Origin of the sequence: Solirubrum puertoriconensis, from assembly GCF_001483135.1 — a bacterium.
Taxonomy (GTDB): domain Bacteria; phylum Bacteroidota; class Bacteroidia; order Cytophagales; family Hymenobacteraceae; genus Solirubrum; species Solirubrum puertoriconensis.
Genome location: NZ_LNAL01000008.1, coordinates 228,984 through 285,817 on the forward strand (window position 1 = coordinate 228,984; position 56,834 = coordinate 285,817).

At 57.9% G+C, this 56,834-nt stretch carries 53 protein-coding genes and 3 tRNA genes (2 of these 56 cut by a window edge); 36 read left to right on the forward strand and 20 right to left on the reverse strand.

What is annotated here, in order from left to right:
- The 3 genes from ASU33_RS15120 to ASU33_RS15130 all read left to right on the forward strand — a co-directional run.
- Positions 1–1,201, forward strand: the 3' portion of a protein-coding gene (locus ASU33_RS15120) for a tetratricopeptide repeat protein (protein ID WP_059071687.1). It extends 635 nt beyond the left edge of the window; only the last 1,201 of its 1,836 coding nucleotides appear in the window; the start codon falls outside the window, past its left edge; the stop codon is at positions 1,199–1,201.
- A gap of 253 nt (positions 1,202–1,454) precedes the next feature.
- Positions 1,455–3,176 (forward strand): single-stranded-DNA-specific exonuclease RecJ, encoded by a 1,722-nt coding sequence (gene recJ / locus ASU33_RS15125; RefSeq protein ID WP_059071688.1) that lies wholly within the window; start codon positions 1,455–1,457, stop codon positions 3,174–3,176.
- A 113-nt stretch (positions 3,177–3,289) separates the two neighbouring features.
- Positions 3,290–5,152 (forward strand): M61 family metallopeptidase, encoded by a 1,863-nt coding sequence (locus tag ASU33_RS15130; RefSeq protein ID WP_059071689.1) that lies wholly within the window; start codon positions 3,290–3,292, stop codon positions 5,150–5,152.
- Positions 5,153–5,227: 75 nt separating this feature from the next.
- On the opposite strand, the gene ASU33_RS15135 is transcribed toward ASU33_RS15130, so the two are convergent.
- Positions 5,228–5,767, reverse strand: a complete 540-nt coding sequence (locus tag ASU33_RS15135) for a hypothetical protein (RefSeq protein ID WP_149867252.1) — start codon at positions 5,765–5,767, stop codon at positions 5,228–5,230.
- A gap of 106 nt (positions 5,768–5,873) precedes the next feature.
- Here ASU33_RS15135 and lptB point away from each other — a divergent pair, with 106 nt between their 5' ends.
- The 4 genes from lptB to ASU33_RS15155 all read left to right on the forward strand — a co-directional run bounded on the left by lptB (position 5,874) and on the right by ASU33_RS15155 (position 9,119).
- Complete coding sequence (gene lptB / locus ASU33_RS15140; RefSeq protein WP_059071691.1) at positions 5,874–6,605, forward strand: LPS export ABC transporter ATP-binding protein; 732 nt, start codon at positions 5,874–5,876, stop codon at positions 6,603–6,605.
- Positions 6,606–6,728: 123 nt separating this feature from the next.
- Entirely contained in the window at positions 6,729–8,240 is a 1,512-nt protein-coding gene (locus tag ASU33_RS15145; RefSeq protein WP_059071692.1) for a GH3 auxin-responsive promoter family protein, read from the forward strand.
- A gap of 39 nt (positions 8,241–8,279) precedes the next feature.
- Positions 8,280–8,804: a toxin-antitoxin system YwqK family antitoxin gene (locus ASU33_RS15150; RefSeq protein ID WP_149867253.1), complete on the forward strand. Its 525-nt coding sequence runs from the start codon at positions 8,280–8,282 to the stop codon at positions 8,802–8,804.
- Positions 8,805–8,882: 78 nt separating this feature from the next.
- A complete protein-coding gene (locus ASU33_RS15155; protein ID WP_059071694.1) occupies positions 8,883–9,119 on the forward strand; it encodes a hypothetical protein in 237 nt (78 codons plus the stop codon).
- 79 nt (positions 9,120–9,198) lie between these two features.
- On the opposite strand, the gene ASU33_RS15160 is transcribed toward ASU33_RS15155, so the two are convergent.
- From ASU33_RS15160 to ASU33_RS15180, 5 genes are all read right to left on the reverse strand, one after another.
- Complete coding sequence (locus ASU33_RS15160; RefSeq protein WP_059071695.1) at positions 9,199–9,978, reverse strand: TIGR00266 family protein; 780 nt, start codon at positions 9,976–9,978, stop codon at positions 9,199–9,201.
- A 119-nt stretch (positions 9,979–10,097) separates the two neighbouring features.
- Positions 10,098–10,481, reverse strand: a complete 384-nt coding sequence (locus ASU33_RS21660) for a hypothetical protein (protein WP_216818571.1) — start codon at positions 10,479–10,481, stop codon at positions 10,098–10,100.
- A gap of 232 nt (positions 10,482–10,713) precedes the next feature.
- Positions 10,714–12,270 (reverse strand): glutamate--tRNA ligase, encoded by a 1,557-nt coding sequence (gene gltX / locus ASU33_RS15170; RefSeq protein WP_059071696.1) that lies wholly within the window; start codon positions 12,268–12,270, stop codon positions 10,714–10,716.
- Between the two features lie 146 nt (positions 12,271–12,416).
- Entirely contained in the window at positions 12,417–12,602 is a 186-nt protein-coding gene (locus tag ASU33_RS15175) for a hypothetical protein (protein WP_059071697.1), read from the reverse strand.
- A 55-nt stretch (positions 12,603–12,657) separates the two neighbouring features.
- A complete protein-coding gene (locus ASU33_RS15180) occupies positions 12,658–13,047 on the reverse strand; it encodes a RidA family protein (RefSeq protein ID WP_059071698.1) in 390 nt (129 codons plus the stop codon).
- Between the two features lie 57 nt (positions 13,048–13,104).
- On the opposite strand from ASU33_RS15180, the gene ASU33_RS15185 reads away from it, so the two are divergent.
- Complete coding sequence (locus ASU33_RS15185) at positions 13,105–13,800, forward strand: 3-hydroxyacyl-CoA dehydrogenase family protein (protein ID WP_059071699.1); 696 nt, start codon at positions 13,105–13,107, stop codon at positions 13,798–13,800.
- Here ASU33_RS15185 and ASU33_RS15190 read toward each other — a convergent pair.
- The 4 genes from ASU33_RS15190 to ASU33_RS15205 all read right to left on the reverse strand — a co-directional run bounded on the left by ASU33_RS15190 (position 13,797) and on the right by ASU33_RS15205 (position 19,608).
- The gene (locus tag ASU33_RS15190; protein ID WP_059071700.1) at positions 13,797–15,290 is read right to left on the reverse strand and encodes a DUF6056 family protein; all 1,494 of its coding nucleotides are present in this window, start codon (positions 15,288–15,290) and stop codon (positions 13,797–13,799) included. The two genes, ASU33_RS15185 and ASU33_RS15190, sit on opposite strands and share 4 nt — an antisense overlap.
- Positions 15,291–15,391: 101 nt before the next feature.
- Positions 15,392–17,227, reverse strand: a complete 1,836-nt coding sequence (glmS, locus tag ASU33_RS15195) for a glutamine--fructose-6-phosphate transaminase (isomerizing) (RefSeq protein WP_059071701.1) — start codon at positions 17,225–17,227, stop codon at positions 15,392–15,394.
- A gap of 85 nt (positions 17,228–17,312) precedes the next feature.
- Positions 17,313–18,785 (reverse strand): DUF4270 family protein, encoded by a 1,473-nt coding sequence (locus tag ASU33_RS15200; RefSeq protein ID WP_160328210.1) that lies wholly within the window; start codon positions 18,783–18,785, stop codon positions 17,313–17,315.
- A 10-nt stretch (positions 18,786–18,795) separates the two neighbouring features.
- A complete protein-coding gene (locus ASU33_RS15205) occupies positions 18,796–19,608 on the reverse strand; it encodes a glycogen/starch synthase (protein ID WP_059071703.1) in 813 nt (270 codons plus the stop codon).
- Between the two features lie 116 nt (positions 19,609–19,724).
- Between ASU33_RS15205 and panC the strand changes: the two genes are divergently transcribed.
- The 7 genes from panC to ASU33_RS15240 all read left to right on the forward strand — a co-directional run bounded on the left by panC (position 19,725) and on the right by ASU33_RS15240 (position 25,874).
- On the forward strand, positions 19,725–20,579 hold the full coding sequence (panC, locus tag ASU33_RS15210) for a pantoate--beta-alanine ligase (RefSeq protein WP_059071704.1): 855 nt from the start codon (positions 19,725–19,727) through the stop codon (positions 20,577–20,579).
- A gap of 70 nt (positions 20,580–20,649) precedes the next feature.
- Entirely contained in the window at positions 20,650–20,997 is a 348-nt protein-coding gene (gene panD, locus ASU33_RS15215) for an aspartate 1-decarboxylase (RefSeq protein ID WP_059071705.1), read from the forward strand.
- Between the two features lie 89 nt (positions 20,998–21,086).
- Positions 21,087–22,148, forward strand: a complete 1,062-nt coding sequence (locus tag ASU33_RS15220; protein WP_059071706.1) for a lysylphosphatidylglycerol synthase transmembrane domain-containing protein — start codon at positions 21,087–21,089, stop codon at positions 22,146–22,148.
- Positions 22,132–22,626 (forward strand): D-glycero-beta-D-manno-heptose 1-phosphate adenylyltransferase, encoded by a 495-nt coding sequence (rfaE2, locus tag ASU33_RS15225; protein WP_059071707.1) that lies wholly within the window; start codon positions 22,132–22,134, stop codon positions 22,624–22,626. The genes ASU33_RS15220 and rfaE2 overlap by 17 nt, the downstream gene beginning before the upstream one ends.
- Before the next feature lie 78 nt (positions 22,627–22,704).
- A complete protein-coding gene (locus ASU33_RS15230; protein WP_078063174.1) occupies positions 22,705–23,397 on the forward strand; it encodes a zinc metallopeptidase in 693 nt (230 codons plus the stop codon).
- 254 nt (positions 23,398–23,651) lie between these two features.
- Positions 23,652–24,791, forward strand: coding sequence for an acyl-CoA dehydrogenase (locus ASU33_RS15235; protein ID WP_059071708.1), 1,140 nt, complete (start codon positions 23,652–23,654; stop codon positions 24,789–24,791).
- A gap of 159 nt (positions 24,792–24,950) precedes the next feature.
- Entirely contained in the window at positions 24,951–25,874 is a 924-nt protein-coding gene (locus ASU33_RS15240) for a helix-turn-helix domain-containing protein (protein ID WP_059071709.1), read from the forward strand.
- Positions 25,875–25,951: 77 nt separating this feature from the next.
- Here ASU33_RS15240 and ASU33_RS15245 read toward each other — a convergent pair whose 3' ends face one another.
- The 3 genes from ASU33_RS15245 to ASU33_RS15255 are packed head-to-tail and all read right to left on the reverse strand — an operon-like array spanning position 25,952 to position 27,818.
- Positions 25,952–26,725 carry a phosphoglycerol geranylgeranyltransferase gene (locus ASU33_RS15245; RefSeq protein ID WP_059071710.1) on the reverse strand — a complete coding sequence of 258 codons (774 nt, stop codon included), beginning with the start codon at positions 26,723–26,725 and terminating at the stop codon, positions 25,952–25,954.
- A complete protein-coding gene (locus tag ASU33_RS15250; RefSeq protein ID WP_059071711.1) occupies positions 26,703–27,428 on the reverse strand; it encodes a hypothetical protein in 726 nt (241 codons plus the stop codon). The genes ASU33_RS15245 and ASU33_RS15250 overlap by 23 nt, the downstream gene beginning before the upstream one ends.
- 21 nt (positions 27,429–27,449) lie before the next feature.
- A complete protein-coding gene (locus ASU33_RS15255; RefSeq protein ID WP_059071712.1) occupies positions 27,450–27,818 on the reverse strand; it encodes a phage holin family protein in 369 nt (122 codons plus the stop codon).
- A 175-nt stretch (positions 27,819–27,993) separates the two neighbouring features.
- Between ASU33_RS15255 and ASU33_RS15260 the strand changes: the two genes are divergently transcribed.
- Positions 27,994–29,133, forward strand: a complete 1,140-nt coding sequence (locus tag ASU33_RS15260; RefSeq protein WP_059071713.1) for a J domain-containing protein — start codon at positions 27,994–27,996, stop codon at positions 29,131–29,133.
- Between the two features lie 54 nt (positions 29,134–29,187).
- Here the strand turns inward: ASU33_RS15260 and ASU33_RS15265 are convergent.
- Positions 29,188–29,260, reverse strand: a tRNA-Phe gene (locus ASU33_RS15265).
- 124 nt (positions 29,261–29,384) lie between these two features.
- Between ASU33_RS15265 and ASU33_RS15270 the strand changes: the two genes are divergently transcribed.
- From ASU33_RS15270 to ASU33_RS15290, 5 genes are all read left to right on the forward strand, one after another.
- Positions 29,385–30,797, forward strand: coding sequence for a 4Fe-4S dicluster domain-containing protein (locus ASU33_RS15270; protein ID WP_059072741.1), 1,413 nt, complete (start codon positions 29,385–29,387; stop codon positions 30,795–30,797).
- Positions 30,798–30,878: 81 nt separating this feature from the next.
- A complete protein-coding gene (locus ASU33_RS15275) occupies positions 30,879–31,733 on the forward strand; it encodes a (Fe-S)-binding protein (protein WP_059072742.1) in 855 nt (284 codons plus the stop codon).
- 149 nt (positions 31,734–31,882) lie between these two features.
- The gene (locus tag ASU33_RS15280) at positions 31,883–32,377 is read left to right on the forward strand and encodes a hypothetical protein (RefSeq protein ID WP_059071714.1); all 495 of its coding nucleotides are present in this window, start codon (positions 31,883–31,885) and stop codon (positions 32,375–32,377) included.
- Between the two features lie 126 nt (positions 32,378–32,503).
- Entirely contained in the window at positions 32,504–34,492 is a 1,989-nt protein-coding gene (locus tag ASU33_RS15285) for a CHU_0125 family OmpA-like outer membrane integrity protein (RefSeq protein ID WP_059071715.1), read from the forward strand.
- A 199-nt stretch (positions 34,493–34,691) separates the two neighbouring features.
- Positions 34,692–35,897: a proline and serine-rich protein 1 family protein gene (locus ASU33_RS15290; RefSeq protein WP_059071716.1), complete on the forward strand. Its 1,206-nt coding sequence runs from the start codon at positions 34,692–34,694 to the stop codon at positions 35,895–35,897.
- A gap of 80 nt (positions 35,898–35,977) precedes the next feature.
- On the opposite strand, the gene ASU33_RS15295 is transcribed toward ASU33_RS15290, so the two are convergent.
- A complete protein-coding gene (locus tag ASU33_RS15295) occupies positions 35,978–36,445 on the reverse strand; it encodes a DUF4293 domain-containing protein (RefSeq protein ID WP_078063175.1) in 468 nt (155 codons plus the stop codon).
- Between the two features lie 79 nt (positions 36,446–36,524).
- Between ASU33_RS15295 and ASU33_RS15300 the strand changes: the two genes are divergently transcribed.
- From ASU33_RS15300 to ASU33_RS15320, 5 genes are all read left to right on the forward strand, one after another.
- On the forward strand, positions 36,525–37,727 hold the full coding sequence (locus tag ASU33_RS15300) for a thiolase family protein (RefSeq protein ID WP_059071718.1): 1,203 nt from the start codon (positions 36,525–36,527) through the stop codon (positions 37,725–37,727).
- 11 nt (positions 37,728–37,738) lie between these two features.
- Positions 37,739–38,299, forward strand: a complete 561-nt coding sequence (locus ASU33_RS15305; protein ID WP_078063176.1) for a GNAT family N-acetyltransferase — start codon at positions 37,739–37,741, stop codon at positions 38,297–38,299.
- Between the two features lie 126 nt (positions 38,300–38,425).
- Positions 38,426–39,280: a tRNA pseudouridine(38-40) synthase TruA gene (truA, locus tag ASU33_RS15310; RefSeq protein ID WP_078063177.1), complete on the forward strand. Its 855-nt coding sequence runs from the start codon at positions 38,426–38,428 to the stop codon at positions 39,278–39,280.
- Positions 39,281–39,369: 89 nt separating this feature from the next.
- Complete coding sequence (locus ASU33_RS15315; RefSeq protein WP_059071719.1) at positions 39,370–41,148, forward strand: ABC transporter ATP-binding protein; 1,779 nt, start codon at positions 39,370–39,372, stop codon at positions 41,146–41,148.
- A 90-nt stretch (positions 41,149–41,238) separates the two neighbouring features.
- Entirely contained in the window at positions 41,239–41,760 is a 522-nt protein-coding gene (locus ASU33_RS15320) for a hypothetical protein (RefSeq protein ID WP_059071720.1), read from the forward strand.
- Between the two features lie 23 nt (positions 41,761–41,783).
- Here ASU33_RS15320 and ASU33_RS15325 read toward each other — a convergent pair whose 3' ends face one another.
- Positions 41,784–42,440 carry an outer membrane beta-barrel protein gene (locus tag ASU33_RS15325; RefSeq protein ID WP_149867254.1) on the reverse strand — a complete coding sequence of 219 codons (657 nt, stop codon included), beginning with the start codon at positions 42,438–42,440 and terminating at the stop codon, positions 41,784–41,786.
- Between the two features lie 374 nt (positions 42,441–42,814).
- On the opposite strand from ASU33_RS15325, the gene thrA reads away from it, so the two are divergent.
- From thrA to thrC, 3 genes are read left to right on the forward strand one after another with little or no spacing between them, the layout of a single operon-like run.
- Positions 42,815–45,265 (forward strand): bifunctional aspartate kinase/homoserine dehydrogenase I, encoded by a 2,451-nt coding sequence (gene thrA / locus ASU33_RS15330; RefSeq protein WP_059071722.1) that lies wholly within the window; start codon positions 42,815–42,817, stop codon positions 45,263–45,265.
- Positions 45,266–45,271: 6 nt separating this feature from the next.
- Positions 45,272–46,219, forward strand: coding sequence for a homoserine kinase (locus ASU33_RS15335; RefSeq protein WP_059071723.1), 948 nt, complete (start codon positions 45,272–45,274; stop codon positions 46,217–46,219).
- Entirely contained in the window at positions 46,206–47,537 is a 1,332-nt protein-coding gene (thrC, locus tag ASU33_RS15340; RefSeq protein WP_059071724.1) for a threonine synthase, read from the forward strand. The genes ASU33_RS15335 and thrC overlap by 14 nt, the downstream gene beginning before the upstream one ends.
- A gap of 79 nt (positions 47,538–47,616) precedes the next feature.
- Here thrC and ASU33_RS15345 read toward each other — a convergent pair whose 3' ends face one another.
- The 3 genes from ASU33_RS15345 to ASU33_RS15355 form a co-directional block, all read right to left on the reverse strand.
- Positions 47,617–48,312 carry an outer membrane beta-barrel protein gene (locus ASU33_RS15345; RefSeq protein WP_059071725.1) on the reverse strand — a complete coding sequence of 232 codons (696 nt, stop codon included), beginning with the start codon at positions 48,310–48,312 and terminating at the stop codon, positions 47,617–47,619.
- A gap of 193 nt (positions 48,313–48,505) precedes the next feature.
- Positions 48,506–48,579 (reverse strand) — tRNA-Pro (locus ASU33_RS15350).
- Positions 48,580–48,658: 79 nt separating this feature from the next.
- Positions 48,659–48,732 (reverse strand) — tRNA-Pro (locus ASU33_RS15355).
- Between the two features lie 217 nt (positions 48,733–48,949).
- Here ASU33_RS15355 and ASU33_RS15360 point away from each other — a divergent pair.
- The 3 genes from ASU33_RS15360 (at position 48,950) to ASU33_RS15370 (ending at position 51,029) form a co-directional block, all read left to right on the forward strand.
- Entirely contained in the window at positions 48,950–49,318 is a 369-nt protein-coding gene (locus ASU33_RS15360) for a T9SS type A sorting domain-containing protein (RefSeq protein WP_059071726.1), read from the forward strand.
- Between the two features lie 89 nt (positions 49,319–49,407).
- Positions 49,408–50,544, forward strand: coding sequence for an NAD(P)/FAD-dependent oxidoreductase (locus ASU33_RS15365; RefSeq protein ID WP_059071727.1), 1,137 nt, complete (start codon positions 49,408–49,410; stop codon positions 50,542–50,544).
- 2 nt (positions 50,545–50,546) lie between these two features.
- Positions 50,547–51,029: a hypothetical protein gene (locus tag ASU33_RS15370; RefSeq protein WP_149867255.1), complete on the forward strand. Its 483-nt coding sequence runs from the start codon at positions 50,547–50,549 to the stop codon at positions 51,027–51,029.
- A gap of 12 nt (positions 51,030–51,041) precedes the next feature.
- Here the strand turns inward: ASU33_RS15370 and ASU33_RS15375 are convergent, their stop codons facing one another.
- Positions 51,042–52,829 carry an ABC transporter ATP-binding protein gene (locus ASU33_RS15375; RefSeq protein WP_059071729.1) on the reverse strand — a complete coding sequence of 596 codons (1,788 nt, stop codon included), beginning with the start codon at positions 52,827–52,829 and terminating at the stop codon, positions 51,042–51,044.
- A 238-nt stretch (positions 52,830–53,067) separates the two neighbouring features.
- On the opposite strand from ASU33_RS15375, the gene ASU33_RS15380 reads away from it, so the two are divergent.
- The 4 genes from ASU33_RS15380 to ASU33_RS15395 all read left to right on the forward strand — a co-directional run.
- On the forward strand, positions 53,068–54,159 hold the full coding sequence (locus ASU33_RS15380) for a Glu/Leu/Phe/Val dehydrogenase dimerization domain-containing protein (RefSeq protein ID WP_059071730.1): 1,092 nt from the start codon (positions 53,068–53,070) through the stop codon (positions 54,157–54,159).
- A 113-nt stretch (positions 54,160–54,272) separates the two neighbouring features.
- Entirely contained in the window at positions 54,273–55,460 is a 1,188-nt protein-coding gene (gene nusB / locus ASU33_RS15385) for a transcription antitermination factor NusB (protein ID WP_059071731.1), read from the forward strand.
- Between the two features lie 92 nt (positions 55,461–55,552).
- A complete protein-coding gene (locus ASU33_RS15390) occupies positions 55,553–55,867 on the forward strand; it encodes a YtxH domain-containing protein (protein WP_059071732.1) in 315 nt (104 codons plus the stop codon).
- A 114-nt stretch (positions 55,868–55,981) separates the two neighbouring features.
- Positions 55,982–56,834, forward strand: the 5' portion of a protein-coding gene (locus ASU33_RS15395; RefSeq protein WP_059071733.1) for an isocitrate/isopropylmalate dehydrogenase family protein. Its footprint extends 149 nt past the window's final position; only the first 853 of its 1,002 coding nucleotides appear in the window; the start codon lies at positions 55,982–55,984; its stop codon lies off the right edge, out of view.

The window sequence follows — 56,834 nt, forward strand, 5'->3', positions numbered from 1 at the left end:
GCAGGCATTTGCAGCCCTCGAGAAAGCACTCATCACCCGTACCCAAAGCAACCCCGAGAAAAGCGCCTGGCCCGAGCTGCTGCTGTGGTTGTACCAACAGCGCCGCGACTTTGGCAGCGCCTTGGTGCAGGCCCGCGCCCTCGATCGACGCCAACGCACTGAAGGCAGTCGTGTGATGGATGTAGCCACCATTGCCCAGCGCAACAAAGACTATGATACTGCCATCGAGGGCTACGAGTACCTGGCCAAAGAATACCGCGGCGGCCGTTTCTATCAGCCCGCCCGCCAAAAGCTAATACAGGCCCGCGAGGAGCAGGTGCGCAATACCTTCCCCGTCGACCAGGCCAAGCTGCGTGCGCTGGCAGCCGATTACCAACAGTTGCTTACCGAGCTGGGCCGCACGGCCCAGAGTGCTGATGTGCTGCGCAACTTGGCCCTGCTGTACGCTTTTCAGCTCGATGAGAAGGACAAGGGCATGCAGCTGCTGCAGGAAGTAATCGACCTGCCCCGTGCCGACCCGCAGCTCGTTGACGAAGCCAAAATTGCCCTAGGTGATATTTACCTGCTGCGCGGCGAGCCGTGGGAGGCCACGCTGCTGTACTCGCAGGTAGAGAAATCGCGCAAGGACCAGCCGCTGGGCTACGAGGCCAAGTTGCGCAACGCCCGCCTCAGCTACTTTGCCGGCGACTTTAAGCTGGCGCAAAGCCACCTCGATATCCTGAAGCTCGCCACCAGCCGCGAAATAGCCAACGACGCCATGCAGCTTAGCCTGCTCATCGGCGACAACACAGCTATGGACACGTCGGGCGTGGCCATGCGCGCCTACGCCGCTGCCGAGCTGCAGGTGTTCCAAAACAAAATACCGCAGGCCATTAAAGCCCTCGATGACTTACTGACCAAGTACCCCGGTCATGCCCTCACCGACGAGGCTTGGTACCTGAAGGCCCAGCTGCAGCGCCGCTCCGGTGACTACAACGGCGCCGTGGAAACCCTGCAGCGCATCACGGCCAATCCTAAGTACGATATTCTCTCCGACGACGCGCTGTTCCTGACAGCCGAGATACAGGAGCAAAACCGCCAAGACCGCGTGCGGGCGCAGGAGCTTTATACCACATTGCTGACTAAATACCCCGGCAGTATCTACGGCGCCGAGGCCCGTAAGCGCGTGCGCCGCCTGCGCGGCGACGCAGTGCCGCAGTAAAGTTGGCCAGTATTAACTAGGGCTACCCGAAGAACACAAACATCAGCACCAGCGCCACGATGAACGCGAGGTACATCAGCCCATCGGTGAGGATGTACTGCTTGTAGCGTCGGTAAAAATCGCGGAGGCGCTGCATGGCTGAGGAAGAGCAGAATGGAGCATAAAATTACTTCTGCCGAGGTAGCGTTTCACAAAATCGGGGCTGAAAGCATGCCGTTTTCTTCTTACTTTTGAAGGTATTGCCCTCCCCACCATGCTAAAACGTTGGATTCGTAAGCCTGCTCCCGACCGCGAGAAGGTCGAGCACCTGTCGGCAGCCCTGCGCGTAAACGAGTCCATCATTGCCTTGCTGTGCCAGCGAGGCATTTGCACCTTCGAGGAGGCCAAGGCGTATTTCCGCCCGGCCCTGGAGGAACTGCCCGATCCCATGCTCATGCGCGACATGGACTTGGCCGTGCAGCGTTTGGTGGAGGCGCTTTTTCAGGAAGAGAAAGTACTCGTGTACGGCGACTACGACGTGGACGGCACTACCTCCGTGGCGCTGGTGTACTCGTACCTGCGGTCGTTGTTTGGGCCCGCCCGCATCGACTACTACATCCCCGACCGCTACATCGAGGGCTACGGCATTTCGACCATAGGCATTGACTGGGCTGCTGCCAACGGCTTTAAGCTGATTGTGGCGCTCGACTGCGGCGTGAAAGCCGTGGATAAGATCAGCTACGCCCGCGACAAAGGCGTCGATTTTATCGTGTGCGACCACCACTTGCCCGGCGACGAACTGCCGCCCGCCGTGGCCGTGCTCGACCCCAAGCGCCCCGATTGTCCTTATCCCTACAAAGATCTGTCGGGTTGCGGGGTGGGCTTCAAGCTGATGCAGGCACTGTGCCGCAACCAAGGCTTCGACGAAGCACCTTTGCACGAGCTGATGGATTTGCTGGCGGTGAGCATCGCGGCCGACATTGTGCCGATTACCGGCGAAAACCGCATGCTGATGTACCACGGCCTGAAGCGCCTGAACGATCCCAGCATTGAAACGCGGCCGGGCCTGTACGCGCTACGCCAATTGGCGGGCCTGCGCGAGGGGCCGCTCACGGTAAGCAGCCTGGTGTTTGGCTTTGCGCCGCGCATCAACGCCGCCGGGCGCCTAGGTGATGCCAAGCGCTCCGTGGCCATGCTGCTCTCCGAAACGGCCGAGCAGGCTTTGGCAACGGCTAGTGTAGTCGACCAAACCAATACCGAGCGCCGCGGCTTCGATACGCGCATCACCGAAGAAGCCCTGCAGATGATTGAAACCGATCTGGAGCTGCGCAACGCCCGCTCTACGGTGTTGTTCAAGCAGGACTGGCACAAGGGCGTAATCGGCATTGTGGCCTCGCGCTGCCTCGATAAGTATTACCGCCCCACGGTTATTCTTACCGAATCGAACGGCAAAGCCACGGGCTCGGCGCGGTCGGTAGCGGGTTTTGATGTGCACCAAGCCATTCTGGAGTGCTCCGATTTGCTCGAGCAGTTTGGCGGGCACATGTACGCAGCCGGCCTTACGCTCCCCCTCGAAAACGTGGCCGAGTTTCGCCGCCGTTTCGAGGCCGTGGTTGCCTCGCGCATCAAGGAAGAGCAGCTGATTCCGCCCGTTGAGATTGACTTGCCGCTGCGCCTGCGCGAAGTGACCTGGAATTTCTACAACCTGCTGCGCCAAATGGAGCCCTTCGGCCCCGGCAACCCCAGCCCGGTGTTCGAAGCCCAACAGGTGTACGCCGTACCCGGCACCGTGAAAGTGGTAGGCACCTCGCACCTCAAGCTTACGCTGATGCAGGAAGACTCAAACCAGATCGACGCCATTGGCTTCGGTTTATCGGATCATTACGGGCGCATCGCCAAAGGCCAGCCGTTCAATATCTGCTACACCGTGGATGTTAACGAATGGCGCGGGCAAAAATCGCTGCAGCTGCGCCTCAAAGACATAGGCTGGGAATAAAGCACCTAGGGCGGCCGCGCCGCCGCTTCGCCGCATTTTGCTAACCATTACCTTAGTAGCCCAGGTTCTCAGCCGAACCTGGGCTATTCGCTTTTCTATCCTTTCCTAGGTTGATGAAATCAATCCTGCTTAGCGCCGGCCTCGGCAGCTTGTTGGCTTTTGGCGCCTACGCGCAAACTCCTGCCATCGGCACCTACCGCATTACCGTCGACACGCAGCCCGCTGCCAGCTCCGATCAGTTGCGCGTCATCATCCAGACGCCGCCCGTGCGCGAAGAGCGCGTGACGTACGTGATGCCGAGCGTGGTGCCCGGCTCGTACTCTAAAAAGGATTACGGCCGCTTTGTGCAAAGTTTGAAAGCATTCGACGAGCGGGGCAAGGCGCTGAAAGTGACGCGCGAGGGCCAGAACCTGTTTACCATCGACAAAGCCACCAAGCTCGCCCGCATCGAGTACCTAGTGGATGATACCTGGGATGCCAAGCAGGACGACAGCTACATCTTTCAGCCGGGCGGTACCAACTTCGATGCCCGCTCGCCGTTCCGCAACTTCGTGCTGAACCACTACGGGCTGTACGGCTACCTCGAGGGCTACAAAATGGTACCTTACGAAGTAACCGTGAAGCACGCGCCCGAGCTCTACGCCAGCACCGCGCTGCCGGTGCAGCGCTCGGCCACGCAGGATGTATTTCGGGCCGATAGCTACGTAACCCTGGCCGATGGCCCCATCCTGTACAGCAAGCCCGATACCACCAGCTTTGTAGCCGGTGGAGCGCGCATTGGTGTGTCGGTAGTATCGGAGCTGGGCAAGGTAAAAGCAGCGCAAATCAGCCAAACCATCCGGCCCATGGCGGAAGCCCTAGGTCAGTTTTTCGGGAAGATGCCGGTGCCCAACTATCAGTTCCTGATGTACTTTCCCGATTACCAAACCTCGCAGGTAATCAACCGCAGCACGGGCGGCTTTGGGGCTATGGAGCACTCGTACTCGTCGTTGTACTTTTTGCCCGAGCGCAACACCGAAGCCGAGCTGACGGAAATGGTGCGCGAGGTGGCCTCGCACGAGTTTTTGCACATGCTGGCCCCGCTGAACATCCACTCCCGCGAAATCGGCGAGTTCGATTTCCGCAACCCCAAGATGTCGCAGCACCTGTGGCTGTACGAGGGCGTAACCGAGTACTTCGCCCACTTGGTGCAGGTGCGGGCCGGGCTTACCACCGAGGAGCAGTTCCGGAACACCATGCAGGAGAAAATCCGCGACGCGGAAAAGTACCCCGCGGGCGTGTCGTTCACGGAAATGAGCCGCCGCATTCTGGAGTCGCCCTACGACAAGATGTACGAGAACGTGTACAAGAAGGGCGCGCTCATCGGATTGCTGCTCGATATCCGCATTCAGGAGCTTACCAAAGGTCAGAAAACCCTGCGCGACGTGCTGCTGACCCTGCGCGACAAGTACGGCCCCACGCGCTCCTTCGAGGATGCGCAGCTGATACCCGAAGTAGTAGCCCTCACGCACCCCGAGGTGCAGCAGTTCTTCGACCGCTACGTGGTGGGTACCGAAGCCCTGCCGCTAACTGAGTACCTCGACAAGATTGGCTGGCGCTACGCCGACAAAGCCCCGGCTCGCATCAAAGCATTCGGGCAGCTAGGGTTCCGCTACGACGAAGCCAAAAAGGAGTTTGCCGCCGCCGACGTAACGGCCGAAACCAATGCTTTTGGCCTGCAGAACGGCGACGTGATTGTGGCAGTAAATGGCAAGCCCGTAACGCTCGATACGGCCGAGCAACTGCTGCGCCCCTTGGTAGAGCCCACCACCGATACGCCCGTGCGCCTCACGCTGCGCCGCGGCGCAGCCACCAAGGAGGCCCAAGCCGCCCCGCGCGAGTTTGATGTAGAAATCCGGAACCACCTGGCTCCCAACCCTACGCCCACGCCGGCACAGCTGGCCCTGCGTCGGCAGTTGCTCAACAGCAAAAGCTAGCAGGCACCTAGGGCGTACCTACGCACGACGGGGCCGGCAAAAGTACTTGCCGGCCCCGTCGTGCGTAGCAGCTGGTTAGTTGTTGGCAGCATTGGGTACGATGAAAGTCTCGGTGCCCCAGCGCACATAGCCACTGCCCGAAAGCCAACCTTGCTTGGCAACCGTGGGCAACGATACGTAGGGCGTCCACTTGTAGCGCGTTACGCGCACGTAGGTAAGCTGGCCATTGTGCCGGGTTTCTTCCAGAATGGGGTGTTTGCCTTGGTAGCCGTAAAACCGATCCAGCGTGGTGCCGTTGCGCCGAATACGGCGTACGTGCTTCCAGAGCAACGTCTGTTTGGCCGTGCGCCCATCGGCTGAGGTGGTTGCGGTGGTCACCAAGCGTTCTGGCTGAGCGTAGCCCCGCGCTACTACGCGGTGCTTGCCAGCAGCTGGCGCTTTGGTTTTGAAGCCAACGGTGCGGCTTTGCAACTCTTGGCGCAGCGTATTGGCCGCGTGCACTACCGAGTCGCGCGCGGCGGTGGCTTTCCCTAGGTCTGTAACCACCTGGGCAGTGGCCCAACCGGGCAATAGGCTAATAGCGGCAACAACACTAGCACGAGTAATCGTAAGCATGCAAATTGATTGTTAGGTGGACTAAAACCGGCTCAAAAACGTTGCCAAGCTCGGCAATAGACTTTGCGGTAGCATTGTGCGCCGCCCTCTTACCTTTGCTGACAGCATGATTCTGCGCGCCGAACACCTCGTCAAGAAATACAAGCAACGCACCGTTGTAAGTGATATGTCCCTGCACGTGGAGCAGGGCGAAATCGTGGGCCTGCTAGGGCCCAACGGTGCTGGCAAAACCACTTCGTTTTACATGACGGTGGGCATGGTCAAGCCTAACTCGGGCCGCATCTTCCTCGACGACGAAGACATCACCGGCCTGCCCATTTACCAGCGCGCCCGCCGCGGCATCGGCTACCTGGCCCAGGAGGCCTCCGTGTTCCGCGACCTCACGGTGGAGGAAAACATCCTATCGGTGCTGGAGATGACCAAGCTCAGCAAACAGCAGCAGCACGATAAGGTGGAGGAGCTGCTCAACGAGTTCAGCCTCACGCACGTGCGCAAAAACCTGGGGCGCGTGCTATCAGGTGGCGAGCGGCGCCGGACTGAAATTGCCCGTGCCCTGGCCGTCGACCCCAAGTTTGTGCTGCTTGATGAACCCTTTGCCGGCGTCGACCCCATTGCCGTGGAGGAAATCCAAGGCATTGTGGCCAAGCTGAAGCACAAAAACATCGGCATTCTCATCACAGACCACAACGTGAACGAGACGCTGAGCATCGTGGACCGGGCGTACTTGCTCTTCGAAGGCAAACTGCTGAAGGCTGGCACCGCCGAAGAGCTAGCTGCCGACGAAATGGTGCGCCGCGTGTACCTAGGGCGCCATTTCGAGCTGAAGCGCAAAATCTAATCCGCTGATTACTTGGCTGTGCTGTTGCCCGCGCTCCATTTGCCGCGCTATTTAGCCAGCTACTATGAAGCTCTTGGGCCGAAATCAGCGTAATCAGCCACATCAGACGTAAACCGGCAGTTCATGATCGATACCCTGCTCACCTGGATGGTAAAGCCGCGCATGGTGCGCCTCGAGCGCATGCGTTCGGAGCCGCACGCCACTCAGCGCGAGGTGCTGCAGGATTTGCTTCAGACCGCCCGCCACACCGATTGGGGCCGCATGTACGGCTACGCCGATGGGCTGAATGCCCGCGAGTTTGCCCAGCGGGTGCCCGTGAGCAGCTACGAGCAGCTGTACCCCTGGATTGAGCGCGTGCTGCACGGCGAAGACGACGTGCTGTGGCCGGGCCGCGTGCAGTGGTTTGCCAAAAGCAGCGGGACCACCAACGCCCGCAGCAAGTACATACCTGTTACGCCGCAGTCGCTCGAGGACTGCCACTACCGCGCCGGCCGCGACATGGTGGCCGTAGCCCAAACCTTATACCCAGAGGCGGGCATCCTGCGTGGCAAAACGCTTTCCCTAGGTGGTACGCACGTGCCCAACCCTTTCCGGCCCGACGACCCCGCTTCGCGCGTGGGCGACGTGTCGGCGCTCATCATGCAAAACCTGCCGGCCTGGGCCGAATCGCGCCGTACGCCGCCGCTTGAGTTGGCCTTGCTCGATGAGTGGGAAGAAAAGCTGGAGCGCATGGCGCAGCACGTGCTGCACGAAAATGTATCGTGCTTGGCCGGCGTGCCCACCTGGATGATTATGCTGCTGCGCCGCGTATCGGAGCTGGCTGGCGGCAAGCCCATTCCGGAAGTGTGGCCCAACCTGCGCCTGTTTATGCACGGCGCCGTGGCGTTTGGGCCGTACCGCGAACTGTTCCGGCAGCTGATACCGGAGGAGCAGATGCGGTATCTGGAGATATACAACGCCTCCGAAGGCTACTTGGCGTTCCAGGATCAGCCCAATTCGCAGGACTTATTGCTGCTGCTCGACCACGGCATTTACTACGAGTTTATTCCGCTTGAAGAAGTAGGTAAGGAGCACCCGCGCACGCTTACGCTCGAGGAAGTTGAGGTTGGGCCCAGCTATGCCCTCGTCATCAGCACCAATGCCGGGCTGTGGCGCTACCAAATCGGCGACACGGTACGTTTTACCTCGGTTGCGCCGTACCGCATCCGTATTTCGGGCCGAACAAAGCACTTCTTGAATGCTTTCGGCGAAGAAGTAGTGGTGGAAAACGCCGATGCCGCCATTGCCGCTGCCGCCACCGCCACTGGTGCGTTGGTGAAGGAGTACACGGCCGCGCCCATTTACTTCAGCACCGGCGAAGGCTCGCGCGGCGGGCACCAGTGGCTCGTTGAGTTTACGCAGCCACCTACCAGCGAGGCGCAGTTTAGCCAGGTGCTCGACGAAACCCTGCGCCAGCTCAATTCCGATTACGATGCTAAGCGCCACCGCGATATTGCTTTGCAACCGCCCATGCTTACTGTAGCCGCGGCCGGTACGTTTGAGCAATGGCTAGCACGCAGGGGCAAACTAGGTGGGCAACACAAAGTGCCGCGCCTAAGCAACAACCGCGAGTTGCTGGAAGAGCTTTTGCCTTAGTACCACTAGGCAGCTGTTGCGGCCGCTATATTGGCTTGGATGAGAAAAACGCACGGGCTGGCATATACCACCATGCGAAGCGGCGTGGTAGTGCTTGTGGCCCTAATGCCTGCTTGCAAGGTGCAGCATGGGCCTATTGGGTTTTGGTCGCGCAACCGGCTCGATGCACAGGAAGAGCGGCACGGCCCATGGCGTTTTTACTTCGATAGCAACGAAACACAGCTAGTCTCGCGCGGCCACTACTACCACGGTCGGCCCCGAGGCCATTGGCGCTACTACACATTCGAGGGCAAGCTCGATCACGACGACCGGTACCGGCACGGCGGGCTGATGCTGGTGCGCCATTTTCATGCAAACGGGCAAATAGCTCGCCGTGGCCAAGCGCGGCTAAGCAGTGATACCGTGCAGGTACAATACTACTGGTTTGGCATATGGCAGCTTTATGATGACAAAGGCCGCGCAACAGGATGGGAATTGTACGATAAAGGCTACCGCACGGCACACGGCTTAGGCGTAAGCAAGCCGGATAGAGCTGCCAAGAGCAACCAGGCTCCCAAAGAATAATCCTATCTACTTTGCTTGATTATGATTATGTCAGCTATATATTTATCCTATTCGTTCCAACTCCAAAATCCACCTGCATTGCACACTTTTACCTCCACAGAAGTCGCTTCGCAGCCGTATGTATCGCGCAAGAAGCGTTATCGCCGCCGTACCGTTACCGAGGTCAAAAGCGTCCTGAGTACGCGCACCACCTTGGGTTTACTAGGTTTGCTGGTGCTGGCACTGCTCATTAGTTTGGGTGTAATTGCTGCCTCATTGGTGAGCGACAATTCGGCCATTGGCTGCACAAGCATCAGCACCAGCGCCGTAGCTTAGTTTTTATTCCTCTCCACAAACACACCGGCGGCGCCACCCGAGTGGCGCCGCCGGTGTGTTTGTGGATGCACAGAGGAGCTTATTCGTCAAACATCCGACCCAAGCCGCCGAGCACCGTACCGCTTTCTTTTTGGGCGTTGGCGCCGTTGGGCATCAATGCCTGAATAAGCTTCTTCACGGGCATGCTTTGTAGCCACACGCGGCCGGTGCCGCGCAACGTAGCCAACAGCAGGCCTTCGCCACCGAAAATCATCGATTTCAGATTGCCGGCGCGGGTAATGTTGAACTCGATGCCGGGCTCGAACGCCACTACGCAGCCGGTATCCACGCGCAGCATCTCGCCGTTTAGGCGGCGCTCAATCACGGTGCCGCCAGCATGAATGAAGGCTTTGCCGTCGCCAGTGAGCTTTTGCAGGATGAAGCCTTCGCCGCCAAACAAGCCCGAGCCGATGCGCTGGTTGAAGTGAATGCCGATTTTGGTACCCCGCGCCGCGGCTAAAAAGCCGTCCTTCTGCACGATCAGGCCGTTGGGCAGGGTGCTAAGGTCGAGCGGCATGATGGTGCCGGGGTAAGGGGCCGAAAAGCCTACCTTGGCTTTGCCGTAGCTGCCGGCGTGGGTAAAGTGCGTCATGAACAGCGACTCGCCGGTAATCATGCGGGTGCCGGCCGAGAGCAGCTTGCCAAAAAAGCCTTGGTCGGGCTCCGAGCCGTCGCCCATGCGCGTATCCCAGGCAATGGGCTCGTCCATGTACACCATGGTGCCGGCTTCGGCTATTACCGATTCGCCGGGGTCTAACTCTATTTCTACCACTTGAATATCGTGGCCAAGAATGCGGTAATCAACGTCGTGTGAACGCATGGCAAAGCACTGGTTAGTGACGCGGCAAGTATAGCGAAGTCAATATAAAAAGCCGCGCCCGCGCAGCTAGCAAAAGCCTAGGAGCGCGGGCGCGGCAGTTCGCATGGTAAGTGAAGATGTTACTCTTCAGGGTCGGCAGCGGTGCCGGAGGGCAACGCAGGGTCGTCTTCGGTTTTCTTGCTGCGCTTGGCTTCGCGCGAGGTACGCCGCATAAAATCTTCTTCCGACTCTTCGGGCTCTACCGCTTCCTCTTCGAGTGGCAAATCATCTTCGTCTTCTGCTTCGGCATCGGCCATGGCTTTTTCGCCAAACTGGCCTTCGCGGTTCACGAGCTTCTTGTCGCGCACGTGGCGGTTCAGAAATTCATTGATCTGTTCGATGCTATACGTCGAGGTGATTTCGCCCAGCGGGTTCACCTTTATTTCGAAGCCTTCCAGCTCTTTGTGCACCCGCGGCTTTTTGGCGGGGTCCTGCTGCTTCTTCTTAACGGGTTTCTTAGCCATGATGCGGTGCGCCTAGGGTTGGTGTATGCCGCGCCCCGCTGCACTAGTGGTGCAAAAGGGGCAGCCGCGTAGCTTCTCAACTACGTAGTGGCCTTGTTATCGGATGCATTATGCTGTTGCTTACCGAGCGTTGCGCCCGAGCCAAGCCTAGATTTTTAGGCGCAAACAAAAAGCCCATCGGCAGCAAATTGCCGATGGGCTTTCGAAAGATAAGCCAGACTAAAGGGGCCTGTTAGCTTGCCTGTGGTGTAAGGGCCGCTACTGCGGCCTGAATGCGCTCGGCGGTTTCTTCGGCACCTAGGATGCTCATGATAGCCATCAGATCGGGGCCAGCGGCGGCGCCCGTCACGGCTACGCGCAGTGCTTGCAGCACTTGCCCAATCTTGATGCCTTGGCGCTCCAGTACCTGCGTCAGCAGGGCTTTGATGCCCTCGGGCGTGGTGTCGGCTGCCGCGGGCAGCTCTTGGGCAAACTCACCTAGGGCGGCGGCTACCTGGGCATTCCACTTTTTGCTGATTACCTGCTCGTCGTAGCCGGTAGGGCGCTCGAAGAACAAGCGGGCTTCGCGGGCCAGATCGGCTGAGAAGGTGGCACGCTCCTTTACCAGTCCGGCAATTTGCGCGGCTTTGTCGGCGGGCAAATCGGCCGTAATGCCCTGCTCGTGCAGCGAGGTAACCAGGTACTGGGCCAACTCGCTGTCGGGCTTGGCGCGCAGGTACTGCTCGTTGTACCAGCGAACTTTGTTTTGGTCGAAGCGGGCCGGCGACTTGCTTACGCGCTCAATCGAGAAAGCCTCAATCAGCTCCGGCATCGAGAAAATTTCCTGCGTGGTACCGGGGTTCCAGCCCAAGAAAGCCAGAAAATTGATGAACGCCTCGGGCAGGTAGCCGCTCTCGCGGTAACCGCTGCTCACGGTTGGCTCGCCGGTTTCGGCGTCTTTGCCGTGCCACTCCAGCGGGAACACCGGAAAACCCAGCCGGTCGCCGTCGCGCTTGCTCAGCTTGCCGGTGCCGTCGGGCTTCAGCAGCAGGGGCAAGTGGGCAAACTGCGGCATGGTGCTTTCCCAGCCTAGGTAACGGTACAGCAACACGTGCAAGGGAGCCGAGGGCAGCCACTCTTCGCCGCGAATCACGTGCGTGATTTCCATCAGGTGGTCATCCACGATGTTGGCCAGGTGGTACGTCGGCATGCCATCCGACTTCATCAGCACCTTGTCGTCAATCGACGACGAGTGCACCACTACCCAACCGCGGATCAGGTCGTTGAAGCGCACCTCTTCCTTGCGCGGCACCTTCAGGCGGATTACGTAGGGCGCGCCGCTCTCGAGCAACTGCTTTACCTCCTCCTCGGGCAGCGTGAGGGAGTTGCGCATTTGCGTGCGCGTGATGCTGTTGTACTGCGGGCTGGTAACCTTGGCCGCTGTGAGGCGGGCGCGCATGGCGTCGAGCTCCTCGGGCGTATCGAAGGCGTAGTACGCGTGGCCGGCCTCGATGAGCTGCATGGCGTACTGCATGTACATGGGCTTCCGCTCGCTTTGGCGGTACGGTGCGTGCGGGCCGCCTTGCTCGGGGCCTTCGTCAATCTCGATGCCGCACCAGCGCAGCGAATCCATGATGTACTGCTCGGCGCCGGGTACAAAACGGTTTTGGTCGGTGTCTTCGATGCGCAGCAGCATCTTACCGCCCAGCTTGCGGGCCAGCAGGTAGTTATATAGCGCAGTGCGCACGCCGCCAATGTGCAGCGGTCCGGTCGGGCTGGGCGCAAAACGCACCCGAACTTCTCTTTCCATACGAAACGACAATATCGGGCCCCAACCAACTGCAGGGGCCTAAGAGCCGCGCAAAGGTACGGAAAGGTGAAATGGGGTGGCGGTGAAATAGTGAGTTTTGACGTTGAAACATCACTCCCATTTCACCGCCCCCCTCAATGCTCGTGTTAATCGCGGTTGCGGAACGCAAGCCAGAGCACCAGCCCGAGCAGCGTTACGCCACCCCGGATAGCCCAGGCCGTGGTTTCGCCCCACTGCTCAATCCAGCTCAGAAACATGAATTTCATGCCCAAAAAGGGCAACACCAACGACACCAACCCCACCAGAAATAAGCCAAGGCCTAGCTCTTTCATAACGGCTTTGTTTAAAGTACCCGTTGGCAACGCTGCGCGGCCGAGCTTAGTACACCTAGGCCTTTACGGCAATGCACGAAATTTCCACCAGCACATCTTTGGGCAGGCGGGCTACCTCCACGGTTTCGCGGGCGGGGTAGGGGCCAGCGCCAAAGTACGAGCCGTAGATTTCGTTGATGGTGCCGAAGTGCCCTAGGTCTTTCACGAAGATGCTGCACTTCACCACATCCTGCAGTGAATAGCCACCGGCGGCCAGCACGGCCTGCACGTTGCGCATTACCTGGTGGGTTTGAGCTTGTACGTCGCCTTCGCCAATAAGCTGTCCGCCGGTAGCATCCAGCGCGATTTGCCCCGATACGTAGATGGTGTTGCCAGCCTGCACGGCTTGGCTGTAGGGCCCGATTGGAGCCGGCGCCTCGGGCGAGTTGATGATGGTATTTGCCATGAGAAAGGTAAGAGTGAGCCGAAGCCCTATTTTCGTGGCCTGAACTTAGCCAAAACGATGCACCTGCTCATCCTCGACGGTCACCACCTTGCAACCGAACTCCGCGAAAAGTTCGGCCCCGGGCACCAGTACACCTTTGTGCCCGAAGCCGGCGGGCGCTTGGTCGACGAGCTTGAGTCGGCCATGCCGCAGCTCGACGAAGCACTACCCACCGCTGATGTAGTGTTTGACTTCGGCAATTACGGCCCTCTCTACGAAGAGAAAGAAGGCATTGTCGCGTTTGTGGAGGCCGCTACCGAGTCGCTCGTTTCGCGTTTTGGCGCGGCTAAGCCTTCTTACCCGGTATTTGGCTTTTGCGGCTTGCCCACGCTGCTCAACCGCAGCTTGCTGGAAGTGAGCCTGTACGACCCGGCCAACGCCGAGCAGCTGGCCGCCACTTGCGCCGCCCTGGATACCGACTACCGGGTGGTAGAAGACCGTGTAGGTATGGTAACGCCGCGCGTTGTTTGCATGCTCATCAACGAGGCCTGCTACACCCTGCAGGAAGGCACCGCCAGCATCCGCGACATTGACCTAGGCATGAAGCTCGGCACGAATTACCCCAAAGGCCCATTCGAGTGGGCCAATGCTATTGGGGTTGAGCGCGTATACGAAGTACTGAATACCCTTTGGGAAGACACCCGCGACGAACGCTACAAGATCTGCCCATTACTCAAGCGCATGGTGCAGCGCGAAGAAAGCTTTGCGCTTTAAGGCTGGGTAGTGGCTGGTGCTTCGGCTGACACTCGGATGCTGTTTTTGCCGAAGAAATCGGCATAGGCTTGGTTGGCCCAGTCGTTGGTGTCGGTTTCCAGGTCCGAAAATAGAATGGTTGTAGGTGGGGCTTGCAGGCGCTCAACTACCACATCGGCCGGAGTTTGGCCGCGAAGGTAGGCGTAGCGAGCCGTGAGTTGAGCATCGTAACGCGCTGCTGCGCCGCCCAGCCAATCCTGGTAAGCTTTTACAATGTTGTTGGCATTATCGCGCGGCTCGCGGCCCCGCATCCGGCGCGTGTGCCCCAACGCGAATACCCCAACCACCCAAACTACCAGCAGCCAGTACGCTGTCCTAGGTAGCGGCATTGCCTGCACATCATACCTGCGCCAGACATAACACGCCCAAGCGTGCGCATGCACAAACCACCACACCAAAAAGAACAAGTACAGGACGTTGCGCGAACGAGCCGGCATGGAGGTGCTGGTTGTCCAGAAGGCTACAAACAGCAGAAAGAACAGTATCGCCGGCATTAGCAGCAGCATGAACTCTGGCCGTTGAGCCAAGCGGTTAAGCGGCAGCCCGGGTACTCGGCTCAGGCGGAAGCTCACTGGCAACAGCAGTACCGTGATGGCCAGAAGCACACCGTTGCCAACCCAACCAATCAGCGTTCGGTAGGTAGCTAAGGCTGCTTTGTCAGCTGCTTGTAGCATAGTAAACTGCCGGGCAGACTGCGCTAGCCGCACATAATTGCCTGGTGCCAAAAAGGCCACAGCGCAGGCCACTACCAGCAACGTGCTAAGCGCTACATACACCCAGGCAATTCGTCGTTGCCGAAGGCTTTGCAGGAGCGTAATGCCAGCGGTGCCAAATAGCATGGGCAAAGCGTTGGTCTCGTTGCCTCCTACCACCACAACGGCCAGTACAGCTGTTACGATGAACCACTTCCGGCGCCCTGAAGTTGTTTTGGCAGCACCAAGGCACAGCAAGGCCGCTAACCAACCTAGGGTTAGGTAAGCGGGCAGGATGTAATTGTAGTTGCTAGTAATCCAGTAAAATGCTTCGGCTGGGCTGGGCATCTGAAACAGGAACAGCAAGGCCAGCACCCCACTGGCCAGCCATACCGTGCCTTTGCTGAATTGTGCGCCCAGCAATGTCTTCAGCAGCACGTAGCACGCCACGGGCAAGCCAAGCACGTGCAGCAGACACACTGCCCCATAGCCTTCCGTAATGTTCCCGTATGCCACTGGGCTCAGCAAGCCCCACAGGGCCGCCGATGTGTAGCGGCCGGTCCATTGCATGTACATGTAGCTTATGTACCCCCAGTGCCCGTGCTCCTGTACCTGATTGGCCGTCAGAAAGTCGTCGGCCGATGGGTGAGCATACCAGCACAGCGCAGCAAAAGGCAGTATCCCTAGTACTATGGCTAAGCCTACCACAACGCGACCTAGGGTTGCATAAGCTTTGGTGATGGGCTGACTTTGGCTCACTTCGTAAACAGTAGGCTATCAACAACAGGATCGAAATCCAGCTTGAAAGTGCACAAAAAAAGCGCTCCGGTTAGGAGCGCTTTTTTCGTTTAGATCGGTGCCTATTCCACCGTTACCGACTTAGCCAAGTTACGCGGCTGGTCGACGTTGCAACCACGCAGAACGGCAATGTGGTAGGAAAGTAGCTGCAGTGGAATAACCGATACCAGCGGCATCAACTCATCCGAGGTATGCGGTACTTCAACCACAAACTCAGCCATCGGCGGAATTACAGTGTCGCCTTCGCTTACAATAGCGATGATGCGACCTTTTCGGGCTTTTACCTCCTGAATGTTCGACACGATCTTCTCGTACGAACTGTCGCGGGTAGCAATCACCACTACCGGCATGTTCTCATCGATCAGGGCGATAGGGCCGTGCTTCATTTCGGCCGCAGGATAACCTTCGGCGTGGATGTAGCTAATTTCTTTCAGCTTCAGGGCGCCTTCCAGAGCTACCGGGAAGTTGTAGCCGCGGCCTAGGTACAGGAAGTTCGCAGCGTCTTTGAAAATTTCGGAAATCTGACGAATCTCGGTATCGAGCTCCAGCGCCTTTTCCACTTTTTGCGGAATGGTGTGCAGCTCCATCATCAGCTCGCGCAGGCGCTGATCCGATAGCGTACCCCGGCGGTGGCCAACAATCATGGCCAGCAGCGTCAGAACAGTTACCTGGGCAGTGAAGGCCTTTGTGGAGGCCACCCCGATTTCCGGACCAGCGTGGGTGTAAGCACCAGCGTCGGTAGCACGGGCAATGCTCGAGCCTACCACGTTGCAAATACCGAAGATGGTAGCGCCTTTGCTCTTCGCAAGTTCAATGGCTGCCAACGTATCGGCCGTTTCGCCCGATTGCGAAATGGCAATTACGATGTCGCGCTCCGACAGCACCGGGTTGCGGTAGCGGAATTCCGAAGCGTATTCCACCTCAACCGGAATGCGGGCTAGGTCCTCAATGAGGTATTCAGCCACCAAGCCAGCGTGCCACGAAGTACCGCAAGCCACAATAATGATGCGGTGGGCATTGATGAACTTCTGCTCGAAAGCGCGCACACCGCCCATGTTCAGGTGACCTGCTTCCAGCTCCAAGCGGCCGCGCATCGAATCCATGATCGACTTCGGCTGCTCGTAGATTTCTTTCAGCATAAAGTGCTCGTAGCCACCCTTCTCAATGCTGTCGAGTTCTAGCTCCAGCTTCTGGATGTAAGGCGTCTGGGGTACGTCTTCTTTGCTGCGAATGTCGAGCTTACCGTCGCGGATAACCGCAATTTCGTAATCGTTCACATACACAACCTCGTTGGTGTACTCAATGATGGGAGTAGCATCCGAGGCCAAGAAGAACTCGTTTTCGCCCACGCCGATTACCATTGGCGAGCCTTTACGAGCTGCAATCAGTTGGTTTGGCTCGTCTTTGCTAAGCACCACAATCGCATACGCACCTACTACTTCGTGCAATGCCAAGCGCACAGCCTCTTCCAACGAGCACTTGTTCTGCTTCTGGATTTCTTCAATCAAGTTCACGAATACTTCGGTATCCGTGTCAGAGTGAAACTCATGACCCTGCTGAATCAAGTGGGTTTTCAGCGCGGCGTAGTTTTCAATGATGCCATTGTGAATGATGGCAATCCGCTCCGAAGTAGAGTAGTGCGGGTGGGCGTTAACGTCGTTGGGCTCACCGTGGGTAGCCCAGCGCGTATGGCCCATGCCTACATGGGCATGCACATTTTTGTCGGCGATGAAGGCCTCTAGATCGGCAACTTTGCCTTTCTTTTTGAAGACATTCAGCTCGCCGTTGAGCAAGGCAACACCTGCTGAGTCGTAACCGCGATACTCAAGGCGGCGCAGACCTTTAATAATGATTGGGCAGGCTTCACGATGCCCGATGTAAGCTACAATTCCGCACATAGTGTGTCAGAAGAAAGGTAATAGTCAGATGAAAAAGTCGTCGGCACCTAGCAAAGCTCGTGCCGGCTATCCACAATGTTGAGTGCTATTGAGCTCCAGGTTTGGAGTAGTACACACGTAAGCGCACGTTGCTTGCATCAATAGCAGCACGGTCGAGCGAAAGCGGTAGGCTGGTCTCGCCCGAGCGTAGCTCACGCCGCAAAGTTGGCGACACAATGAAAGCCGCAGGATACGGAGCAGTCAGTTGGTTGGTTACGTACGTTTGAACGTAGGTAGTAAGTAGCGCAGTATAGGTGCTGTTAGTACCTGTGGTTGAGCTTTGGCGAATCAGTTGGGCTTCGAGGCGCTGGCCTTGAGAGTTAACGTTTTCACCCAGCACGAACCGTAACGACTCGGTTAAGTTGCTAGTCGCTTTCAATACTTGGTTGCGGGTATTGGCCTCGTAGATGTACAATGTTGTTGGTGCCGGATACACAATATTCGAACCCGACTTCGACGGCACGATCAGCTCAGCGCGATTGATGATGATGTTTTCGCGTTGTTGCAACGTGCGCAGCTGCTCCAGACCCGGAATAGCCAGTTTGGTTGCTAACCCCGTACCGTCTTGCGCATAGGTGGTATTGTCCGAACTGCTGGCCGGTACTTCGGCAGCCGTATTGCCGCTAAGTGTGCCAAACGGCGCCCCTGCGCTGCTCAGGTTGTACTGAATGTTGGTGAAAAACCGAGGATCTGCAACAGAACCGGTGGTGTTTGCATAATTAAAGCGATACACCTTCTGCTCTGTAGCAGGTGTGCCCGACGCAGTATTTACACGGTAATACACCAAGATTTGTGAACCAACCGACCGATCGAATCCGATTACGGTACCATTAGTGCCCGCTCCGGGAACGATGGCCAGCCCACGCCAAACTTTCTGCAGATCTTGCTGCGAAAGCGTTTCCGTGGTGGTGGCCTTCATTAGGTTGAACAGGGTGGTAGCAAAGGGCGTTGGCTGCGAACCCGAGATTAAAATACGCAAGGGCAATTGCAGACTATCGGCTGTATTGGCTTTGTTGCGAATAATCCGGTTCAGTGGCACCAAGGCGTTTTCTACGATTGGCTGATCTAGAGGCAGATTGTTCGTAGAGTTGTAGCTAGTACGCTCATCTAGCGGTTTTTGCAGGTCGTACAAGCTCAAGCGCACCGGTTGGGTAGCGCTGCCATACACCCGGTCAAAGCCAGCTAGCAAAACGATCGAGTCGAGTTGCGGATTTTGCCCACTGAATTTTGAAGGCAATGGGTAAGCCGTTGCGTCGATGGATGGCTGTACTTCGGAAAACGCACGCGCCTCAAGCGTCCCTCTCGTGTTGGCATCCGTTAAGCGGCCTACCAGGAAGCGGGTGCGCCGCAAGGTGGGCACAGAGTCCTGCCGAATAGTAGATACCGTTACCGGAAAATCCTCGTACTTGCTGTCGATAGAGGCAGATCCCGGTAAGTCGAGACCAAGCTCATTGGGGTCTTCGCACGAGCCGAGCGAAAACAAAGCGGACGCCAACAGCAAGGCCGTCGGCGTCCGCATGTTCAATAGCCTAGTTGGCCAATTCATTATACAGGGCGTAGTATGAGCTAAGCAGGTTCTCGTCGTCGGCTACTTGGCCGAGGCGGTGACGTTGGGCATACTCTTGGAAGAGAGCATTCAGGTTTTCGCTGAAGTCTTCGTCGGAACGCACCACTGAGTCGGCGTATTCCATACCAATCTTTACAAAACCGGTAAAGTCAGCCGATTGCAGAGCGGCCAGCATCGAGTCGTCGATGTCGAGCATCTTTGCCTTTTCGATGATGTCGCCTTCGAATTTGTAATCAAACTCGTTGTTGTAGACCGTAAAGATCGACTTGGCATCTTTGAAGATGGGATCTTTCTTGTAAGTCGTCTTCAGGTACAGCGGCATCAAACCGGTCATCCAATCGTTGCAGTGCACGATATCGGGAGCCCAGCCAAGTTTCTTGACGGTTTCCAGCACCCCTTTGCAGAAGAATATAGCGCGCTCGTCGTTGTCGGCGTGGAACTGGTCGTTCTTATCGCGCAACACCGACTTGCGATGGAAGTAATCTTCGTTATCGATGAAGTATACTTGCAGTTTCGCGTTCGGGATGGAAGCCACTTTAATAATCAGCGGTTTCTCATCTTCGCCCACGGCAATGTTGATGCCGGAGAGGCGTACCACCTCGTGAAGACGATTTTTACGTTCGTTGATGATGCCGAAGCGGGGTACGAAAATGCGGATTTCCATCCCCATCTCTTGCATACCCTGCGGCAGGCGCCGCAGGAACTCCGCTACCCGGGTCGTTTGCAAAAACGGATTGATTTCCGTGGCAGCATAGAGAATTCTCAGCTTCGACATACGGGGTTAATGGAGAAGTTAGGAAAAGGAAACACCATTGGGACGCACAAAATTAAACAATTTTGCCCGATAAATCCACTATGCCAACCCCGGGCTTCCGGGGCCGTCTGCCTGACATGGAGATACTTGAAACCGCCGCGGCGTTGCAAGCCCTTACCGAAAAATGGCGCCGAGAGGGCCGCAGCATCGGCTTTGTGCCCACCATGGGGGCATTACACGAGGGCCATTTGCAGCTAGTGCGCGCCGCCGCAGTCGAAAATGACGAGGTAGTGGTTAGCATATTTGTGAACCCCACACAGTTCAACAACAGCGAAGACTTCAAATTATATCCCCGGGTACCCGATTCGGACGCAGAAATGCTGCACGGAACGGGTTGCACGGCTTTATTTAGCCCGTCTGTTGAGGAAATTTACCCGCGGCCCACGGTGCTTCAATTCGACTTTGGGCTTCTCGAGCGGGTGATGGAAGGGGCACACAGGCCCGGCCATTTCAATGGGGTGGCCACCGTGGTGAGCAAGCTATTTCACCTAGGGCGTCCGCACCGTGCGTATTTCGGGCAGAAGGATTGGCAACAAGTGGCCGTTGTTCGCCAACTGGTGCAGGATTTGAGTTTTGACCTGCAATTAATCAGCTGCCCAACGGTGCGCGAAGCCGACGGCTTGGCTATGTCGTCGCGCAACAGACGGCTTTCCGCGCAAGCTCGTGCGGTTGCGCCTCGCCTCTACGAAGCGTTGCAACTCGCCGTAGAATGCCTTCAGCAAACCAAACAGCCAGCCGAAGCTCAGCAAGCGGCTCTTGAGCTACTAGGTGCCCATTCTGAAATCGAGGTAGAATACTTGGAGGTAGCCGATGCCCGTTCGTTGCAGCCTTTGCCGGCGAATGCAGCAGTAGGGCAGGAAGCGGTAATTTGCGTAGCGGCATGGCTTGGCGGCGTGCGCCTGATTGACAACGTAGTACTCTCGCTAACCTAGGATTACCGTCAGCATCGGAGCGGGTCTTATTTGCGTATCTTTGCCGCCCTATTACCCGCACCGCGTACCCATGCACATTGAGGTTTTAAAATCTAAGATTCACCGCGCCAAAGTCACGCAGGCCGAGCTACACTATGTAGGCAGCATCACCATTGATGAAGACCTGCTGGATGCGGCCAATATGATCGAAAACGAGAAGGTGACGGTGGTGAACGTCAACAACGGCGAGCGGTTCGAGACTTATACCATCAAGGGCGAGCGAGGTTCGGGCATGGTGTGCCTAAACGGGCCGGCGGCTCGGCGCGTAGCCGTTGGCGACATCGTGATTATCTTCTCCTACTGCCTGATTGATTTTGCTGTAGCGCGCGAACACAAGCCCACTTTGGTGTTCCCCGATCAGCACAATCGGCTCGTCTAACCATATTGCTGAGCGTTCGAAGCCAGTAGCTCTGCTGCTGGCTTTGTTTTTAGTGCTTCGTCCTGGTAAATCTTACCCTAGCAGAACACGTGAAGCGGGTACTTGATATTCTGAAATACGCTTTGCTGCTGGCCTTCTCGGCAGCGCTCATGGTTTACGCCGTTCGGGGCCAAGATTTGAGCCGTATCGGCCGCTATATGCTCGAGGCTGACTACACTTGGCTGGGCATAACGATGCTTTTGTCGGCGCTGGGCTACCTAAGCCGAAGCTACCGGTGGAAAATGCAGCTGGATGCGGCTAATTACCGGGCTTCGTTTTGGCAAGTATACCACGCCATGATGGTGGGCTACTTGGCCAATATGGTATTGCCCCGTATGGGCGAGGTTATCCGCTGCTCGGTGCTGCGCCGCACGAGCGGTGTGCCCGTGCATGTAGCGGTGGGCACGGTAATTACGGAGCGCGTTATCGATGTGGTAGTGCTGTTTGGATTGCTGGGGGCCACGTTGTTGCTCGACTTTCACAAGTTCTGGGCTTTCGTGGTGGATAAGCTCCTAGGTGGGCAAGCCCAGTACGATGCCATGGCCCGCAACCGCACGCCCTTGTTATGGGCAGCCGTTATTGCTGGGGTGTTGATGCTGATTGCTGCTTACGCGCTGTGGCGTAACCTCGAACGCCTTAGCGAAAACCGCTTTTTTAATCGGATCATCAAGTTTGTACGCGGGCTGCTAGAGGGGGTGTTCAGCATCCGAAAGCTCGAGAACAAAGGCATGTTTCTGCTGCATACCTTTTTCACTTGGCTGGTGTACTTCCTGATGGATTACCTGGCCTTCTTCGCGTTTCCCGAAACCTACAACCTAGGCGTGCGGGCCGGCTTGGCGGTGCTTACGTTTGGTGCCTTCGGCATGGCCGCGCCAGTGTCGGGCGGCATCGGCACCTTCCACTTGCTGGTGCAAAGCATCCTTATTGTATTCGGGGTTTCGCCGGAGGCAGGCATCGCCTACGCCTTGGTGGTGCACGGAGCCCAAACTTTGCTGGTGGTGCTGATGGGCGGCATCAGCTTTGTGGCTAGCATGATGCAAGCCGGCCGTAAAGCCCGTGTAGGTGCGGTCGAGCCTGCCGAACTGTCTGTAATTCATGCCGACGAAAGATAAAATCCTGACCCGCGAGCAGCTGCCTGCTGTTCTGGATGCTTGGCGCCAACAAGGCAAGCGCATCGTTTTCACCAACGGATGCTTCGATTTGCTGCACCTAGGGCACGTCGACTACCTTGAGCAAGCCCGGGCTTTGGGCGACGTGATGGTTGTGGGCCTCAATACCGATGCTTCGGTAAGCTGCCTCAAACCTGGCCGGCCGCTGCAAGACGAAATGTCACGCGCGCGCGTGCTGGCCTCTCTTTTGTTTGTGGATGCCGTGGTGCTATTCGGCGAACCTACCCCGCTGGAGCTTATTCACCTCGTGCGGCCCGATGTGCTCGTGAAGGGCGACGACTACGCCATCAGCGGAATCGTAGGCCACGAGTTTGTGTTAAGTAACGGGGGGCAGGTGCTAACCGTACCTCTAGTGCCTGGCTACAGCACAACCCGCATAGTGGAGCGCATGCGCCAGGCCGAGGGGAGTATGGATATTTAGCAGGCTCGGAGCCAGTTGGGCTGCGAGTTGCTGGGCACCAAGCTCCCAATATTCACACGCCTTACTTACTCCAGACCTATGAGTCCTAACGCTTTTTATATGCTGATGATCCTGCTCATGGTTGTGAGCATGGGTATTCAGTGGCGCCTCCGCAGCAAGTTCACCAAGTACTCGCATATCGGGCTGCAATCGGGGTTGTCGGGCAAGCAGATAGCCGAGCTGATGCTGGCCGACAACAACATTCACGACGTGCGCGTGATTTCGACCTCGGGCCGCCTCACCGACCACTACAACCCGGCCGACAAAACCGTGAACCTTAGCGAAGAGGTGTACGACGGTCGCTCGGCCGCTGCCGCCGCCGTAGCTGCCCACGAGTGCGGCCACGCTGTGCAGCACGCCACGGCCTACAACATGCTGCAGTTCCGCTCGGCTATGGTGCCGGCGCTCAGCGCCGTGTCGCGCTTCATGCCTTTCATTCTGATTGCGGGCATCTTCATGGTGCAAACCACACTGATTCCGCTGGGCATTGGTATTACTCTGTTTGCGCTTACCACGCTGTTCAGCTTCATCACGCTGCCCGTTGAGTTTGATGCTTCGCGCCGGGCGCTGGCCTGGATTGACAAGCGTGGTATTGTTACCACGCAAGAACACGCCTTAGCCAAGGATGCACTGTGGTGGGCCGCCATGACGTACGTGGTAGCGGCTATTAGCTCGCTGGCAACGCTACTTTACTACGTAAGCATCTTCATGGGCAGCAGCCGTCGCAACTAATGCTATTGCAGGCTCTCAAACCCGATACAAGCGCCCGCAACTGCGGGCGCTTTGTTTTTGTGGTTAGGTGCAGGACGAGTTGAGGAGAAGCTAAACCTAACAACTGTTAGGCGTGTTATGCATGCAGCCTATAACTTAGCGTGCGCATTGGTGCGTTTAATGCTGCTTATAGGTTGATAACCACTGACCAGCTTGTAATTTCGCGGCGCCTTATCGTTTACCGATAGGTGCCAAGCCTCTTTACCCATTCCCACATGAACTTTCAGCTCACCGAAGAACAACTCGCCGTGCAAGCCGCGGCTCGCGAATTTGCCCAAAATGAACTGTGGGCCGGCGTGATCGAGCGCGACGAACACCAGAAATTCCCTGCCGAGCAAGTCAAGAAGATGGGCGAGCTGGGCTTCTTGGGTATGATGGTGAGCCCCGAGTACGGCGGCGGCGGCATGGATACCGTGTCGTACGTACTAGCCATGGAAGAAATTTCCAAGGTTGATGCTTCGTGTTCGGTTATCATGTCGGTAAACAACTCGTTGGTGTGCTGGGGCCTCGAGAAGTACGGCACCGAAGAGCAAAAGCAGAAGTACCTGACCAAGCTGGCCACCGGCGAAATCATCGGCGCCTTCTGCCTTTCGGAGCCCGAAGCCGGTTCCGATGCTACCATGCAGCGCACCACCGCCGTTGACATGGGCGACCATTACTTGCTGAACGGCACCAAGAACTGGATTACCAACGGCTCGTCGGCTTCGGTATACCTCGTAATTGCCCAAACCAACCCCGAATTGCGGCACCGCGGCATCAACGCCCTGATTGTGGAGCGCGATACGCCGGGCTTTGTAGTGGGTCCGAAAGAAAATAAGCTGGGCATCCGCGGTTCTGATACGCACTCGCTCATGTTCACCGACGTGAAGGTGCCCAAGGAAAACCGCATCGGCGAAGACGGCTTCGGCTTCAAGTTCGCAATGCAGGTGCTGGCCGGCGGCCGCATCGGCATTGCTGCGCAAGCCCTAGGTATTGCTTCGGGTTCGTACGAGTTGGCCCTGAAGTACTCGAAGGAGCGCAAAGCGTTTGGTGTGCCGATTTCGCAGCACCAAGCCATTCAGTTTAAGTTGGCCGATATGGCTACCAACATCGACGCCGCCCGTTTGCTGTGCTTGCAGGCTGCGCACGACAAGGATGCCCACCTCGACTACGCCAAGTCGGGCGCTATGGCCAAGCTCTTCGCTTCGAAGGTTGCCATGGAAACTTCGGTGGAGGCCGTACAGGTGCACGGCGGCTACGGATTCGTGAAAGAATTCCACGTTGAACGCCTGATGCGCGACGCTAAAATCACCCAGATTTACGAGGGAACTTCTGAGATTCAGAAAATTGTAATCTCGCGGGAAATCCTGAAGTAAATTCGGAATTGCCTTAAAGTCAGAATCCTTGCACAAAACCCAGCCAAATTTCTGGCTGGGTTTTCGTTTTTGTGAATTTTTATATCTTATTTTGCATTGTCTAAACAGCGGCGATGCCGTAGTCCGCTGGTAGTCAGCCAACCACTCCTGCGCCCGAATATGGAAGATTATAATAAAGTCATAGAATCGCTCGGTGTGCGCTACATCAAGGCCAAGAACTTGGTGCTGCAGCAGCCCTTCACCGTGCGTAATTACTACGATGTAGGTAACAACCTCATCCTGCTGCACAAGGGCCGCGTCTCGTTTGGCGATGAAGATATCGTGGTGGAGGAAGGCGACATGCTGTTTATTCCGGGCGGTCGGGCTACCCGGGTGAGCTACGGCGAGGCAGGTGGCAAAACCATCACCAACGACGACCTGATCAGCAACAAGGACAAATTCTTCCATTCCAACGTCGACCTCGATCTTATCTCGGACGCGGAGGAAAGCCACTCGTTCGTTTCGTTCGAGGCGAAGGTGTTTGATTCGGTAAACTTCTTCGCGTCGCTCGACGTGCCGGCGTTCCTGATCAGCGGCAACTCCAAGCTTGCCAACCTAGTGATTAAGGTGGTAGAGGAAAGCCTGCAAGAGCTGCCGGGCCGCGAGCGTCTGATTTCGATCTACACGGAAAACATCGTTGTTGAAATCATTCGCTATATCCTGAAGAATAAGATGTTTGTGGAGCAATTGGCCACGAACAGCACGTACTTTAAGGATCCGCGCCTGATCGACCTGTTCAACTACATCAAGGAGAACCTAGGCGGCGACTTGTCGAACAAGGTGCTATCGGGTGTGGCCAACGTGTCGGAAGATTATGTAGGGCAGTACTTCAAGATGCTGACGGGCATTAACCCGCAGGACTACATCGAATACCAGCGTATGGAGCGCGCCGTGTTTCTGCTGCGTACCACCAAAAAGAGCATCCGTGACATCGGCAAAGAGGTTGGTTACAAAGACACCGCTTATTTCTGCCGCCGCTTCAAGATGATGTTCGGCATTCCGGCTGGTAAGATGCGCCGTCGTGAGTCGGCCATGAATATCTAACCCAGGGCTGTGTTTGAAACAGCGGAGCCTGCTGCACGATGGTGCAGCAGGCTCCGCTGTTTTAGAGAGAAGTACAGCTAGTTCAGTGTGGCGTTGAGTACTTCGTTGAAAGTGTGCACCACACGCGATACTTCGCCCAGGAATTCGGGTTCCTTCTCGATCTGGTTGCCAATTACAATGACATCGGCACCTGACGTTAGCGCAGCGTGGGCCTTTTCGGCCGTGTTGATGCCGCCGCCCACGATAATTGGCAACTCCACGGCTTGGCGTACAGCCCGGATCATGGCCGGCGACACAGGGTGCATGGCTCCACTGCCGCCATCGAGGTACATCAGACCTAGGCCCAATTGCTCGCCTGCCATGGCTGTACAAGCTGCAATGGTGGGCTTATCGTGGGGCAGGGGCGTGGTACCGCTCATGTAGCTGGCCGTAGTTTGACGGCCTGAGTCGACGAGCATGTAACCCGTGGGCAGGATTTCGAGCTGACTGGCCCGCAGCAAGGGCGCGGCTACCACATGCTGGCCAATCAGAAAATCGGGGTTGCGGCCCGAAATCAGCGATAGCAGCAAAATGGCATCGGCCTGCGCATCGATGTGTAGGCTGTTGCTAGGAAACAATACCACCGGCACTTGCGAGTGGGTTTTTAGCAAGCGAATAAGGGCAGTCTGGTGCTGCGAAGTCACCAGACTGCCCCCTACGAAGAAGTAATCAACGGAATGTGTGTTGCTTAGCGCCAGAATGCGCCGCGTGCCGGCCTCGTCGAGGTCGTCGGGGTCGAGCAGCACGGCCAGGGATTTCTGGCCGCGGGAGCAGCGGTGGCGCAGGGCATCATGCAGTGGGCTCAGGCGCATGCGCGTCGTCGTGGTGGATGACAAAGTCGATGTCCTTGGTTTCGGGCTCAGTGGCCGAAGCTGCAAGGTCCGAATTTTTGTTCATTTCCATCCACTCGTTCACCTTGCGGGTGAGCATCGCAATGAGTACGCCCGAAACCTGGCCGATAAGCATTTTGCCGGTATCCGAGGCCGCCAACGCTCGCAACGTATCCCAAACCATAGAGCCTTGCTCGGGCTCGGGCTGTGGGCGGTAACCGCCCCGGTACTGCGACTGATAACCCGAAGCTACAGCCGGTACCGATGCTGAGTAAGGCTCAGTGGTATCGAACGCCGGAAACGGGTCGGCATCGGAAGCAGCCGTGGCGTGGTACACCGGCGGCGCCAATTGGGCGCGGGGGCTAATGCCCGAGCCAAAATGGTAATCGTCGGAGTGGGCTACTAGCTGAGCCTTGCGGCGGCTGCTTTTGCCTTTTTTGGTTTTTAGCTTTTTGCGCCGGCGACGATTTTCGGTTTCCTCATCGTCGTCGCGACCACCCAGTACTTTGCTCACGAGCCAAACGCCGCCCAGCAGGGCAGCGCCAATGGCAACGTACTTGCCTACTTGGGTAGTGCGCTCCTTGATATGGTCTACATCGCCGAGCAGAGCACGTTCGTACTCCAGCTTCTGGCGTTCCAGAAATTCACGTTCGTCGTCGAACAGCGGGTTGTGCAATTCGCTCATCGCGCTAAAACGGTTGGTGGTTTATTGGCGCTTGTCCGATTTATAAATGGTGTTGCTCAGCATTTTATCGGCCAGGCCTTGGTACAGTTTCTTGCCTACGCCCACCAAGAAGATGATGAGCAGCAGCAAATAAAAACCGGCCACGATGCCGAAGCCCCAAAATGGGCTGTCGAGAGCATCGTTGAGCGCCAGGCCCGCGAAGATGCTCAAGAATACCAAAAAGAGCAGTCCGAGCAATCCTAAGGTTACGCCTTGGGCCGTACCGACAAATGCCGTCTTGACTTTTTCTTGCACCTCCAAGCGCACCAAATCTATGCGCGTGTCGATGTAGCCCATTAGGTTACCCATCAGCGAATCGTTGCGGGGCGTTTTGTCGTCGTCGGTAGCCATGCAGCGGCGAGGTTTGTTTAGGTGAGTGGTTTGGATCGAGAAGAAGCGGAAAGTAGATAGCCCGGCCGAACTCCAACCCCTAGGTCATCGTTCTGCAGGTCGAGGGTATCTACGGAAAAGGCCGTTGCGCGTCTGAACTTCGCCGTATTTTTACCATAACCCTACGTCTGCCATCGTGAGCCAAACTCTCTACCAGGTGCTGGGCATTGCGCCCACGGCCACGCTGGCCGACATTAAGCAGGCCTACAAGCAACTGGCCCTGCGTTACCACCCCGACCGCAACGGGGGTAGTAAGCTGCACGAGGAGCATTTTAAAGCTGTTGTGGCTGCCTACAAGGTGCTCTCCGACCAAGCCCGCCGCGCCAGTTACGACCACCAGCTGCACCTGGCCAAACTACGAGCCGATGAGGCCCAGCGCACGCAGGCATTTCGGCCGCAGGCTCAGCACGTGTACGGCGTACCCATGCCGCCGCCCCAGCCGTTGCGCACGCGGAGGCCGGCTTCGTCGGCGGAGCGGCACTACGTACGCCGCCAGAAAGCGCGCTTCACCCGCAAGGATTACATACTGGTAATTGGTCTTTTGCTAGGTGTTGCGTTGTTTGCCCTAGGTGTCAAGTTTGTGATGGAGCGTGTGGCAGCCAGCACCAACTACCAAGATGGCCTGAAGGCTTACGCCCGGCGCCGTTGGGGCACGGCGCACGGGTTCATGAGCGAAACACTGGAGGTACAACCGGGGCACGTGGGAGCCTTGCGCCGCAGGGGCGAGATCGAGCAATTGATCTACCGCAACTACGCGGCTGCTAATACCAACTACAAAGCTGCGCTGCGCGAAACCGACAACAAATTGCTTGCGGCCGAGCTGCTGTATCGCATTGGGCAATGCGAGACGCAATTGGGCAAGCACAAAGCGGCGGTGCATAACTTCAGCCGCGCCTTGGCGCTCGATACTGCACTAACGGGTGCATGGCTGGCAAGGGGAGAGGTGTCGTTGTTTGAGCAGCGCCGGTTTATAGCTGCCGCCCGCGACTTCAGCATTGGTTTGCGGCAGCGCGCTAGCCAACATTCTCCTTCGGTGAAGTGGCTTACTTACCGGGGCTTAGCGTATTTCAAGCTTGGGGATTACCCAGCCGCTCTTGCCGATTACCAGCAAGTGTTGCTAATGAAGCCTAACAACGGGCAGATCTATTTTCTGCTAGGCCGGGTGGCGCAAAAGCAAGAACGCAAAGGGGCGGCGTGCGAGTTTTTTCGGCGCGGTGCCCGCCTAGGGTACCTACCCGCCGTAGATGCCACGCGCCGGAACGGCTGCGGACGCTAAAACCGAAACAAAACAAAAAACCGCACCAGCGGTTAGCTAGTGCGGTTTAAGTTGTGGTGATGGACGGAATCGAACCGCCGACACAAGGATTTTCAGTCCTTTGCTCTACCAGCTGAGCTACATCACCAGTTGCCTTGGTGGCTGAATGGAGCGCAAAACTACTCAGCAGTTTTTACAACGCAAGCATTCGGCTAAAAAAAATCTTTGCAGCGAAACGGATTACTTTTGCTCACGTAGCAAAAGTAATCGGCATGCATACTATCTTGCCGACCCACCATTCCCCTCCGACCGTGGTACAACAAATTCTCTTTCTGCTCGTCGCAGCTCTCGGGATAGGGCTCTTCGCGTGGCAGGTGCGAAAGATTCGCGCCAATATTCTCAAGGGCAAGGATCGTGTAATGGGCGGTCCGATCAGTGAGCGTATCAACAAGACATTGCTCGTCGCTTTCGGCCAGCAAAAGATGTTCAAGCGCATCACGCCGGCTTTGCTACACTTGGTGGTTTACGTCGGTTTCCTCGTGATCAACATCGAGGTTATCGAAATCATGATCGATGGTATTTTCGGTACGCACCGTGCGCTCAGCTTTATGGGTCCCGTGTACGACGTGCTGATGGCTACCAACGAAATCCTAGGTGCCTTGGTGATTGCGACGGTGGTGGCCCTGTGGTGGCGCCGCAACCGCAGCCAACCGGTACGTCGCTTTACGGGAGTTGAAATGCGGGCTTGGCCGCGCCTCGATGCCAACGTGATTCTGTACGTGGAGGTAATCCTGATGGCGGCGCTATTTACCATGAACACCGCCGACCTGAAGCTGCACCAGCTCGAGGGCGTAGACCTGCCCGGCTCGTTCCCCATCAGCTCGTTGCTAGTGGGCTTGTTTCCCGAAAACGCAGGCGCGCTGCACGTGCTGGAGCGCGTGGGCTGGTGGCTGCACATCCTGGGTATTCTGGCCTTCCTGAACTACCTGCCGTCGTCGAAGCACTTCCACATCATCATGGCTTTCCCGAACGTGTACTACACGCGTTTGGTACCGCAAGGTCAGTTCTCGAACGTAGACAGCATCACGCACGAGGTAAAGGCCATGATGGACCCAAGCTACCAGGTGCCTGCCGGCCCCGTGGATGCCGACGGCAACCCCGTGGTGCAGCGCTTTGGGGCGAAAGATGCCGACGACCTCTCGTGGCTGAACCTGCTGAACGCCTACTCCTGCACCGAGTGCGGCCGCTGCACCTCGGTGTGCCCGGCCAACATCACGGGCAAGCTCCTGTCGCCGCGCAAGATCATCATGGACACGCGCGACCGGATTGAGGAGAAGTACGAGTCGCCGCTGATCTTTAAGCCAAACAAGTACAACGGAGAAATTGGCGCCGAGAGCGAAGATGGCTCGCTGGTACGCGGCAAAGTAACGCCCGAAGAGCTGTGGGCTTGCACCACCTGCAATGCCTGCGTAGAGGCATGCCCCGTAAACATCAACCCGCTCGATAGCATCATCGAGATGCGCCGCTACCTGGTGCTTGAAGAGTCGGCTGCGCCGCACTCGCTGAACGTGATGTTCAGCAACATCGAGAACAACGGGGCGCCATGGGCCTTCTCACCTTCCGACCGCTTTAACTGGGCCGACGAACTGTACGTAGCCGAGAAGCAAAGCGTGGCTACGGCCTAACAATCATACAAAAGTAACTGACAACCGTCAACCGATAATATGGCTGAGCAAGTAGCCAAACGTCAAGTAAACGTACCGCTGATGGCCGATCTGGCGGCCCGCGGCGAGCAGCCCGAAGTGCTGTTTTGGGTGGGCTGCGCCGGCGCCTTCGATGACCGGTACAAGCGCGTAACCCGTGCCTTCGTGCGCATTCTGGAGCACGTAGGCGTGAAGTATGCCGTGCTGGGCATGGAAGAAAGCTGCACCGGCGACCCCGCCAAGCGCGCCGGCAACGAGTTCCTGTTTCAGATGCAGGCCATGCAAAACATCACTACGTTAGATGGCTACGGCATCAAGACGATTGTGACAGCCTGCCCGCACTGCTTCAACACCATCAAGAACGAATACCCTGCTCTGGGTGGCAACTATGAGGTGATTCACCACAGCACCTTCCTGCAGCAGCTCATCAACGATGGCCGCGTGAAAGTGCAGGGCGGTGAGTCGTTCAAGGGGCGTCGCATCACCTTCCACGACTCCTGCTACCTAGGCCGCGCCAATGACATCTACGAAGCCCCGCGCGAAGTGCTGGCCGCTTTGGATGCCGACCTCGTGGAGATGAAGCGCAGCAAAGCCAACGGCTTGTGCTGCGGTGCCGGCGGTGCCCAAATGTGGAAAGAGCCCGAGCCCGGTAAAAAGGACATCAACATTGAGCGCACCGAAGAGGCTTTGGCTACGCTCGATGGCAACGCGGCGGCGCTCGAAAACCTCTACGGCGTGGAGAGCGGCAACGAAGGCGCTACGCCTTCGAAGGGCAATGGCAACGGCATTATTGCGGTGGGCTGCCCCTTCTGCATGACGATGATGAGCGACGGCGTGAAAAACAAAGAGCGCGAAAGCTCGGTGCAGGTATTCGACCTGGCCGAACTCGTGGCCTCGGCCGAAGGTCTGAACGCCTAATTACTGCGGCAGCAAAACCTGCCTAACTTGAGGCCCGCGCCGCTGGAACTTTGCTCCGGGGCGCGGGTTTTTGTTTAGCAAGCTGCAGGCACCTAGGGGCGGGCATAAGCTGTTCGCCAAAGCCGCGGCACTGATCTTTCTTGTCTGCTATGTTCGTTCCTTTTCACGAACTCCCCGCTACGGCGCGCATCTGGATTTACCAGGCCAGCCGCCCCCTTACCGAGGCCCAATTAGCGGCCGTGCAGCCCGCGCTGCAGCAATTTTCGGAAGCCTGGACGAGCCACGGCCGCGAGTTGCGCGCCTCGGCCGAGTTCCGGCACCGCCAGTTTTTGGTAATCGGCCTCGACGAAGCCGTGGCCGATGCCAGCGGCTGCTCCATCGACTCCTCGGTGCGCTTTGTGCGCGAGCTGGAGGCCGCCTTAGGTGTGCAGTTGCTAGCCAAGGAGCAGCTAGCTTTTCTGGACCCCGATGGGCAGGTACAGCTCTTTAACCGCCGCGACCTGAAGCAAGCCGTGGCCGACGGCGCGCTGCAGCCGAATTCTTTGTACTTCGACAACACCATAAGCCAACGCGGTGCGTTAGAGGCAGGGTGGCCCGCACCCGCTTCGGCTACTTGGCTGGCGCGGTATTTCAGCGCTTCCTAGAAAAAGCTGCGCGGCGGCCGATTGCTTCGTAAACTTAGTATTATTGTTAGCCCAAGTTGGGTTGAAAGCGGCTCCGCACCTAGGGCCGCAGCCCTCCCAACGACACCCCACCTTTCCTTCTGACCCATGAGGAACCTGTTAGTTGTCTGTGCTGCGGCCGGTTCGGTTGCCCTGCTTGGCGGTTGCGCCGCCTCGGGCAACGTGAGCAAAGCCGAAAAACGTTTTTCGCGCGGCGAGTACGAAACCGCCATTCAGCTGTACAAGGCTGATGTAGCCCGCGGCAAAGACGTAGCCATGGCCAACTACAAAATAGCGGAAGCTTACCGTCTCTCGAACCGCATTGAGCAGGCCGAAGACTATTACAAAGCTGCTATCGATGGGGGGCTGAAGAATGCCGACGCACCTTTTTATCACGCCTTGGCCATGAAAGCCAATGGCAAGTACGATGAGGCCGCCGCGCGCTTTAAGCAGTATGCCGAAAGCGGCACCAACCGCAACCTAATACCCCGCGCCGAGCTGGAAGTGCAGAACGCGCAGGCCGTGTCGCAACTGGTGGCGATGCGCAGCAACAGCGAGGTGCTGCCGCTGGAACAGATCAATACGCCTTCGGCTGAGTTTAGCGCCACCATCAAGCCCGATACCAAGGAGCTGATCTTTGCCTCGGGCCGCGACGGCAAAAAGTACCTAGGCAACGGTGAAGGATTCAACGACCTGTACGCCATCAAGTTTGATGACGTGGAGAAGATGACGGGCGGCACCGTGGTGCCATTCGAGACGGTAGCCAAAGGCGCTGCCGCTGCCGGCACCGATGCGGCCAAGGATTCGGGCAAGCCCCTGTTCAACAAGCCCGGCACGCACGAGGCCTCGCCCACGTTCTCGCCCGATGGCAAGATGATGGTTTTCGCCCGCTCGAACGACGGCTCCAAGAAAGGCTACCTAAGCGTTGACTTGTATGCCTCATACTTCCGCGGCGGAGCCTGGACGGAGCCCGAAATCATCCGCGGCATCAACAACAGCCGCGCCGACGACTTTGCGCCGGTACTCTCGCCCGATGGCCAAACGCTGTACTTCGCCTCGTCGCGCCCCGGCGGGCAGGGCGGCAACGACATTTACAAAGCGACCTTAGGAGCCAACAACCGCTTCTCGACGCCTGAAAACCTAGGCGAGCAAATCAACACGCCCGGCAACGAGAACTTCCCGGCCGTAGCGCCCGATGGCACTTTGTACTTCTCCTCCGACGGGCACCCAGGCTTGGGCAAGCTCGATCTGTTTCGGGTAGAAAAAAACGGCAAGGTGACGAACCTAGGCGGGCCTATCAACAGCACCGGCGACGACTTTGCGCCCTACCTCACTGGCAAGGATGTAGGCGTGTTTGCCTCAAACCGCGCGGGCGGTAAAGGTTCCGACGACCTGTACTTCTTCCGCAAAAAGCCGCTGAAGCTAGTGACCTTCTACGTGGAGGGCAAGGTGCAGGAGCTGGACACCAAAACCGGCGCCACAACTCCGCTCGCCAACGAATCGGTTACTATCACCGGTAACCGCGGCCAAAAGCAAGAAGTGCAGGTTGGGCCCGACGGTACCTTTAAGGCCAAGCTTGATACCTCGGCTACCTACTCGCTGATAGCCGACCGACCTGGCTACTTCACGGCTCGCCAGAGCGTGACCACCGTGGGTAAGGTGCCGCCGCAGGATCAGCTGCCCAACGAGATGAACGACATCAGCATTCCGGTGACGCTCACGCTCAACAAGATCGTGGTGAACAAGGCCATCGTGGTCGAGAATATTTTCTACGACTACAACAAGGCCAACATACGGCCAGATGCCGCCGTGGAGCTGGATAAGCTGGTGGAAACGTTGCAGGACAACCCCGACATTACCATTGAGCTAAGCTCGCACACCGACGCTCGTGGTAAAGATGCCTTTAACCAAGATTTGTCGCAGCGCCGGGCACAATCGGCCGTCGACTACATCATCTCGAAAGGCATTGATAAATCGCGCATTACAGCCCGTGGCTACGGCGAAACCCGGCCGGTTATCCGCACGGCCAAAACCGAAGCCGAGCACCAGCGCAACCGCCGCACCGAGTTTAAGGTTACCAAGATTAACGCTCGCTAAGCCACTGGTTTAGCTACGTATCAGAAGCCCTCGAGCCCACCGGCCGGGGGCTTTTTTGCGGCCCTAGGTGAAGCGCGCGTGCAAAAGCCCGACAGCACATGATGATGTGAGCCGCAAGCCGCCGAATTGGCACAGAAGTTGGCTTAGCGCTTTGTAGCCGATACCGCTCCGGTTTCGGCTGCCACTGCCTCTCTCAGCTATGAAACGAACCCTACTCCTGTGCCTGAGCCTGCTGTTGCTGGCCCAGGTAGCGCTGGCCATTCCGGCGGGCATGGCCGTGCGCTCTGAGCGCGGATTGCCTTTCCGGTTGCGCCTCGATGGCAACCGCATTGGCGGCCGCTACGGCCTTACCCAGGTGCGCTTTGTGCGCCTCGCGCCGGGTTACCACTGGGCCGAGTTCCAGGTGCCGGCCAACGGCGGCGTGCTCAACTACCGCACCCGAGTGCAGCTGCTGCCCGGCCGCGAAACCCGCTTTGTGCTAGTTACGCGCCGCGGCTACCCGCCTGTGCTGCAACGCTTCGATGAAGTACCACAGCCCGGTTGGGCGGGTGGCCCGGGCCGTGGTCCGCAGCCGGCTTACGAGTACGGCTACCAGTGCGAGCCTACGCCCTACGGCGGCCCCAACGGCTGGCCCGCGCCCGGCAACCGCGACGATTGGTACGGCCGCGACGACGATGGCTACAGCAACAACGGTGGCTACGGCCGCGACCCGTACGAGCCGGTGCCCGGCGGCTACGGCAACGGCGGGTATAACAATGGGGGCTACGGCAATAACTACCGCCACCTGATGACCCCGCAGGAAGCCGACGAGCTGCTGCGCGCCATCCGGGCCCGCTCGTTCGACGACGAAAAGGTGCAGCTAGCCAAGCAGGCCATTGCCGAAAGCAACCTGCGCACCGACGACCTGAAGCAGCTGCTCAGCGGCTTTGGCTTCGACGAGGGCAAGGTGAAGCTGGCGAAGTACGCTTACCCGCGCCTCACCGACCGGCATAACTTCTACCAGATCTACAACCAGTTTTCGTTCCGCTCGAGCGTAAGCGAACTGCAGCGGTTTGTAGATGAGTATGCCGTGGGCAGCAACCTAGGTGGCGGCTACAATGCTGGCAACCGGCACTTGCTTGGTGCGCAGGATGTAGATCAGTTGTTGAAAGCTTTGCAGGCGCGCTCGTTCGATGAGGAGCGGGTGCAACTCGCTAAGCAAACCTTAGCCGAAAGCGACATTCGCGCCGACGACCTGCGGCGCTTGCTGGGTGGCATCAGCTTCGACAGCCACAAACTAGAACTGGCCAAATACGCTTACTCGCACGTTACGGATCGGCAAAACTTCCACCGCATTTCCGATGCTTTTACCTCGAGCCTGAGCATGCGCGAGGTGCAGCAGTACGTGGAAACTACTCGAGGTTAAGCGGACCTAGGTGCCCACAAACAAAAGCCCCGGAGCACGTGCTCCGGGGCTTTTGTTTTGCAGTGTATGCAGCAGGCCGACTAGCGCAGGCGGTCCATTGAGCGCACCAGCTTTTCGTCGCGGCGGATAAAGCGGTTGGCCAGCAGGTTGAGCAGCAACGCCAGCGTAGGTAGGTAGAAGCCAGCTTCGAACTCACCGGGCATCTTCACGTTCAGCATCCGCTCGCCGATAGAGGAGTAGTAGAAGCTGGCACCTAGGGTAGCTGCAATCAGCATCAGGTTGAGCGAGCCGAGCATCAGCTGCGTCATGCGTTTGCGGTATTGCGAAATCTCGAACAGCGCTACGGCTACCGAGGCGGCGGCTAGCGCGGCAATGGCGTAGGTAGCAAAGGGCGCCTGAGCCGGGTTAGTAGAGGTAATCTGCGTGGCCGTCATGGTCAGCGTTTGCTTGCTGAGCGGATCGGTTTTCGACCAGATGGGCAGAAATAGCACGCAAGCCATACTGATGGCCAGCAGCAGTAAAAACACGCTTTGGATTCTTTGTATCATCTTTGTGGTTATGTGCGAAATCCGGCTTTGTTAGGCCGGCAAAAGTAGCCAAAAGACTCCGCTAACCCGCATTTATCCAATGCCTGAAGCATATATCGTCGACGCGGTACGTACACCCGTTGGCAAATTTGGTGGCGCGCTCAGCTCGGTGCGCCCCGACGACTTGGCCGCTGTAGTACTGCGCGAACTGCTCCGCCGCAACAATACTATCGACCCAAAAACGGTAGAAGACGTGATTATGGGCGCCGCTAACCAAGCCGGCGAAGACAACCGCAACGTAGCCCGCATGGCCGCGCTGTTGGCTGGCCTGCCCACCACCGTGGGTGGTGTAACCGTAAACCGCCTTTGCGCCTCGGGCTTGCAAAGCATCATCGACGCTACCCGGGCCGTGCGCTCGGGCGACGGCGACGTGTACCTGGCCGGTGGTTCCGAGAGCATGACCCGCGCGCCGTTTGTAATGGCTAAGTCGGAAACCGCTTTCGGCCGCGACTTTACCGCCCACGACACTACCCTGGGTTGGCGCTTCGTGAATCCGAAGCTGGCCAAGATGCACCATCCGTACGCCATGGGCGAAACCGCCGAGAACGTGGCCAAGAAGTACGGCATCACCCGCGAAGAGCAGGACCAGTGGGCTTTTGACTCGCAGCGCAAGTACCAGCGCGCGTTCGAGAAGGGCCGCTTCCGCCGCGAAATCGTGCCGGTGTTCGTGTCGCAGCCCAAAACCGAGGCCGTGATGTTCGACACCGACGAGCACCCGCGTCTGACTTCGGTGGAGAAATTGGCCACGCTGAAGCCCGCCTTTAACCCTACTGATGGCACCGTTACGGCCGGCAACTCGTCGGGCATCAACGACGGAGCTGCCGCCACCATGGTAGTGAGCGAAGAGATGGTAAAGCGTTTGGGACTGAAGCCGCTGGCCCGCGTGGTATCTACCGCCGTGGCTGGTGTCGACCCAGCCATCATGGGCATTGGCCCGGTGCCTGCTACCCAAAAGGCGCTGCAGCGCGCTGGCCTCACGGTAAACGACCTCGACCTGATTGAGCTAAACGAGGCCTTTGCTGCCCAAGTAATTGCCTGCTGCCGCGACCTCGACCTCGACCCGAGCAAGATCAACGTGAACGGTGGCTCTATTGCCATCGGCCACCCCCTAGGTGCCTCGGGTGCCCGCATCACGGCTACCTTGCTGCACGAAATGCAGCGCCGCGAGGGCATACGCTACGGCTTGGCTACCATGTGCGTAGGCGTGGGCCAAGGTGCTGCCGTTATCTACGAAAAGCTCTAACGCACTGCCACATGCATAGCGCCCCAGCTACCGAGTTGTTGCGGCCCACGCTGCCGCTGCCGGTGGCCGGGGCGCGTTTGCGTCCGTTCGCAACGGCCGATGCGCCCGCCTTGGCCCGCCACGGCAATGACCGCGGCATTTGGCTGAACCTGCGCGACCGGTTTCCGCACCCGTACTCCTTAGCTGATGCCGAGTGGTACGTGCGGTTTGTGCAAGCCGAAGGAGCCGCCGACCTGCACTTGTGCATTGAGGTGAACGGCGAAGCCGCCGGCAGCATCAGCGTGTTGTTCAAAGACGACATCAACCGCCGCGAAGCTGAAATTGGCTACTGGCTAGCACGGCCGTATTGGGGCCGCGGCATAGCCACGGCTGCCGCTCAGGTGCTGTCGGACTACGCCTTGGCTAACTTCGACATCTGCCGGCTGTACGCCACTGTTTTCGATTACAATCTCGCCTCGGGTCGCGTGCTCGAAAAAGCGGGATTCGAGCTGGAGGCGCGCCTGCGTAAGAGCATTACCAAAGACGGCCAAACCGTAGATGGCTTGCTGTATGCACTGGTGCGCGAGGCGTAAGTGCCGAAAGCTTGCCTGCTTGTCAGGATGTTAACACCCTAGGTGGGTAGCTGTTGTTAGCAGCAACCGTTGCTGCGGCCCGGTATTGCTGGGGCGTGCAGCAGCCTTAATTCAGAATTACCAAGCGTGCGCTACTTTCTCGAACTCGCTTACGACGGTACCCGCTACGCCGGCTGGCAAATGCAGCCTAACGCCCTGAGCGTGCAGCAAGAGCTTGACCGCTGCCTCTCGCAAGTGCTGCGGCAGCCCGTGTATAGCCTAGGTAGCGGCCGCACCGATGCCGGCGTGCACGCCAGCCATCAGGTAGCCCATTTCGATGCCGAACTGCTCTCGCACCTCAACGCGGAGCAGCTGGTGTACCGCCTCAACCGCGCCTTGCCGCCCGATATCGGCGTGTACGCTGTCACTCCGGTGCAGCCCGATGCCCACGCCCGCTACGGGGCCGTGGCGCGCTCCTACGAGTACCACGTGGTGCTGCGTCGCGACCCGTTCCGGCGCGACCAGTCCCTGTGGCTCGACAAAGCACCCAACGTGGATGCCATGAACGAAGCCGCGCAGTACCTCCTAGGTCAGCGCGACTTCACGAGCTTCTCGAAAACCAAGGGCGCCGAAACGCACTACGTGTGCTGGGTGCACGAGGCTGGCTGGCACCCCACACCGCACGGGCTCATGTTTCGCATTCGGGCCAACCGTTTTGTACGCGGTATGGTGCGGCTGGTGGTGGGCACCCTGCTCGATGTGGGCCGCGGCCGCCTTACGCCTGCGCAGTTTGCCGAGGTGCTGCACAGCCAGCAGCGCGTGGCGGCCAGCGGCGCGGCGCCGGCGCAGGGCTTATTCCTGAGCCACGTGGAGTACCCGCCCGAGGTACTGCTGGCTGATCATCAACTTGCCGCAAAGCCGTTTTTCGTGACCGACGAGGAGCTGCGGCCGCATTATTGGCGCGCCGGCCTGGGGCATGCGCCCGATCCGGCGCAAGCGTAAGCAACCCTGCGCCTAGGTGGGTGTAACTTGCGGGGCGTTTGGGCGGTTTAGCCTCTTACGTATCCTTCGTCCGACTTAATCTGCTGCCCGTGGAGTCTGCTGCTACTGCTACATCCGCCAAAGCTGGCAATATCTTCGACTGGCAAGTGCTGAGCCGCCTGCTGGTGTACATCCGACCGTACCGCGGCATTTTCGCGCTGCTCATTTTCCTCACCATTGCCACGGCGGTGCTGGGCACGGTGCGCCCCTTTCTCATTCAGCAGATGGTGGATGTGCAAATCAGCAACGGCGACTGGCCCGGGCTGAACCGCATGTTTGCGTGGCTGCTAGGCATACTCGTGGCCCACACCGGTGTTAGCTACCTCCAAACCTACTACGGCGGCTGGCTGGGGCAGTACATCGTGCGCGATATCCGCGTCGACCTCTACCAGCACATCCTCAACCTGCGCCTGCAGTTCTTCGACCGCACGCCCATTGGCGTGCTGGTAACGCGCAACATATCCGACGTAGAAACCCTGTCGGACGTGTTCAGCGAAGGCTTGGCGGCCATGATTGGCGACATCCTGCAGCTGGTGTTTATCATGGCCTTCATGTTCTACATCGACTGGCGCCTGACCTTGGTGAGCCTGTCGGTAATTCCGCCGCTGCTGCTGAGCACCTACGTGTTCAAGGAGAAGGTGAAGAAGTCCTTTCAGGAGGTGCGCACGGCCGTAGCCAACCTCAACGCCTTTGTACAGGAGCACCTCACGGGTATGGGCATCGTGCAGATTTTCGGCAACGAGGAGCGCGAGTTTCGCAAGTTCGAGAAGCTGAACCAGGAGCACACCCGCGCCAACATCCGCTCGGTGCTGTACTACTCGGTGTACTTCCCGGTGGCCGAAGTGCTAGGTGCCATTGGTGTGGGCTTGCTGGTGTGGTACGCCGCGCAGGGCCAGATTGAGGGCAACATTTCGAAAGGCGCACTTATCGCCTTTATTATGTATAACTCGCTGTTCTTCCGGCCTATCCGGCAAATTGCCGACCGCTTCAACACGCTGCAGCTAGGCCTGGTGAGCACCGAACGTTTGCTGAAGCTGCTTGATAGCAAGGAATTTATTCCGAACGAAGGCACGCGTCAGCCCGCTACGCTGCGCGGTGAGGTGGATTTCCGCCATGTGTGGTTTGCCTACAACGAGCCGGAGTGGGTACTCAAGGATATTAACTTCGAGGTAAAAGCCGGGCAAACCATTGCCTTCGTGGGCGCTACCGGCGCCGGCAAAACCAGCATCATTAACCTGCTCTCACGCTTCTACGACATTCAGCGCGGCGAAATTTGCGTGGATGGGCACGACCTGCGCGAATACGACCTGAAGGCCCTGCGCCGCCACATTGCGGTAGTGTTGCAGGATGTGTTCCTGTTTAACGGCACCATTCAGGACAACATCACCCTAGGCGACCAAAGCATCACGGAGGAGCAAGTGTGGGCTTCGGCCCGGCTCGTGGGGGCCGATAAGTTTATCGAGCGCCTGCCCGGCGGCCTGCAGTACAAGGTGATGGAGCGCGGTTCGACACTGTCGGTAGGTCAGCGCCAGCTCATCAGTTTTGTGCGCGCCCTAGTGTACGATCCGCGCATCATCATTCTGGACGAAGCCACCTCGTCGGTCGACTCCGAAACCGAGGAGATGATCCAAGACGCCATCGAAAAGCTGATGCAGGGCCGCACCTCGCTGGTAATTGCCCACCGCCTCAGCACCATCCAAAAGGCCGACCGCATCATTGTGCTCGACCGCGGCGAAATAAAGGAAAGTGGGCAGCACGAGGAGCTGCTGCGCCTCGGTGGCTACTACGCCCAACTCTACCAAATGCAGTACTTAGTCAATGAGCAATGAACGATTAGTAATGAGCAATGCCCGGTTTGGGGCTGTGCTCATTGCTAACTGCTTGTTGTTCATTGCTCACTGATAATTGTTTGCTACCACATGTCTCGTTGGTTTTTCATTATTGGCGGCGTGTTGCTGTCGATCTTTGCAGCGGTGTATGCGTACCTAGGTGGGTTTGCTACCCCGCAGGTGGAGCAGCTCACCACGCCGCAGCCCATCTACCTAGCCGGGCGCTACTACGAGGGCATTCCCGATCAGAATTTCGCCAAGCTGTTCAGCCAAACCAACGAGCTGTACCGCGCCGGCACGCTCAAAGGCACGCTCGGCAACATTTACTACAACGACCCCGAGAAGGAAGGGCAAGAGGTAAAAGCCTTTATCGGCTTAGTGGTGCCCGATACCACCAGCCAGCAGCTGCCGGTGGGCTACTCATTCCGGGCATTGCCAGCCGGGCAGCGGGTGCTGCGTGCCCGAGTAAAGGCCAGCTTTATGCTAGCGCCAGGCAAGTTATATCCCGCCCTCAAGGACGCCTTGAAGGAGCGTAATCTCCAAACGCAGAGCGTCTTCGTGGAACAATTCCCCGAAGACGCTCCGTCGGAAATGCTGGTGGTGCTAAGGTAAGCCGCACCGCCGTTGTGCTGCTCTTAGCGGCCTAGGTACAGCGAGGCACCTAAGGCAAAGTTGCGCAGGCTAAGGTTGGCCCCGAACGTCTTGTTCGAGTATTGCTGCCGCTCTACCTGGGAGTTGGAGGGCCGCTCTTGCTTGTTGCGGAAGTACGAGTAGCCAATATTGCCGAACGACGCCTCGATGCCCACTTTAGACACCGGGAAGTACACCACGCTGGGCGTAAACTCGGCGTAGCCGCCGCGGCCGTGGTAGTTGAAGCGCGGATCGTACCACTTATACTTGTCCCAATTTTCGCGGTAGCCGGCACCTAGGGTACCCACCAGGCCAAACTGGCTTTCGCCGAACATTTTGTAGTAGCGCACAAACGGACCAACGGAGTACTCGAGGTAACGGCGGGTATCTTGCTCGGTGGCCTCGTACTTATCCGCGTTCAGCGCGCCGCTGATACCTAGGGCCAGGTTGTCGCTGATAAAGTAGCCTACCTGCGGGCGGAAGGAAACGCTGCGCGTTGTGCTTTCGGTGCCCGCAGTGTTCGGGGTAACAGGCTCGGCCTCGGCCGAGGTGCGCGAGTAACCAACGCTGCCGCCTACGAGTACGGTGCCGGCCGGAATTTGAGCTTGTGCATTGATAGCAGTAACGCCCATCAGCAGGGCCGCCCATCCAAGAACTTTCATGGGTAGAAATTAAATATAGATGCGAGTAGATGTTGCGCTGCTTGTCCAACTTCCTTGCCAAAACCACTGCCGAGGTTCAATTACACCGCAAAATAGTTCCAACTGCGGTCTGCTTTTATGCAATGAGCGAGGGTTAGTTCAAAGGTAAATTTTGCATCGAGCCAAAATTGAGTTGCACATTTCGCAATAGACTGCTACTTTGGCTAAGCACAAGCACCTACTATGTACTTCAGCATCAGCACCACAACTACCACAACAACCACCCGGCTCGGCTGGGGGGCTGTCGGGGTATGCTGATGTAACACCATCACCAAAGCACCACACCAGCGCCTTCCTGCCCGCCGCAGGAAGGCGCTTTTTTATGCGCTCTAGGTATGAAAGTTCTCAAGTTTGGCGGCACCTCCGTTGGCTCGGTAGCCAGCATCAGCACCTTGCTCGATATCATGGAGCACGAGGTAGAAGCAGGCGAGCGACCCGTTACGGTGCTCTCGGCCATGAGCGGCATAACCAACCTGCTGCTGCAAGCTGCCGAAGAGGCCGCCCTAGGTAAACCCACCGCCCAGCACCTGCAGGAGTTGGAAAGCCGGCACTTTGGCGTAGTGAAGTCGTTGCTGGAGGTGCAACGGCAGAACCCGGTGCTTACCAAGCTGAAGCTGTACCTCAACGAACTCGAAGACTTGCTGCAGGGCATCCAGAGCCTGCGCGAGCTGACGCCCCAAACCCGCGACCTGGTGGTAAGCTACGGCGAGCGATGCTCTACCTACATGGTAAGTAAAATAGCCGCGCAGCGCTTCCCGGAGGCCGTGTTCGTAGATGCTTCGGAGCTGATTAAAACCGACAGCCATTTTGGGCAGGCGCGGGTGCACATCGAACTAACCGAGCGGCTAATCCGCTGCTTTTGCCACGAGCACCCAGGTAAGCTCTTGTTTGTAACGGGCTTTATTGCCAGCAACGAGCACGGCCGCATCACCACCTTAGGTAGAGGCGGCTCTGATTACACCGCCGCCATTTGGGGAGCGGCCCTGCACGCCTCGGAAATTCAGATCTGGACCGACGTGAACGGCATGATGACGGCCGACCCGCGCATGGTGAAAAAGGCTTTTTCGCTGCCCGAGCTGTCGTACACCGAGGCCATGGAGCTGTCGTACTTCGGCGCCAAGGTGATTTACCCGCCTACAATGATTCCGGCTTTTCTGCGCCGCATTCCCATCGTCATCAAAAACACCTTCGACCTAGGGTTTGCCGGCACCACCATTCGCCACGACTGCCGGCCGTCGGAGCTGCCCATCAAGGGCATTTCGTCCATCAACGACATCAGCGTTATCAACCTGGTGGGCAGCGGCATGGTGGGCAAGGCGGGCTTTAGCGGGCGGCTGTTTTCGCTGCTGGCCCGCGAGCAAATCAACGTAGTGCTGATTACGCAGGCTTCGTCGGAGCACAGCATCACGTTTGCGGTGCAGCCCCAGGATGCTGTGCTAGCCCAGCAGCTCATTGCGCAGGAGTTTGAGTTGGAGCTGCAGGCCAAAAAGCTGGAGCTGCCTAGCATCGAGCCCGATTTGGCCGTGCTGGCCATTGTGGGCGAAAACATGAAGCAGACGCCCGGTATTGCAGGCAAGCTGTTTCAGGCCCTAGGTCGCAACGGCATCAACGTGCGGGCCATTGCGCAGGGCTCGTCGGAGTACAACATCTCGGTCATCATCAGCCGCGCCGACTTGGCCAAGGCGCTGAACGCCGTGCACGATGCCTTTTTCGTGGAGCTTACCAAAACGCTGCACGTGTTCTGCCTAGGTACCGGCAACATCGGCAGCGAGCTGTTTCGGCAGCTGCATGCCCACCGCGAGCTGCTGCGCGAGCAAAACGGCGTGCAGGTAAACGTTATCGGTATCAGCAACACCAGCCGCATGGTGATTGACACCAACGGTATCGGGCTCGACGACTGGCACTCGACCCTGAACGGCGGGGCTGAGCCAGCTGATTTGCCGCGCTTCATTCAGCGCATGAAAGCCCTGAACCTGCCCAACTGCGTGCTCGTCGATAACACTGCCAGCCCGGAGCCGGTAGCCTGCTACGAAGAGGTGCTGAAGGCCAGCATTGCCGTGGTTACCTGCAACAAGCTCGGCAACTCGGGCAGCTACCAACAATACCGCTTGCTGCACGAGGCGGCCCGCCAGCACGGCGCCGATTTCTACTACGAAACCAACGTAGGAGCGGGGCTGCCCATCATCCGCACCCTCAAAGACCTGCGCACCTCCGGCGACCGGGTGCTGCGCATCGAGGCCATTTTGTCGGGTACCATTTCCTTTATTTTCAATCATTTCGGAGGTGAAGTCGCCTTCCACGAAGTAGTGCGCGAGGCGCAGGAGCGCGGCTACACCGAGCCCGACCCGCGCGACGACCTCAACGGCAAGGACTTCATGCGCAAAATGCTCATCCTGGCCCGCGACGCTGGCTTCCCGCTCGAGCTCGACGATGTAGTAATCGAGCCCATGCTGCCGACCGCCTGCCTGGAGGCGCCCAGCGTGGAGGCTTTCTACAAACAGCTGCAAGCGCACCAAGGCTACTTTGAGCAACTGAAGCAGCAGGCCGCAAGCAGCGGCAAAGTGCTGCGCTATATCGGTCGGTTGGAGGATGGGCAGGTGCGAATCGCGTTGGAAATGGTGGATCAGCAGCACCCGTTCTACCTGCTATCCGGTTCCGATAACATTATTTCCTTCAGCACGGAACGCTACAAAGAGCGGCCCTTGGTGGTGAAAGGCCCTGGCGCCGGCGCCGAGGTTACAGCCGCCGGCGTTTTTGCTGATTTAGTCAATGTGGGTACCCGATAGCTAGCTATGAAATCATCCGTTCGTGTATTTGCTCCGGCCACCGTGGCCAACGTGGTGTGTGGGTTTGATATCCTAGGGTTTGCCGTTGAGGCACCCGGCGACGAGGTGCTGATGCGCCGCACCCACAAGCCCGGCGTAACTATCCGCCGCATCACCGGCGACGAGGGCCGCTTGCCGCTCGAGGCCAGCCGCAACACCGTGAGTGCCAGCGTTGAGTTTTTGTTGCAGCACCTAGGGCGCGAGGAGGTAGGTCTGGAGATAGAGCTGCACAAGCACATGCCCATTGGCAGCGGCTTGGGCTCGAGCGCGGCCAGCACCGTGGCTGGCTTGGTGGCGGCCAACGAGCTACTCGGTAGCCCACTCAAGCCCTTACAACTGCTGCCGTTCGCCATGCAGGGCGAGGAGCTGGCTTGCGGCTCGGGCCACGCCGATAACGTTGCCCCGGCGCTCCTAGGTGGCTTCGTGCTCATCCGCAGCTACAAGCCGCTCGATGTGGTGCGGCTGCCCTTCCCAACCGAGCTGCACTGCGCCATTGTGTACCCCGCGGTACACGTGCCCACCCGCGACGCCCGTCAGCTTATCCGCAGCAAAGTGCTCCTAAAGGACGCCGTTACGCAGTGGGGCAACGTGGCGGGCCTCGTCAGTGGCTTGTTCCTGAACGACCTAGGGCTGATCGGCCGCAGCATGCAGGATGTGCTCATCGAGCCGGTACGGGCCATGCTCATCCCCGATTTTTACCGCTTGCGCGAGCTGGCCCACGAAGAAGGCGCCATTGGCTTCGGCATTTCGGGTTCGGGGCCGTCGGTGTTTGCCTTTGCGCCCGATGAGCACCGCGCCGCTGCCATTACGGCCCGGCTCCGCCAGCACTTGCTTTCCCTGGGCATCAACAGCTTGGGGTATGTATCGGCCATAAACGCCCACGGGCCCAAGGTGCTGAGCCATGAACTTGTATAGCACCAACAACCGCAGCTTGCGGGTGCCGTTTCGGGAGGCGCTGTTCCAGAGCATGCCCGCCGACCTAGGCCTCTACATGCCGGCCGACATTCCGCGTCTGCCCGCGTACTTTCTGGCCCAGCTCGCCGAGTACTCCTTCCCCGAAATAGCTTTTGTAGTAGCCCGTACGCTGCTGCACGAGGCAGTACCCGAAGAGGAGCTACGCCGCATTGTCAACGAGGCAGTGTCGTTCCCGGCGCCCGTGGTGCCGCTCGGCCCCGAAACCTTCGTGCTCGAACTGTTTCACGGGCCGTCGCTGGCGTTTAAAGATTTCGGTGCCCGGTTTATGGGCCGACTGATGAGCTACTTCCTCGAGCTGGAAGGTGACCAAGTGCTCGATGTGCTGGTGGCCACCTCCGGCGACACCGGCGGTGCCGTGGCCCTAGGTTTCCTAGGTGTGCCCAACGTGCGCGTCACCATCCTGTACCCCAAGGGCAAAGTCAGTGCTATTCAGGAGCTGCAGCTGACCACCAACGGCCAGAACATTCGGGCCGTGGAGGTGGCCGGCACCTTCGACGATTGCCAGGCGCTGGTGAAGCAAGCCTTTGCCGATGCCGAGCTGAACGAGCGTATGCGCCTTACATCGGCCAACTCCATCAACATTGCCCGGCTTATTCCGCAGGCCTTTTACTACGTGCATGCCTATGCCCAGCTGCTGCGGCAGGGCAGGAGCGAGGTGGTGTTTTCGGTGCCTAGCGGCAACTTCGGCAACCTAGGTGCCGGCCTGCTCGCCTGGAAGATGGGCCTGCCCGTGCAGCAATTCCTGGCCGCCACCAATGCCAACGATACTGTGCCGCGCTTTCTGCGCACCGGCCAGTACGCGCCCAAACCGTCGGTAGCCACGCTCTCCAATGCCATGGATGTGGGCAACCCCAGCAATTGGGCCCGCATTGCCGAGCTGTTTGCTGCCGACGAAGCCAGGCTGCGCAGCTTGGTGCACGGTTACAGCTTCACTGATGCCGATACCCGCACAGCCATTCAACAAGTATATCAGACGCACCGCTACGTGATGTGCCCGCACACGGCCATTGCCTGGCTAGCGTGGCAGCAATGGCGCCGCGAAAATCCCGCGCAGCAGCATGTAGTTGGCGTATTTCTGGCCACGGCGCATCCATGCAAGTTCCCGGAGGTGTTTGAGGGCGAGCTGGCAGCTGCTGTGCTAATACCTGAGCAGGTGCGCAGCCTACACGAGAGGACGCTAGAGAAAGTAGAGCTGTTCAACAACTTTGAGGCGCTGAAGAATTATTTACTGAGTGCCACAGCTGAAGTAGGCTCCTGAACAGTTGTAGGTACTAGGTTGAACCAACCAGGGCCTGGGCCGCTACATCAGTGCAGTCCAACCCTAGTTGCGCAAAGATTTAGCGGCCTAGGTACAAAGAGGCACCAAGCGAAAACGAGCTGATGCCAAATGTAGCCGTGAAGTTGCTGCTCGTCGTTTTAATAGCCTCGAGGCCTGTAGCGTTTTCGGTCCGATTGGTGCTGTGATCATAGCCGACATAACCCAATCTCGCCTCCAAGCCTACCTTCTTCGTGGGGAAGTACACAAATGCCGGTGTAAGGTTTACGTAGCCAATATCCGACTTGGTGTGGTAGGTATAGGAGTTTGGATTGGTGTTGTCGGTGGTTATGCGTTCGTGGCTGTAGCCTGCCGAAAGTTGCCCGTAAAAGCCGGCTTTTTCGCCAAGCATGTAGTAATACCGCACGAAGGGGGCCGCACCCACCGATTTGCGCAGCGATACGCTCTCGAAAATAGTTAAGGCACCCGAAGAGGTATAGGCATGATAAGGCTGTTCTGCGCGGGTGCTGCTCAGGCTAACTCCTAAACCCACCGCCCAATTATCGCGAATAAAATACCCACCACTAAGTGACATTTGGCCGGTCCGTTGCTTTGATTCGAGCCGGGGCTGGGGCACACCAGCAACCTGCCCAGAGGCCTCTGCGCTGCTCTTGTTAAATCCTAGATTGCCGCCCAATAAGGTAGTGCCTTGCGTAGTTTGACCCTGAGCGGATAGTGCTGCCAGCATCAGTAGCGCGCTACCAAAGAAGTACTTCATGGAAAATACATGAACAGTGGTGATAAAATGCGAGTAGCTCCCGTAATAGTTGAGCTTCGGATAGCAGAACGGTATGCGGGTATAGTTATTATTGAATATAAATGCCTGCAGCTAGGAAGTGGCTGGCAGAACAATGCCTTAAAAAACAGAAAAGCCCGCCGAACAAGTTGTTCAGCGGGCTTCCGGACTTTCGTCGGAGTGGCAGGATTCGAACCTGCGACCTCCAGCACCCCATGCTGGCGCGATACCAGGCTACGCTACACCCCGAGCGTGGCACCTTTCGGGAAGGTGACCTTCACATTGTCCAGAAAAAAGCTCTGGTATTAGCTTCTTTCCTGTTGCGTAGTCGGGGTGGCAGGATTCGAACCTACGGCCTCTACGTCCCGAACGTAGCGCGCTACCGGGCTGCGCTACACCCCGATTCGGACAATGTGGGTGCAAATGTAAGCAGGCGGTGTGCAACCTTGCAACCCTTGATAACTGATTTTTTTCAGGAGCCGGCACTACGTAGAAATAGGCACGAAAGTTGGCAGGTAATGCGTTTAATGCACCGACGAGCTTGAAACCAGTTGCTGAATCAAGCTCATCATGGCCAAAATCAGTATCTTTGAGTTCTGACACGCAGTCGTTTCCACTTATGAAAGCGTACGTCTACACCCTTATGTTTGTGGCGCTGTCGAGCGCTGCGCTTGCTCAAAATAGCCCCACGGCTAAGCCCGCCCTAATCACTTCCGATTCGGTGCAGAAGCCCGTGGCCGGCCCCGGCATCACCTTCAACGTAGAGGCCAACCCCGTGAACAACACGCTGCGGTTGCGTACCAACGCCAAAGGCCCGATGCAGCTCGAAGTAAATGATGCGTCGGGGCACCCGGTGCTTACCAAAGCATTGTCGGCTAACGGTTCGGCCATTTCGGTGCCCTTAGGCAATTTGCCCGGTGGCTCGTACGTGGTGCGCTGCATGGTAGCCGACAAAACGTTTATGCGCCGCGTAACGCTCGGGCAATAAGCTTTTGCGCCTTTTTTACGGGCTAGTACTTTAGCCTCCCAACTGTTCTGGTTGGGAGGCTTTTCTATTATCAACCTTAAGCATAAGCCGTGGCCACTTTGCTATCGTACTGGGAAAAACAAAGCTTTCTGCAAGGCTTTGATGTAGCTGTGGTGGGAGCAGGGCTTGTTGGCCTTACGGCGGCCATCTTCACCAAACGTCTCCGACCTAGGGCGCGCGTAGTAGTGCTTGAGCGCGATGTGCTGCCCAACGGCGCCAGCACCAAAAACGCCGGTTTTGCCTGTTTCGGGAGCATGTCGGAACTCATGGAGCAAGAAAAGCGCGGCGGCACGGCGGCGCTGCTGACGGTGGTGCAGTACCGCTGGGAAGGCCTGCGCATGTTGCGCGAACTGCTCGGCGACGAAGCCATCGGCTACGAGCCCCTAGGTGGTTTCGAGCTGTTTCGGGAGCAGGAGGCCGAGCTGGCGGCGCACTGCCGTGAGCACCTAGGGTACTACAATGCGCTGCTGGCGCCAATTATCGACGAGCCCGAAATTTTCCGGGTAGCCGACCACAAGCTGGCTCGCTTTGGTTTTGCCGGCGTGCACAGCATGCTAGAAAACGTGGCCGAAGGCGCACTGGATACTGGCCGCATGATGCACGCGCTGCTGCGCCTTGCCTGGCAAGAGGGTGTAGTGGTGCTGCACGGAGTACCGGTTACTGCCATTGATGGTAGCTCGCCCGCCATCAAGCTCAACACGCCACTAGCCGAAATAGAAGCCGAACAAGTATTGCTGGCTACCAACGCTTTCAGTCGTACGTTCTTCCCTGAGCTCGATGTAGTGCCCGGCCGCGGGCAGGTGCTGGTTACGGCACCCATACCCGGGCTTAACCTTCCCGGCACCTTTCACTACGACAAAGGCTATTATTATTTCCGACCTGTAGCCGGCAACCGCCTGCTCCTGGGTGGCGGCCGTAACCTCGACTTCGCTGCCGAAGCCACTACCGAGCCCGGCCTCACGCCAATGATTCAGGACCGGCTGGAGCAACTGCTACGCGAAGTGATACTGCCCGGCCAAAACGTCGAGATTGAATACCGCTGGAGCGGGGTGATGGGCTTTGGACAGGAGCTGGAGCCGTTTATCGGCGAGCTGGCGCCGGGTGTCTACGGTGCCTTGCGTTGCAACGGCATGGGCGTAGCCATGGGCGCCAGAAGCGGGCAACGGGCGGCCGAACTGATGGGATAGGTATGAAAAGAGCTGTTATTTCTGCCCTGCTGCTGCTCATGCCGTTGTACTGGCTCAGGGCTCAAAGCAGCCCCGGACGTTACGAGCAAGTAGCGTTAAACTTCTTCGTTAAGAAGATCTTGCCGGAATACGGCTTTGGCTTGGCTTTTTGCGGAGAAATCAGCCCACGGCTTTCGCAATTCTCCTACATGCCTTCGTGCTTTGCTCCGGCAGATTTTGCGTTTCGCGACCAACTCAACCGCACCGCAACAAATGCTGGCGCCGGCCAGTCAGTAGCCTTGACCTGGACTAGCCCGCAACTAAAACGAGGCTGTAGGGTAAGAAGAAAACAGCCGTTGTTGGAGGTATTTACCGCTACTGCACTGAACGGGGTATATTACGTTTTGCTCTACACACGCGGTAGGCACGGGGCCACGCACTACATGTTCGAGATTTCGAAAGAGGAGCACGTTGTGCGTTGGTGTCAGAAAAGTGAAGTATTCTGATTCCGGTCAGCATCAGGTGGCCTCTTCGCTTTGCAACTGCCGCTCGTAGAGGGCCCGGTACAAGCCTTCTTGGTCGGCCATGAGCTCCTCGTGGGTGCCGTGCTGCACAATGCGGCCGTCGTCGAGCACCAAGATGTGGTCAGCCAGTTTCACCGACGACACCCGGTGCGAGATGATAAGGCTGGTGCGGTTTTGCATGATGCGCTGCAGGCTACCTAGAATAACATTCTCGGTTTTGGTATCAACAGCCGACAGAGCATCGTCTAGAATTAGGATGCTGGGCTCCTTCACCAATGCGCGGGCAATGCTGATGCGCTGCTTCTGGCCACCCGAAAGGGTAATGCCCCGTTCGCCTACTTTGGTATCGAAGCCTTCCGGAAACCTCATGATGTTCTCGTGCACATCGGCATCCTTGGCCGCTTGCACCATGCGCTCCTCCGACAGCTCGTCCAACCCGAAGCCAATGTTGTGGCCGATGGTGTCGGAAAACAGGAATACATCCTGCGGCACGTAGCCAATCTGGCTGCGCAGCGAGGTAAGCGCATAGTCGCGCACATCCACCCCGTCGACGAGGATGCGGCCGGAGGTAACATCGTAGAGGCGGCAGAGCAGGTTGGCGATGGTGCTTTTGCCCGAGCCCGTGTTACCGATTACGGCCAGCGTGTGGCCCGGCTGAATACGGAACGATACCTCGGTAAGCGCCTGAATGCCCGTGTCGGGGTATACGAACGACACGTTATCAAACACGATGTCGCCCTGAATGGACTGCTCGACATTTTTGCGCGAAACGATGTCAGTCTTTTGGTGCAGGAACTCGTTGATACGAGCCTGCGAAGCTTCAGCCCGCTGCACCAACGACGACGTCCAACCTAGGGCCGTAACCGGCCAGGTCAGCAGGTTCACATAAATCAGAAACTCGGCAATGGTGCCGATGCTGATGGTGCCACGGATTACCTCCTGACCGCCAATCCATACCGTAACGATGGTGCTGACGCCCACCAAAAACAGAATCAGCGGAAAAAACAGCGAGTTGACGAAGTTGAGACTCAGCGACTTTTCCTTATAAGCATTGGAGGCCGCGGTAAACTGCTGATGCGAGTCCTGTTCGCGCACAAACGACTTCAGCACCCGAATGCCCGAAAACGCCTCCTGCACGAAGGTGGTCATGTTGGCTAGGGCGCGCTGAATCTCATCGGACTTCTTTTCAATCAGGTTATTGACGTAGAAAATACTGATGCTGAGCACTGGCAAAGGCAGCAGCGTAAGCAAGGTAAGCTTCACGTTTACCACCAGCATCAAAGGCACAATCAGCAGAAACAGGATAACCAGCTGCAGGAAGTACATAATGGCCGGGCCGATGTACATGCGCACGCGGCCTACGTCCTCGGAGATGCGCGACATCAGGTCGCCGGTGCTGTGGCGGCGGTAAAAGGAGAGGGGCAGCGACTGGTAGTGCTGGTATATCTCGTTTTTCTGGTCGTTTTCGATGTGCCGCGACATCACAATGAGGGTCTGGCGCATGAAAAACAAAAACACGCCGCGCAGTAGGGCCAAGCCAATTATTAGTGCCCCGTACAGAATGATGTTGCGGCCAAAGAGGCTGTACACGCCCTGTTGGGCTTGGGTGCCGCCGAAGAGATGGTACAGGTCGATACCCTCCTGCATCAAATCGAACGCGTAGCGCACCACCTGCGCCGGAAAGATGGCCAGCAGGGTGCTTAGCGCTACAAAGAGCACTCCGCCTAGGAAATGCCATTTGTAGCGGATCAGGTATTTATCGGTTGCGCGGAGGGCTTTCACGGGCGGGAGAGTCGGAGGCCAAGTTGACCAGTTTTCGGGAACGTTCCCGGTGGGCTGAGTCGGAAAAACGGGTTACCTTTGCGGCCGGTTTCGGGGCGGTGGCCAAAGGTACTGCGTAGTGGGAAGTCAGTAGTCAGAAACCGGCCACGACTCCCTAGGTTCTGCGCAACGTTTGGTCCGGCCACGGCGACCATGTGCCGTCTACCTACATCCTACCCATTCCCACAACGTTTTCCCCATGGTTGAGATCCAAGCCCTGCCCGAGACCAGCATCTTTGGGCAAATTGCTGAGTTCCAGCACGAGCAAGTGGTGTTCTGCCACGACCACGAGACCGGACTCCGCGCCATCATCGGCATCCACAATACCGTACTGGGCCCGGCTTTGGGTGGTACGCGCATGTGGCACTACGCCTCCGACGCCGAAGCCCTGAACGACGTGCTGCGCCTCTCGCGGGGCATGACCTACAAGGCCGCTATTTCGGGCCTGAACCTAGGGGGCGGCAAAGCTGTTATCATCGGCGACGCCAAAACGCAAAAGAACGAAGCGCTGCTGCGCAAGTTTGGCCGCTTTGTGAAGAACCTGAACGGCAAGTACATCACCGCAGAGGATGTGAACATGACCACTAAGGACATGGAGTACATCCGCATGGAAACCACGCACGTAGCCGGCCTGCCCGAATCGATGGGCGGCTCGGGCGACCCTTCGCCCGTAACGGCCTACGGTACCTACATGGGCATGAAGGCTGCCGCCAAAAAGGCATTCGGCTCGGATAGCCTCGTGGGCAAGCGCGTAGCCGTGCAGGGTGTGGGCCACGTGGGCACCTACCTGCTCGAGCACCTCACCAAAGAAGGCGCCGAAATCGTACTGACCGACTACTACAAGGAGCGCGCCGAAGAGGCAGGTGCCCGTTTCGGGGCCAAAGTGGTGGGCCTCGATGAAATCTACGACCAAGACGTAGACATCTATTCGCCCTGCGCCCTAGGTGCTACCCTCAACGACGACACCATCGGCCGCCTGAAGTGCGCCGTGGTAGCAGGCTGCGCCAACAACCAACTCAAGGACGAGAACGTGCACGGCCCGGCGCTGGTGGAGCGCGGCATCATCTACGCTCCCGATTTCCTGATCAATGCCGGTGGCCTGATCAACGTGTACTCGGAAGTGGTGGGCAGCAGCCGCCAGGGTGCTCTGAACCAAACCGAGAAGATTTACGATTACACCCTCCAGGTACTGGAGAAGGCCGCTAAGGAGGGTTCGCACCCCCAAGCTGCGGCCGTACGCCAGGCCGAGCAGCGCATTGCTGCCATCGGTCGGGTAAAATCGACGTACTAAAGTTTAGGGGTTGGGGAGTTTGTGAGTTTAGGAGTTGTTGTTCAGGACTTCTGGGCTACGACTGCGCCAACTCGTAAACTCCCCAACTCGCAAACTCATTAACTCCTTCCGTTTTGCTTAACCGCCGTACGCTTCGCATCAAAGTCATGCAGGCCCTTTATGCCTACGACCAGGCAATTGGGTCCGATTTTCTATTGGCTCTGGACCGCATCAGCGAAGCTTTTCAGCCCGACCTGAACTCCATGGTACCGCAAGACCGGCGCCTGCTGCAAGGGCAGCAGAAGCTGGCCGAAGCTGGTTTTCGGGAGTGGCACAAGGCCGGCGGTACTGCTGAGCCCGAAGAACTCGACAACCAGGAGGTAAACGACGCCATCCGCGACGCTGTTAAGTACTATCAGAAGCAGGTTCAGAAGGAAAACCAGTTCTACCTGAACCAGATGCTCCACGCCACGGAGAGCATTCACGATCAGTACATTCACCTGCTGAACCTGCCGGCAGCCTTGCTGCAGGTGCTGGAGGAGGAGCGTAGCCGCGAAGCCCGCCGCTTTACGGCCGCCACCGACCGCATCGATACCACGCGCCTCGAGCAAAACCCGGTGCTGCAAAAGCTTGCCGCCAACAAGCAACTGCAGGAGCTAACCATCCGCCGCACCCTGCAATGGGCTGGCGAAGACGAGATGGAAGCCCTGCGCCAGACCTGGCGCAACGAGATGCGCAACGATACCGAGTTGCGCAGCTACTTCGAAGCCCCAGCCGGCGACTACGCTGCCGATCAGGAAATTCTCAAGTACATCTACAAAACGTTCGTATTCAAGGGCGAAGCTGTTCCGGCGCTGCTGGAAGAGCAAGACCTGAACTGGGAGGAGAATCGCGCCATTGTGAAGAACCTCGTGGTGAAGACGATGAAGATGCTCGAGGAAAGCACCGACGAGAACATGGAGTTGCTGTCGTTGTCGGCCAACTGGCAAGAGGATAAAGAGTTTGCCGAAACGCTGTACAAGCAAACCCTCGCCGACGATGCCCGCTACGAGCAATTGATTTCGGGTGCCGTACAAAACTGGGACGTGGAGCGCGTGGCCCTGCTCGACAAGATCATCCTGAAGATGGCCTTGTGCGAAATGCACCTGTTCCGCTCCATTCCGGTGAAGGTGACCATCAACGAGTACATCGAAATCAGCAAACTCTACAGTACGCCCAAAAGCAAGCAGTTTGTAAACGGTATTCTGGATAAATTGGCGCAGGACCTGATGGCCAGCGGAGCAATCCGTAAGTCGGGCCGCGGCTTGCTGGATAACCAGTAACCCGCAGGCAACCCCGGCAACGGCACCTGCGTTGAGCCCCTCAGGAACCGCTCAGTTTTCTGCCCTTTCCCCTTCTGTCCCTACCCCGCCCCATGGCTAGCAAAACCACTACCGGCATTTTGTGCTTTGCCACCGGCGCCCTTGCCGGCGCTACTATTGGCCTTCTGTACGCCCCCGAAAAGGGCCGCGAAACACGTAGCTGGCTTAGCTACAAGCTCGAGAAGTACCGCGAAGTGCTGGCCGATCTAACGGAGAACCTGGTTACTAGCCGCGTCGACGAAGGTCCGTCGTCGGCTCGGGCCGAGGGGCAACGCGTAATCCGCGACGCGAAGGACAAAGCCGAGCAGTTGCTGGGCGACGTTGATCAGCTAATCAACCAGATTAACTCGCGTCGTACCGCGCTGTAAGCTTCGCAAAATCAATGTGCTGATGTGCTAATGGATGGAATGTGCTGAGGAAGTACCTAGGCGCATTCATCGTTAGCACCTCAGCACATTCTCATATCCGCACATTCACTCGTCATGCATACTATCACCCTCATTCCTGGCGACGGCATAGGTCCTGAAATTACCCGCGCCGTGCAGGACATCTTTGCTGCCGCCCAAGTACCCGTGCAGTGGGAAGAACAAAACGCTGGTCAGACTACCTATGATCAATCGGGTGAGCTGATTCCGCAAGCATTGCTCGAGTCGCTCGAGCGCAACTGCGTGGCACTGAAAGGCCCCATCACTACTCCAGTAGGTAAGGGTTTCCGCTCCATCAACGTTACGCTGCGCCAGAAGTACGACCTGTACCAAAATCTGCGCCCCGCCAAAACCACCGAGGGCGTACCTACGCGCTACTCGGGCGTTGACATCGTGCTGTTCCGCGAGAACACCGAAGGCCTGTACTCGGGCCTAGAAGTATACGACGAGCCCCGCGGCATTGCCGACTCGTTTAACCGGATTTCGGTTGAAGGCTCGCGCAAAATCTGCCGTGCGGCTTTTGCTTACGCTGCCAAGCACGGCCGCAAAAAGGTAACGCTGGCCCACAAAGCCAACATATTGAAAATGGCCGGCAAGCTGATGCTGGATGCCGCGCTGGAGGCTTCGCGCGAGTTCCCGCAAATTCAGTTCGAGGACAAGATCATCGACAACATGTGCATGCAGCTCGTGACCAAGCCCGAGCAGTTTGACGTGATTGTAACCACCAACCTGTTTGGCGATATCCTGTCAGACCTGTGCGCTGGCTTGGTGGGCGGCCTAGGTGTGGTAGCCGGCGCCAACATCGGCGACAACATGGCCATCTTCGAAGCGGTGCACGGCTCGGCTCCTGATATTGCGGGCAAAGGCATTGCCAACCCCACGGCTCTGCTGCGCTCGGCGCTGCTGATGC

Bases quoted from the DNA above. Each gene is read 5' to 3' on its own strand.
- ASU33_RS15240 (WP_059071709.1), top strand. From the start codon at position 24,951: ATGGAAGATTATAATAAAGTCATAGAATCGCTCGGTGTGCGCTACATC.
- ASU33_RS15380 (WP_059071730.1), top strand. From the start codon at position 53,068: ATGGTTGAGATCCAAGCCCTGCCCGAGACCAGCATCTTTGGGCAAATT.
- ASU33_RS15325 (WP_149867254.1), bottom strand. From the start codon at position 42,440: ATGAAAGTTCTTGGATGGGCGGCCCTGCTGATGGGCGTTACTGCTATC.
- ASU33_RS15200 (WP_160328210.1), bottom strand. From the start codon at position 18,785: ATGCGGACGCCGACGGCCTTGCTGTTGGCGTCCGCTTTGTTTTCGCTC.
- ASU33_RS15145 (WP_059071692.1), top strand. From the start codon at position 6,729: ATGATCGATACCCTGCTCACCTGGATGGTAAAGCCGCGCATGGTGCGC.
- ASU33_RS15370 (WP_149867255.1), top strand. From the start codon at position 50,547: ATGAAAAGAGCTGTTATTTCTGCCCTGCTGCTGCTCATGCCGTTGTAC.
- panD (WP_059071705.1), top strand. From the start codon at position 20,650: ATGCACATTGAGGTTTTAAAATCTAAGATTCACCGCGCCAAAGTCACG.
- ASU33_RS15250 (WP_059071711.1), bottom strand. From the start codon at position 27,428: ATGAGCGAATTGCACAACCCGCTGTTCGACGACGAACGTGAATTTCTG.
- panC (WP_059071704.1), top strand. From the start codon at position 19,725: ATGGAGATACTTGAAACCGCCGCGGCGTTGCAAGCCCTTACCGAAAAA.
- ASU33_RS15205 (WP_059071703.1), bottom strand. From the start codon at position 19,608: ATGTCGAAGCTGAGAATTCTCTATGCTGCCACGGAAATCAATCCGTTT.
- ASU33_RS15130 (WP_059071689.1), top strand. From the start codon at position 3,290: ATGAAATCAATCCTGCTTAGCGCCGGCCTCGGCAGCTTGTTGGCTTTT.
- thrA (WP_059071722.1), top strand. From the start codon at position 42,815: ATGAAAGTTCTCAAGTTTGGCGGCACCTCCGTTGGCTCGGTAGCCAGC.
- ASU33_RS15345 (WP_059071725.1), bottom strand. From the start codon at position 48,312: ATGAAGTACTTCTTTGGTAGCGCGCTACTGATGCTGGCAGCACTATCC.
- ASU33_RS15280 (WP_059071714.1), top strand. From the start codon at position 31,883: ATGTTCGTTCCTTTTCACGAACTCCCCGCTACGGCGCGCATCTGGATT.
- ASU33_RS15185 (WP_059071699.1), top strand. From the start codon at position 13,105: ATGCACCTGCTCATCCTCGACGGTCACCACCTTGCAACCGAACTCCGC.
- ASU33_RS15255 (WP_059071712.1), bottom strand. From the start codon at position 27,818: ATGGCTACCGACGACGACAAAACGCCCCGCAACGATTCGCTGATGGGT.
- ASU33_RS15235 (WP_059071708.1), top strand. From the start codon at position 23,652: ATGAACTTTCAGCTCACCGAAGAACAACTCGCCGTGCAAGCCGCGGCT.
- ASU33_RS21660 (WP_216818571.1), bottom strand. From the start codon at position 10,481: ATGGCTAAGAAACCCGTTAAGAAGAAGCAGCAGGACCCCGCCAAAAAG.
- ASU33_RS15150 (WP_149867253.1), top strand. From the start codon at position 8,280: ATGAGAAAAACGCACGGGCTGGCATATACCACCATGCGAAGCGGCGTG.
- ASU33_RS15160 (WP_059071695.1), bottom strand. From the start codon at position 9,978: ATGCGTTCACACGACGTTGATTACCGCATTCTTGGCCACGATATTCAA.
- ASU33_RS15175 (WP_059071697.1), bottom strand. From the start codon at position 12,602: ATGAAAGAGCTAGGCCTTGGCTTATTTCTGGTGGGGTTGGTGTCGTTG.
- ASU33_RS15275 (WP_059072742.1), top strand. From the start codon at position 30,879: ATGGCCGATCTGGCGGCCCGCGGCGAGCAGCCCGAAGTGCTGTTTTGG.
- ASU33_RS15305 (WP_078063176.1), top strand. From the start codon at position 37,739: ATGCATAGCGCCCCAGCTACCGAGTTGTTGCGGCCCACGCTGCCGCTG.
- ASU33_RS15360 (WP_059071726.1), top strand. From the start codon at position 48,950: ATGAAAGCGTACGTCTACACCCTTATGTTTGTGGCGCTGTCGAGCGCT.
- rfaE2 (WP_059071707.1), top strand. From the start codon at position 22,132: ATGCCGACGAAAGATAAAATCCTGACCCGCGAGCAGCTGCCTGCTGTT.
- ASU33_RS15270 (WP_059072741.1), top strand. From the start codon at position 29,385: ATGCATACTATCTTGCCGACCCACCATTCCCCTCCGACCGTGGTACAA.
- glmS (WP_059071701.1), bottom strand. From the start codon at position 17,227: ATGTGCGGAATTGTAGCTTACATCGGGCATCGTGAAGCCTGCCCAATC.
- ASU33_RS15230 (WP_078063174.1), top strand. From the start codon at position 22,705: ATGAGTCCTAACGCTTTTTATATGCTGATGATCCTGCTCATGGTTGTG.
- gltX (WP_059071696.1), bottom strand. From the start codon at position 12,270: ATGGAAAGAGAAGTTCGGGTGCGTTTTGCGCCCAGCCCGACCGGACCG.
- ASU33_RS15290 (WP_059071716.1), top strand. From the start codon at position 34,692: ATGAAACGAACCCTACTCCTGTGCCTGAGCCTGCTGTTGCTGGCCCAG.
- ASU33_RS15300 (WP_059071718.1), top strand. From the start codon at position 36,525: ATGCCTGAAGCATATATCGTCGACGCGGTACGTACACCCGTTGGCAAA.
- ASU33_RS15245 (WP_059071710.1), bottom strand. From the start codon at position 26,725: ATGCGCCTGAGCCCACTGCATGATGCCCTGCGCCACCGCTGCTCCCGC.
- thrC (WP_059071724.1), top strand. From the start codon at position 46,206: ATGAACTTGTATAGCACCAACAACCGCAGCTTGCGGGTGCCGTTTCGG.
- recJ (WP_059071688.1), top strand. From the start codon at position 1,455: ATGCTAAAACGTTGGATTCGTAAGCCTGCTCCCGACCGCGAGAAGGTC.
- ASU33_RS15335 (WP_059071723.1), top strand. From the start codon at position 45,272: ATGAAATCATCCGTTCGTGTATTTGCTCCGGCCACCGTGGCCAACGTG.
- ASU33_RS15285 (WP_059071715.1), top strand. From the start codon at position 32,504: ATGAGGAACCTGTTAGTTGTCTGTGCTGCGGCCGGTTCGGTTGCCCTG.
- ASU33_RS15295 (WP_078063175.1), bottom strand. From the start codon at position 36,445: ATGATACAAAGAATCCAAAGCGTGTTTTTACTGCTGCTGGCCATCAGT.
- ASU33_RS15180 (WP_059071698.1), bottom strand. From the start codon at position 13,047: ATGGCAAATACCATCATCAACTCGCCCGAGGCGCCGGCTCCAATCGGG.
- ASU33_RS15390 (WP_059071732.1), top strand. From the start codon at position 55,553: ATGGCTAGCAAAACCACTACCGGCATTTTGTGCTTTGCCACCGGCGCC.
- lptB (WP_059071691.1), top strand. From the start codon at position 5,874: ATGATTCTGCGCGCCGAACACCTCGTCAAGAAATACAAGCAACGCACC.
- ASU33_RS15135 (WP_149867252.1), bottom strand. From the start codon at position 5,767: ATGCTTACGATTACTCGTGCTAGTGTTGTTGCCGCTATTAGCCTATTG.
- ASU33_RS15320 (WP_059071720.1), top strand. From the start codon at position 41,239: ATGTCTCGTTGGTTTTTCATTATTGGCGGCGTGTTGCTGTCGATCTTT.